At 73.9% G+C, this 57,201-nt stretch carries 47 protein-coding genes and 1 pseudogene (2 of these 48 only partly in view); 19 read left to right on the forward strand and 29 right to left on the reverse strand.

Features of this window, described 5'->3' with window-relative positions:
- Positions 1-544, reverse strand: the 5' portion of a protein-coding gene (gene purU, locus ACIPM1_RS20770; protein WP_402436803.1) for a formyltetrahydrofolate deformylase. The gene continues 338 nt to the left of window position 1, outside the view; 544 of the gene's 882 nt are visible here — the first part of the coding sequence; it begins with the start codon at positions 542-544; its stop codon lies off the left edge, out of view.
- Between the two features lie 144 nt (positions 545-688).
- The gene (locus ACIPM1_RS20775; RefSeq protein WP_402436805.1) at positions 689-1,189 is read right to left on the reverse strand and encodes a hypothetical protein; all 501 of its coding nucleotides are present in this window, start codon (positions 1,187-1,189) and stop codon (positions 689-691) included.
- A 117-nt stretch (positions 1,190-1,306) separates the two neighbouring features.
- On the opposite strand from ACIPM1_RS20775, the gene ACIPM1_RS20780 reads away from it, so the two are divergent.
- Complete coding sequence (locus ACIPM1_RS20780; RefSeq protein WP_402436807.1) at positions 1,307-2,617, forward strand: ABC transporter substrate-binding protein; 1,311 nt, start codon at positions 1,307-1,309, stop codon at positions 2,615-2,617.
- 51 nt (positions 2,618-2,668) lie between these two features.
- Here the strand turns inward: ACIPM1_RS20780 and ACIPM1_RS20785 are convergent, their stop codons facing one another.
- Together ACIPM1_RS20785 and ACIPM1_RS20790 are read right to left on the reverse strand one after the other, a co-directional pair.
- Complete coding sequence (locus tag ACIPM1_RS20785) at positions 2,669-4,315, reverse strand: hypothetical protein (RefSeq protein ID WP_402436809.1); 1,647 nt, start codon at positions 4,313-4,315, stop codon at positions 2,669-2,671.
- Between the two features lie 288 nt (positions 4,316-4,603).
- The gene (locus ACIPM1_RS20790; RefSeq protein WP_402436811.1) at positions 4,604-5,989 is read right to left on the reverse strand and encodes a transcriptional regulator; all 1,386 of its coding nucleotides are present in this window, start codon (positions 5,987-5,989) and stop codon (positions 4,604-4,606) included.
- Between the two features lie 310 nt (positions 5,990-6,299).
- Here ACIPM1_RS20790 and ACIPM1_RS20795 point away from each other — a divergent pair, with 310 nt between their 5' ends.
- The 3 genes from ACIPM1_RS20795 (at position 6,300) to ACIPM1_RS20805 (ending at position 9,730) form a co-directional block, all read left to right on the forward strand.
- Positions 6,300-6,965 carry a bifunctional DNA primase/polymerase gene (locus tag ACIPM1_RS20795; RefSeq protein WP_402436813.1) on the forward strand — a complete coding sequence of 222 codons (666 nt, stop codon included), beginning with the start codon at positions 6,300-6,302 and terminating at the stop codon, positions 6,963-6,965.
- 360 nt (positions 6,966-7,325) lie between these two features.
- On the forward strand, positions 7,326-8,117 hold the full coding sequence (locus tag ACIPM1_RS20800; protein ID WP_402436815.1) for an ABC transporter ATP-binding protein: 792 nt from the start codon (positions 7,326-7,328) through the stop codon (positions 8,115-8,117).
- The gene (locus tag ACIPM1_RS20805; RefSeq protein WP_402436817.1) at positions 8,114-9,730 is read left to right on the forward strand and encodes a transporter; all 1,617 of its coding nucleotides are present in this window, start codon (positions 8,114-8,116) and stop codon (positions 9,728-9,730) included. Before ACIPM1_RS20800 ends, ACIPM1_RS20805 begins: the two co-directional genes overlap by 4 nt.
- Positions 9,731-9,822: 92 nt before the next feature.
- Here ACIPM1_RS20805 and ACIPM1_RS20810 read toward each other — a convergent pair whose 3' ends face one another.
- From ACIPM1_RS20810 to ACIPM1_RS20825, 4 genes and pseudogenes are all read right to left on the reverse strand, one after another.
- Positions 9,823-10,206 (reverse strand): hypothetical protein, encoded by a 384-nt coding sequence (locus ACIPM1_RS20810; RefSeq protein ID WP_402437131.1) that lies wholly within the window; start codon positions 10,204-10,206, stop codon positions 9,823-9,825.
- A gap of 127 nt (positions 10,207-10,333) precedes the next feature.
- A pseudogene (locus tag ACIPM1_RS20815) lies at positions 10,334-10,645 on the reverse strand (class I SAM-dependent methyltransferase); the annotation flags it as partial.
- A gap of 72 nt (positions 10,646-10,717) precedes the next feature.
- Positions 10,718-11,656, reverse strand: a complete 939-nt coding sequence (locus ACIPM1_RS20820; protein WP_402436819.1) for an alpha/beta fold hydrolase — start codon at positions 11,654-11,656, stop codon at positions 10,718-10,720.
- Positions 11,657-12,154: 498 nt separating this feature from the next.
- On the reverse strand, positions 12,155-12,847 hold the full coding sequence (locus ACIPM1_RS20825; RefSeq protein ID WP_356188974.1) for a metal-dependent transcriptional regulator: 693 nt from the start codon (positions 12,845-12,847) through the stop codon (positions 12,155-12,157).
- Between the two features lie 337 nt (positions 12,848-13,184).
- On the opposite strand from ACIPM1_RS20825, the gene ACIPM1_RS20830 reads away from it, so the two are divergent.
- Entirely contained in the window at positions 13,185-13,940 is a 756-nt protein-coding gene (locus ACIPM1_RS20830) for an SIS domain-containing protein (protein WP_356188976.1), read from the forward strand.
- A 212-nt stretch (positions 13,941-14,152) separates the two neighbouring features.
- On the forward strand, positions 14,153-15,574 hold the full coding sequence (locus tag ACIPM1_RS20835; RefSeq protein ID WP_402436822.1) for a PAS domain-containing protein: 1,422 nt from the start codon (positions 14,153-14,155) through the stop codon (positions 15,572-15,574).
- Positions 15,575-15,971: 397 nt separating this feature from the next.
- Here the strand turns inward: ACIPM1_RS20835 and pdxH are convergent, their stop codons facing one another.
- A complete protein-coding gene (gene pdxH / locus ACIPM1_RS20840; protein ID WP_402437118.1) occupies positions 15,972-16,601 on the reverse strand; it encodes a pyridoxamine 5'-phosphate oxidase in 630 nt (209 codons plus the stop codon).
- Positions 16,602-16,970: 369 nt separating this feature from the next.
- Here pdxH and ACIPM1_RS20845 point away from each other — a divergent pair, with 369 nt between their 5' ends.
- Positions 16,971-18,071 (forward strand): citrate synthase 2, encoded by a 1,101-nt coding sequence (locus tag ACIPM1_RS20845; RefSeq protein WP_402436824.1) that lies wholly within the window; start codon positions 16,971-16,973, stop codon positions 18,069-18,071.
- A 94-nt stretch (positions 18,072-18,165) separates the two neighbouring features.
- On the opposite strand, the gene ACIPM1_RS20850 is transcribed toward ACIPM1_RS20845, so the two are convergent.
- The 11 genes from ACIPM1_RS20850 to ACIPM1_RS20900 all read right to left on the reverse strand — a co-directional run bounded on the left by ACIPM1_RS20850 (position 18,166) and on the right by ACIPM1_RS20900 (position 34,070).
- Positions 18,166-19,206 (reverse strand): isopenicillin N synthase family dioxygenase, encoded by a 1,041-nt coding sequence (locus tag ACIPM1_RS20850; RefSeq protein WP_402436826.1) that lies wholly within the window; start codon positions 19,204-19,206, stop codon positions 18,166-18,168.
- A gap of 339 nt (positions 19,207-19,545) precedes the next feature.
- Positions 19,546-20,154: a TetR/AcrR family transcriptional regulator gene (locus ACIPM1_RS20855; RefSeq protein WP_402436828.1), complete on the reverse strand. Its 609-nt coding sequence runs from the start codon at positions 20,152-20,154 to the stop codon at positions 19,546-19,548.
- On the reverse strand, positions 20,142-20,876 hold the full coding sequence (locus ACIPM1_RS20860; RefSeq protein ID WP_402436830.1) for an enoyl-CoA hydratase family protein: 735 nt from the start codon (positions 20,874-20,876) through the stop codon (positions 20,142-20,144). Before ACIPM1_RS20860 ends, ACIPM1_RS20855 begins: the two co-directional genes overlap by 13 nt.
- On the reverse strand, positions 20,873-22,504 hold the full coding sequence (locus ACIPM1_RS20865; RefSeq protein WP_402436832.1) for a 4-coumarate--CoA ligase family protein: 1,632 nt from the start codon (positions 22,502-22,504) through the stop codon (positions 20,873-20,875). The genes ACIPM1_RS20860 and ACIPM1_RS20865 overlap by 4 nt, the downstream gene beginning before the upstream one ends.
- 94 nt (positions 22,505-22,598) lie before the next feature.
- Entirely contained in the window at positions 22,599-23,759 is a 1,161-nt protein-coding gene (locus tag ACIPM1_RS20870) for an acyl-CoA dehydrogenase family protein (RefSeq protein ID WP_402436834.1), read from the reverse strand.
- 78 nt (positions 23,760-23,837) lie between these two features.
- Positions 23,838-25,679, reverse strand: coding sequence for a biotin carboxylase N-terminal domain-containing protein (locus tag ACIPM1_RS20875; RefSeq protein WP_402436836.1), 1,842 nt, complete (start codon positions 25,677-25,679; stop codon positions 23,838-23,840).
- Between the two features lie 8 nt (positions 25,680-25,687).
- Positions 25,688-27,286 (reverse strand): acyl-CoA carboxylase subunit beta, encoded by a 1,599-nt coding sequence (locus ACIPM1_RS20880; protein ID WP_402436838.1) that lies wholly within the window; start codon positions 27,284-27,286, stop codon positions 25,688-25,690.
- Positions 27,283-28,977, reverse strand: a complete 1,695-nt coding sequence (locus ACIPM1_RS20885; RefSeq protein ID WP_402436840.1) for an acyclic terpene utilization AtuA family protein — start codon at positions 28,975-28,977, stop codon at positions 27,283-27,285. The genes ACIPM1_RS20880 and ACIPM1_RS20885 overlap by 4 nt, the downstream gene beginning before the upstream one ends.
- Positions 28,974-29,777: a TIGR03084 family metal-binding protein gene (locus ACIPM1_RS20890; RefSeq protein ID WP_402436842.1), complete on the reverse strand. Its 804-nt coding sequence runs from the start codon at positions 29,775-29,777 to the stop codon at positions 28,974-28,976. Before ACIPM1_RS20890 ends, ACIPM1_RS20885 begins: the two co-directional genes overlap by 4 nt.
- Before the next feature lie 237 nt (positions 29,778-30,014).
- On the reverse strand, positions 30,015-31,001 hold the full coding sequence (locus ACIPM1_RS20895) for an EamA family transporter (protein WP_402437120.1): 987 nt from the start codon (positions 30,999-31,001) through the stop codon (positions 30,015-30,017).
- A gap of 189 nt (positions 31,002-31,190) precedes the next feature.
- Positions 31,191-34,070 carry an FAD-linked oxidase C-terminal domain-containing protein gene (locus tag ACIPM1_RS20900; RefSeq protein WP_402436844.1) on the reverse strand — a complete coding sequence of 960 codons (2,880 nt, stop codon included), beginning with the start codon at positions 34,068-34,070 and terminating at the stop codon, positions 31,191-31,193.
- 239 nt (positions 34,071-34,309) lie between these two features.
- On the opposite strand from ACIPM1_RS20900, the gene serC reads away from it, so the two are divergent.
- A complete protein-coding gene (gene serC, locus ACIPM1_RS20905; protein ID WP_402436846.1) occupies positions 34,310-35,428 on the forward strand; it encodes a phosphoserine transaminase in 1,119 nt (372 codons plus the stop codon).
- Positions 35,429-35,496: 68 nt separating this feature from the next.
- Here the strand turns inward: serC and ACIPM1_RS20910 are convergent, their stop codons facing one another.
- A complete protein-coding gene (locus ACIPM1_RS20910) occupies positions 35,497-36,507 on the reverse strand; it encodes a WD40 repeat domain-containing protein (protein WP_402436848.1) in 1,011 nt (336 codons plus the stop codon).
- 98 nt (positions 36,508-36,605) lie between these two features.
- Here ACIPM1_RS20910 and ACIPM1_RS20915 point away from each other — a divergent pair, with 98 nt between their 5' ends.
- The 3 genes from ACIPM1_RS20915 to ACIPM1_RS20925 all read left to right on the forward strand — a co-directional run bounded on the left by ACIPM1_RS20915 (position 36,606) and on the right by ACIPM1_RS20925 (position 39,040).
- Positions 36,606-37,283, forward strand: a complete 678-nt coding sequence (locus ACIPM1_RS20915; protein ID WP_402436850.1) for an SGNH/GDSL hydrolase family protein — start codon at positions 36,606-36,608, stop codon at positions 37,281-37,283.
- 116 nt (positions 37,284-37,399) lie between these two features.
- Positions 37,400-37,993: a Uma2 family endonuclease gene (locus ACIPM1_RS20920; protein ID WP_402436852.1), complete on the forward strand. Its 594-nt coding sequence runs from the start codon at positions 37,400-37,402 to the stop codon at positions 37,991-37,993.
- Positions 37,994-38,047: 54 nt separating this feature from the next.
- Complete coding sequence (locus ACIPM1_RS20925) at positions 38,048-39,040, forward strand: aldo/keto reductase (RefSeq protein WP_402436854.1); 993 nt, start codon at positions 38,048-38,050, stop codon at positions 39,038-39,040.
- Positions 39,041-39,290: 250 nt separating this feature from the next.
- On the opposite strand, the gene thpR is transcribed toward ACIPM1_RS20925, so the two are convergent.
- Positions 39,291-39,863, reverse strand: coding sequence for an RNA 2',3'-cyclic phosphodiesterase (thpR, locus tag ACIPM1_RS20930; protein ID WP_402436856.1), 573 nt, complete (start codon positions 39,861-39,863; stop codon positions 39,291-39,293).
- A gap of 113 nt (positions 39,864-39,976) precedes the next feature.
- On the opposite strand from thpR, the gene ACIPM1_RS20935 reads away from it, so the two are divergent.
- Positions 39,977-40,564, forward strand: coding sequence for a Uma2 family endonuclease (locus ACIPM1_RS20935; protein WP_402436858.1), 588 nt, complete (start codon positions 39,977-39,979; stop codon positions 40,562-40,564).
- 30 nt (positions 40,565-40,594) lie between these two features.
- Here ACIPM1_RS20935 and ACIPM1_RS20940 read toward each other — a convergent pair whose 3' ends face one another.
- Complete coding sequence (locus tag ACIPM1_RS20940; protein WP_402436860.1) at positions 40,595-41,959, reverse strand: MFS transporter; 1,365 nt, start codon at positions 41,957-41,959, stop codon at positions 40,595-40,597.
- Between the two features lie 25 nt (positions 41,960-41,984).
- Positions 41,985-42,422, reverse strand: a complete 438-nt coding sequence (locus ACIPM1_RS20945) for a MarR family transcriptional regulator (RefSeq protein ID WP_356189020.1) — start codon at positions 42,420-42,422, stop codon at positions 41,985-41,987.
- Between the two features lie 166 nt (positions 42,423-42,588).
- Between ACIPM1_RS20945 and ACIPM1_RS20950 the strand changes: the two genes are divergently transcribed.
- Positions 42,589-42,771, forward strand: coding sequence for a ribbon-helix-helix protein, CopG family (locus ACIPM1_RS20950; RefSeq protein WP_356189022.1), 183 nt, complete (start codon positions 42,589-42,591; stop codon positions 42,769-42,771).
- Positions 42,772-42,826: 55 nt separating this feature from the next.
- On the opposite strand, the gene ACIPM1_RS20955 is transcribed toward ACIPM1_RS20950, so the two are convergent.
- Positions 42,827-44,278: an NCS2 family permease gene (locus ACIPM1_RS20955; RefSeq protein WP_356189024.1), complete on the reverse strand. Its 1,452-nt coding sequence runs from the start codon at positions 44,276-44,278 to the stop codon at positions 42,827-42,829.
- A 269-nt stretch (positions 44,279-44,547) separates the two neighbouring features.
- Between ACIPM1_RS20955 and ACIPM1_RS20960 the strand changes: the two genes are divergently transcribed.
- Both ACIPM1_RS20960 and ACIPM1_RS20965 read left to right on the forward strand, forming a co-directional pair.
- Entirely contained in the window at positions 44,548-44,835 is a 288-nt protein-coding gene (locus ACIPM1_RS20960; protein WP_356189026.1) for a DUF2530 domain-containing protein, read from the forward strand.
- A gap of 101 nt (positions 44,836-44,936) precedes the next feature.
- On the forward strand, positions 44,937-47,330 hold the full coding sequence (locus ACIPM1_RS20965) for an HAD-IC family P-type ATPase (protein WP_402436864.1): 2,394 nt from the start codon (positions 44,937-44,939) through the stop codon (positions 47,328-47,330).
- 9 nt (positions 47,331-47,339) lie between these two features.
- On the opposite strand, the gene ACIPM1_RS20970 is transcribed toward ACIPM1_RS20965, so the two are convergent.
- The 4 genes from ACIPM1_RS20970 to ACIPM1_RS20985 all read right to left on the reverse strand — a co-directional run bounded on the left by ACIPM1_RS20970 (position 47,340) and on the right by ACIPM1_RS20985 (position 53,795).
- Positions 47,340-48,188, reverse strand: a complete 849-nt coding sequence (locus ACIPM1_RS20970) for a hypothetical protein (RefSeq protein WP_402436866.1) — start codon at positions 48,186-48,188, stop codon at positions 47,340-47,342.
- A gap of 254 nt (positions 48,189-48,442) precedes the next feature.
- Complete coding sequence (locus tag ACIPM1_RS20975) at positions 48,443-49,303, reverse strand: hypothetical protein (protein WP_402436868.1); 861 nt, start codon at positions 49,301-49,303, stop codon at positions 48,443-48,445.
- Between the two features lie 230 nt (positions 49,304-49,533).
- Positions 49,534-52,647: a sacsin N-terminal ATP-binding-like domain-containing protein gene (locus ACIPM1_RS20980; protein WP_402436870.1), complete on the reverse strand. Its 3,114-nt coding sequence runs from the start codon at positions 52,645-52,647 to the stop codon at positions 49,534-49,536.
- Positions 52,648-52,865: 218 nt separating this feature from the next.
- Entirely contained in the window at positions 52,866-53,795 is a 930-nt protein-coding gene (locus tag ACIPM1_RS20985) for a DUF3027 domain-containing protein (protein WP_402436872.1), read from the reverse strand.
- Between the two features lie 379 nt (positions 53,796-54,174).
- Here ACIPM1_RS20985 and ACIPM1_RS20990 point away from each other — a divergent pair, with 379 nt between their 5' ends.
- From ACIPM1_RS20990 to ACIPM1_RS21005, 4 genes are all read left to right on the forward strand, one after another.
- Entirely contained in the window at positions 54,175-55,617 is a 1,443-nt protein-coding gene (locus tag ACIPM1_RS20990) for an MFS transporter (protein WP_402436873.1), read from the forward strand.
- An 85-nt stretch (positions 55,618-55,702) separates the two neighbouring features.
- The gene (locus ACIPM1_RS20995) at positions 55,703-56,176 is read left to right on the forward strand and encodes a DUF2771 domain-containing protein (RefSeq protein WP_402436875.1); all 474 of its coding nucleotides are present in this window, start codon (positions 55,703-55,705) and stop codon (positions 56,174-56,176) included.
- 23 nt (positions 56,177-56,199) lie between these two features.
- Complete coding sequence (locus ACIPM1_RS21000) at positions 56,200-56,892, forward strand: futalosine hydrolase (RefSeq protein ID WP_402436877.1); 693 nt, start codon at positions 56,200-56,202, stop codon at positions 56,890-56,892.
- A protein-coding gene (locus ACIPM1_RS21005) for a 1,4-dihydroxy-6-naphthoate synthase (protein ID WP_402436879.1) crosses the window boundary here: on the forward strand, positions 56,882-57,201 show its 5' end (the start). 556 nt of this gene lie beyond the right edge of the window; the window shows 320 of its 876 coding nt (coding positions 1-320); its start codon is at positions 56,882-56,884; its stop codon lies beyond the right edge, outside the window. The genes ACIPM1_RS21000 and ACIPM1_RS21005 overlap by 11 nt, the downstream gene beginning before the upstream one ends.

Genomic DNA, 57,201 nt, shown 5'->3' on the forward strand with positions numbered 1-57,201 from the left:
TGTAACGGGCGAGGACGACCAGCTCGACCCGCTCCTCGCGGACGATCTCCAGCAGCCGCGCCTCGGCCTCGGGCTTGGTGTCCCGGGTCACCGGGATGTGGTGGAAGGGGATGCCGTAGGACCCCACCAGCTCCGCGAAGTCGGTGTGGTTGGACACCACCGCCGCGATCTCCACCGGTAGCGCCCCGGTGCGGGCGCGGAACAGCAGGTCGTTCAGGCAGTGCCCGAACCTGCTGACCATCAGCACGATGCGCATCTTCTCGTCTGCCCGGTGGATCTGCCAGTCCATCTGGAAGGCGTCGCCGATCGCCGCGAAGCTGGCGCGCAGCTTGTCGACGGTCACCGGGGCCTCCGCCGAGAAGTGGACGCGCATGAAGAACAGTCCCGTGTCGTGGTCGCCGAACTGCTGGCTGTCCTCGATGTTGCACCCGGTCATGAACAGGTAGCTCGACACGGCGTGCACGATGCCCTGCTTGTCCGGGCAGGCGATGGTGAGAACGTACTGATCGGCCTGGGCCGCGGCTCGGGTGGACTGCTCGCTCATGCACCACAGGGTCTCACGTCCGCCCCGGCCCGCGGAGGGACGTCCGGGAAGCGGACCGCGGCCCCGGCCGGGCACCGCAAGGCCGAGGGGGCCGGGCAGGCAAGGGGTGGGCGGAGGGGCCGGGTGGGGAGGCCGGACCGCCGGTTACGCGGTGTGCGTCATGATGCGGAGCACCTCGAGGCTGCGCGGCGGCGCGTCCGGGTCCTCGCCGTCGCCGGCGGCCATCCGCAGGTGCGCGTCCCGCGCCGCCCGCACCGCCTCCGGCCAGCCCTGGTGGTCGAGGTACGCGGAGACCGGAGCGTCCGGGCCGACCTGGTGCATGATGCGCAGCACGCGCAGCACGGCGGTGTCGACGAGCGCGGCCTCCTGGGAGTCGCGGAAGATCGTCCCGACGTACTTCTCGGCGGACCAGTTGTCCAGCCAGGTGTCCTCGACCAGGCGGTACACGGCGTCGGTGACGTCTCCGTACCCCTCCACGCCGGCCAGCCAGACGTCCCGCTGGAACACCGGGTCGGAGAGCATGTGCAGCGCGGAGCGCACATTGCTGCGCCAGCGCCACCACGGCATGTCGTTGAGTGGCATGCCGCCCATGGTGGAGGAGCGACGGCCGCGACGGGAAGAGTTCTCCGAACCTTGCACGGTCATCGATCGTACGTTCCTCGCACCGGTGATCCCATCGGCCCCCGCAATTCACCGTAGCGTCACCCCCCGTTGACCATGGGTCACTCCTGGGTTAGCGGTGTGGGGGAATCGTGCGTGAGCATGACCGGCAGGCGACACACGCGCAGCACATTCCTCCCCGTTCTCCCCCGGCCCGTCAAGAGAAAAGCCGCCCTCGCGGCGGGCGCCCTGGTGGCCTGCGCGTCGCTCGCGGCGGGCTGCGGGGTCGTCCCCGGCGCCTCGGACTCGGCGGGGGACGGCACCGTCACCGTGATGACCTGGGCGCCGGAGAACACCCAGGCCACCAACAAACCCGGAATGCCCGCCATGGCACGGGCCTACGCACGCTGGATCAACGCCCACGGCGGCCTGGCCGGCCGCCGCCTCAACGTCCTGACCTGCAACGAGGGCAACGACAGCGTGGCCGCGGCGAAGTGCGCCCGGCGCGCCGTCAAGGAGAACGTGGTCGCCGTCGTCGGCTCCTACAGCCAGTACAGCGACTCCTTCTTCCCGCCGCTGGAGGGCGCGGGCATCCCCTACATCGGCGGCTACGGCGTCACCAGCGCGGAGTTCACCCGGGCCCTGTCCTACCCGGTGAACGGCGGCCAGCCCGCCCTGCTGGCCGGCCTCGGCAAGGAGCTCGCGCCGAACTGCGGCCCCGTCGCGCTCGTACGGCCCGACACCATCGCGGGCGACGAGCTGCCCGCCCTGCTCGACGCCGGGCTGAAGGCCGGCGGGCACGTGCCCGCGCACGACCAGCGGGCCGCCGAGGACGCCACCGAGTACTCCGGCCAGTCCGACCTGGCGCTGCGGCGGGCGACCGCCGACCCGGTGAGGAAGGGCTGCGTCATACCGGCCCTCGGGGAGCGCACGGACACCTTCATGGACTCCTTCCGCCGTGACCGCGAGAGCTACCCGGGGGTGCGGACCGCCGCGGTGCTCAGCAGCGTCGACCAGACGGTGGTCGACGCCAGCGGCGGCGGCTCGGGGCCGTACGAGGGCTCGTACCTCACCGGCTGGTACCCGGTGGCGAGCGACCCGCATTGGGGCCCCATGAAGAAGGTGATCAACGCGGAGGCCTTCGGCGACAACCGCGTCGACCCCGAGGACGCCGGAGTGCAGACCACCTGGATCGCCTACACCGCGCTGCGGGCCGTCGTCGAGAGGATCGGCGCCGGTGAGGTGAGCGCCGACAGCGTGCGGCACACCCTCGACGCCGGGCTCCGGGTGGACACCGGCGGTCTGACCCCGCCCCTGCGGTGGCGCCTGCGGGACACGTTCTCCGCCGGCAGCTTCCCCCGCCTCGTCAACGCCGACGTGACGCTTCAGGTGGTCCGGGGGGGCCGGCTCGTGCCGGCCGCCAAGGGTTTCGTCGACCTGGGACGGACGCTGGAGGACGCGGACGTCAACTGACCTCCCGCGCCCTCCGGGGCCTCGGAGCCGGGTCGTGAGCCGGGCCGGGCCTCAGAGCTGCGTCGGCTGGCGCTGGGTCAGGCCGTACTTCTGCGCGATCACGTTCCACAGCTGCGCGGCCTTGACCTTCTGGGCGCTGGCCACGCCGCTCTGCCGGTTGCCGGCCTGGGTCTCGTTGGTGGTGCGGGCGTGGCCCTTCTTGCAGCCCTTCCGGCCGCCGACCTGGTCGGCCCAGGCCGCGTAGTGCGCGTCGGCCGACGCGGACGCCCGCCAGGCGCCGGTCAGGGCCGCGGTCAGCTCGCCGTGCCGGGGGAGCCGGTCGACGGACAGCTGTTGCAGCCGGGTCACCAGCTCGTTGCGCTGCTTGGCCGCGGCGCGCAGGTCGGAGGCGGCCCCGCCGAGGTCGCCGCAGTTCTTGACGTCGGCCACCGCGCTGATCACCGAGGCGCGGCTGCTGCCGCTGTCGGAGAGCAGCTTGTCCAGCTCGACGGCCTGCTGCCGGGCCGGGTCGGCGGCCGCGGAGCCGTCGGTGGCGGGCGCGGTCGCGGAGACGTTCTTGTCGTCGCCGCCGGTCTGGTCGCCGCCGTCCCCGCCGCCGCTGAGCAGGGCGCCCGCGCCGATGCCGAGCACGGCGATGCCGATGCCGACGGCGGCGATCACCGGCACGCGCGAGCGGGTGCCCCCGCCCCGGCCGCCGTCGCCGCCCCGGTCGCCCCGGTCGCCCCGGCCGGGCGGCGCGTACGCGGGCCGGTCGTGCGGGTGCCCGGCCGGGGTCTCCTGGAAGCGCGGCAGCTGCTGGGTCGCGGGGGCACCGCCGCCGGCGTCGCTGCGGAAGAGGTTGTCGAACTCGGCGGGCGTCTGCCGTCCTCCGTCCCCGCCCGGCCCCGCGCCGTAGGGCGGCGCTCCGCCCGCCCCGGCGTCCACGGGCGCGATGTACTGCGTGGCCTCGGCGTCGGAACCGCCGCCGGGCGCGGCGTACGGCGGCGGGCCGGAGCCGTCCTGCGGCAGGCGGCCGAGGAACCGGGTCGCCTGGTCGCCGGAGACCTCGGGCGGCAGCCCGCCCTGGGCCACCGGCGGGAGGAACTGCGTCGCCCCCTCGTCGGCCGGGGCGGAGGAGACCGGCGGAAGGTACTGGGTGGCGCCCTCGTCGGCGGCGCCCGGTATGCCGTGCCCGGGAACGGCGGGCGGCAGGGGCTGTCCGGCGGCGGAGCCGTACGGGTCGGCGCCGGCGGAGGGCATCGGCCCCGGCGGGGTGCCGTAGGCCGAGGGGGCGGAGCCCCGCATGTCGTGGTGCGGCGCCGGGGCGCCCTCGGGGGGCAGCGGCCCGGCACCCGGGTACGCCGGGGCGCCGGACGGGGACTCCTGGGCGCCGGAGGTGTCCGGGCCCTGGGCGCCCCAGTGAGCCTGCGGCTGCTGCTGGTAGGGGTCGTGCCCGGGCGTGCTCCACGGCTGACCGGCCGGCGCCTGCCAGCCCTGACCGGGCTGCGGCGCGGGCTGCTGGTCGCCGGGCCCCCACGGCTGGCCCCAGGCCTGGCCGCCGGCCGGGGCGGCGTTCTGGCCGGACGGCTGCGCGGGCGGGCGGGCGGCGGGGGCGCCCGTCATGCCCGGCAACAGGGGCTCGCTCCCGTCCGAGGGCAGCACGATGCCTTCGCGCGCGGGCTGCGCCGAGGGCTCCTCGCCCTGTCCACTCTGCGTCACCGGGACTCCTACGAATGGGGGACCTTCGGAATCGTCGGCTCACGCTACCGGGTCCCCGAAGCCCCGTGCCACGCAGCACGGGGCCTGACCTCCTTCCCGTGACCGCAGTAACAAAACGCGCCCCGGACACGCAGTTACTGCTCCCGCACGCACGGACGGCGGCCGTTCACCACACCTTCACGCAGGGATCAGGCGGGCGTTCACGCACCGGCCCGCCGCTCCCCCACGCGACCGCCCGCGTCCCCCACCGCCCCCTCACGCCGCCGCCCGCACCCTCGGCCCGGGCCCTCACGCCGCCGCCTGCACCCCCAGCCGTGCCCCGAACTCCCTTACCACCGGCTCGTCCCGGTACGGCTCCAGACGCTGTTGGAAGTCCTCCAGGTACTCGGCGCCCCGGTTGGAGCGCAGGGTCTCCAGCAGCTCCACCGCCTTCAGCCCCGTACCGCAGGCCTGTTCGATCTCCCGCTGCTGCACCTGCGCGGTGGCCAGCAGCACATAGCCGATGGCCCGCCGGCGCGCCCGCGACACGGGATGCCCGGCCAGCGACTCCCGCGCGCACCGCGCCGCCGACTCCGCCTGCCCCAGGTCGCGGTGGCAGTGCGCCAACTCGTCGGCCAGATACGCCGCGTCGAAGTGGGCGATCCAGGCCGGGTCGTCCCCCGAGCCGGGTTCGGCGGACTCCAGCGCGCTCACCGCCCGGCCGGCCGCCAGCTGAGCCGCCCGCGCGTCGCCCATCAGCGCGTGCCCGCGCGCCTCGGCCGCGTGGAACATCGCCTCCGCCCGCGGCGTGACCCGCCCGCGCGCGCCCTCCTGCGCCGCCCGCGCCAACTGTGCGATCTCCCGCGCATTTCCGAGCTGCGCGGCGAGATGGCTCATGGAGGCGGCGAGGACGTACCCGCCGTAGCCGCGGTCCCCGGCGGCCTGGGCGAGGCGCAGCGCCTGGATGTAATACCGCTGGGCGAGGCCCGGCTGCCCGGTGTCCACGGCCATGTACCCGGCGAGTTCGGTCAGCCGCGCCACCGCGGCAAACAGGTCCCGGCCCACCGCCTCGCGGTAGGACCCGGCCAGCAGCCCGGAGACCACGCTGTTGAGGTAGTGCACGACGACCGGGCGCACATGCCCGCTGCCGTAGGCGTGGTCGAGGTCGACCAGCGCCTGGGTCATCGCGCTGACGGCCGCCACGTCGGACTGCCCCACCCGCGGCCCGGCCGAGCGCGCGACCTGGCCGTCCGGCGCGGAGATCAGCCAGTCGCGGCTGGGCTCGACCAGCGCGGAGGCGGCCACGGACGAGCCGGACAGGAAGTCCCGCCGGCCCACGTCGCTGCGCCACAGCTCGCAGACCTGCTCGATGGCCCCCAGTACCGTCGGCGAGAACTGGAGGCCCACGCCCGAGGCGAGGTTCTTGCCGTTGGCCATGCCGATCTCGTCGATGGTGACCGTACGGCCCAGCTTGCGTCCCAGCGCCTCGGCGATGATCGCCGGGGCGCGGCCGCGTGGTTGCTGTCCGCGCAGCCAGCGGGCCACGGACGTCTTGTCGTAGCGCAGGTCGAGACCGTGCTCGGCGCCGCACATGTTGACCCTCCGGGCCAGCCCGGCGTTCGAGCAGCCCGCTTCCTGGATGAGCGCCTGCAGCCGTTCGTTCGGCTGCCGCGCGACGAGAGGCCTTGCGGCCATGGCGTTAACCCCCTGTGGCTGCGGTGCCTGCCCACGCACCGAGTTGACGTGTCTTCCGCGACCCCTCGCGTCCCGGCGAGAGGTACGGCCGTGAAGATCGATGCCCCGCCCGACCGCCGACAATGCGAGACTTGTGAGGATTGCCGGGGTGAAGGCGAATCCACCCCCACACCGGACTACCCAGCGCCCGCCGTCGATCCTCCCGCGCGCCCCCGCAGATGCATCCATGCGCCCCGGGCGTGGAAGCGATGCTCCTCCCCCGCGCGCGGCAGGGCCGTAACTCCAGGTGGACGCGGGAGTTGAGTGGGACGTGGAAGAGACGATCGCGGGCACGGACTCCGCACAGATGACCGGTCAGATCCCTCAGCAGCGCGGGGAATCCCTGCTGGAGACCGCCGTTCGCTATGCCGAGGAACGGCACTGGGACGTGTTCCCCGGCACCTGGCTGGAGTCCGTGGACGGGGTGCAGCGCTGCTCCTGCGGCCACCCCGCGTGCGCCGTGCCCGGCGCGCACCCGGCCCGCGAGGACTGGGCGACGCAGGCCACGGGCAGCGCGACCGTCGCGCGCCGGCTGTGGCAGAGGCAGCCGACGGCGTCGATCCTGCTGCCCACCGGGCGGACGTTCGACGTGCTCTCCGTTCCCGAGACGGCCGGGTTCCTCGCGCTGGCCCGGATGGAGCGGATGTCGCTGTCGCTCGGGCCGGTGGCCCTGACACCGGAGCGGCGCATGCAGTTCCTGGTGCTTCCGGGAGCCGCGGCCAAGATGCCCGAACTGGTGCGGAAGCTGGGCTGGTCGCCGTCCTCCCTCGACCTGGTCGTCCTCGGCGAGGGCGCGTACCTGGCCGCGCCGCCCACGCGGTACGGGTCGCGCGGCGCCGTGCAGTGGGCCTGCCGGCCGACCGCGGCGAACCGGTGGCTGCCGGACGCGGAGGAGCTGGTCTCGCCGCTGGCCTACGCGTGCGGGCGCGAGCGGTAGGCGGCCGTCGACTGCGGCCCCCGAGGCGGGCCTTGGCGGGCGTCTGACCGCGACGCCGGGCGCGCGTGACCGCGAGGGTGGGCGGGAAGCGGCCGCCAGGTAGGCCGCAGCCGACTGCGAGCATGGCCGGGAAGCGGCCGCGAGGTGGGCCGCAGCCGACTGCGAGGTGGGCGGCAGCCCGCTACGAGGGCGGCCGGGAAGCGGCTGCGGGGGTGGCCGGGACGCTGCTGCGAGGGGTGGCCCACCCCGGCCGGCGCCCCTCGCCCCCCGCCGGGCGAACCTCCCCCCGGAACCGGCCGATCCACGCCACGCCCGCTCGCCGCCCCCTCCGGGGCGCCGCTCCCGCCGTAGGGTTCGGGTATGACGGAGGGAACAGGGGTGGGGCCGGCCGCCGTGCGCGTGCGGGGCCTCTGGAAGCGGTTCGGGCAGCAGGTCGCCGTCGCCGGGATCGATCTGGAGCTGCCCGCGGGGAAGTTCGTCGGGCTCGTCGGTCCCAACGGCGCCGGGAAGACGACCACGCTGTCCATGGTGACCGGGCTGCTGCGGCCGGATCAGGGCAGCGTCGAGGTGGTCGGCCACGACGTGTGGCGCGACCCGGTGGCGGTGAAGGCGCGGATCGGGGTGCTGCCCGAGGGGCTCCGGCTCTTCGAGCGGCTGTCGGGACGTGAACTCCTGGCTTACTCCGGGCGGTTGCGCGGTCTGTCCGGGGCCGAGACGGACCGCAGGGCGACCCAGCTCCTGGACGTGCTGGACCTGGCCGGAGCCCAGCACAAGCTGGTCGTCGACTACTCGACCGGCATGCGCAAGAAGATCGGCCTCGCCGCCGCTCTTCTGCACAATCCCGAAGTCCTCGTCCTCGACGAGCCGTTCGAGGGCGTCGACCCGGTGTCCGCGCAGATCATCCGGGGCGTCCTGGAGCGCTACACGGCCTCCGGCGCCACCGTCGTCTTCTCCTCGCACGTCATGGAGCTGGTGGAGTCCCTGTGCGACTGGGTGGCCGTGATGGCCGCGGGCCGCATCCGCGCCCACGGCCCCCTCGCCGAGGTGCGCGGCGAGGCCCCCACCCTCCAGCGGGCGTTCCTCGAACTCGTGGGCGCGCAGGGCCGGGACGCCGGTTCGCACCTCGACTGGCTGGGCGGCGGGGCCCGATGAGCGGCGGCGCCGAGGCGGCCACGACCACCGCCGTCGTCGTACGCCTGAAACTGTCGCTGCTGCGCAACGGGCTCCGGCAGTCCGGCGGGCGGCGCGCCGCGTTCCTCGCGTCGGCCGTCGTGGCCCTGCTGTTCGCCGCGCTGCAACTGGCCGGCCTGATCGCGCTGCGCGGCCACGCGCACATCGCCTCGGTCGCGGTCCTGGGCACGGCGGTGCTGGCGCTGGGCTGGGCCGTGATGCCGCTGTTCTTCCCCGGCGGCGACGAGACCCTCGACCCGAGCCGTCTGGTGATGCTGCCGCTGCGGCCGCGGCCGCTGGTACGGGCGCTGCTGGCGGCCTCCCTGGTCGGCGTCGGGCCGCTGTTCACGGTTCTGCTGCTCGCGGGATGCGCGATCACGGTGGCGCACGGGACGGCCGCGTACGCCGTCTCGGCCGTCGCCCTCGTCCTCGCCCTGCTGCTCTGCGTGGCCCTGGCGCGGGCCGTGGCCACCGCCAACATCCGGCTGCTGACCAGCCGGAAGGGGCGGGACCTGGCGGTGCTCAGCGGGCTGGTCGTCGCGATCGGGGCGCAGCTGGTCAACTTCGGCATGCAGCGGCTCGGCACGGCGGGGCTCGCGCAGCTCGGCCCGGCGGCCGACGTGCTGCGCTGGGTGCCGCCCGCGTCGGCGATCGGGGCGGTGGACTCGGCGAGCAGGGGCTCCTGGGGCGCCGCTGCGGCTCAACTCGCACTGACCGCAGCCGCGTTGACGGCAGTCCTGGCGCTGTGGGCGCGCAGCCTGACCCGGCTGATGACCTCCCCCGACGCCTCCACCCTCCCGGCCGGCGGCAACGCCGAGCGCGGGCGGACCCGCACGGACGGCCGGGGCGGCCTGGCCCGCCTGCTGCCCGCCGGCCGCACCGGCACGGTCATGGAGCGCAGCCTGCGCTACGTGTGGCGCGACCCGAAGACGAAGGCGGCCTGGGCGACCTCGCTCGCCATCGGCCTGATCGTGCCCGTGTTCAACGCGCTGCAGGGCACCGGTTCCGTCTACTTCGCCTGCTTCGCGGCGGGGATGCTCGGCATCCAGATGTACAACCAGTTCGGGCAGGACACGTCCGCGTTCTGGATGGTCGCGCTGACCATCTCCTCCCCCCGCGACGCCTACGTCGAACTGCGCGCACGGGCCCTGGCCCTGCTGCTGATCACCCTGCCCTACGCCGTCCTCGTGACGGTGCTGACGACGGCGCTGCTCGGCGACTGGCCGCGACTGCCCGAGGTACTGGGCCTGTCCTTCGCGCTGCTCGGCGCGATGCTGGCGACCGGCGCGTGGACCTCGGCCCGCTTCCCGTACTCCATCCCGCAGGAGGGCTACAAGAACGTCGTCCCGGGACAGGTCGGCCTCGCCTGGATCTCCATCTTCGGCGGCATGGTCGCGGCGGCCCTGCTGTGCTCCCCCGTCATCGCCCTCACCATCTGGACGAACGTCAGCGCCGCCGGCGAGGGATGGACCCTGCTCCTCCTCCCCGCCGGCGCGGCCTACGGAGCCACCCTCACCCTCCTCGGCCTCCACCTCGCCGCCCCCCGCACGGCAGCCCGCCTCCCGGAGATCCTCACCGCGGTGAGCAAGGGGTGAGGGGCGGGAGGTGAGGGGCGAGCGGTCGCGGGCCGCGCCACCCGGGGCCGGCGCGCCTTCACCGCTGACCGCGCGTCACGGCAGACGGGCCCTCACCGCAGGCGGGCCGTCGCCACGTGGATCCGGAAGCCGCACGGCACCCGTCCGTCCGGGCCGGCCAGGGCGGCCGCCTCGGTGAGGAAGACGCGGCGGAGGCGGGCGACGGCGGCCCCGTCGAGCGGGCCGACGTCGTAGATGCCGGACACGGACGCCCACACCCGCTCCGCTGGGCCGCTCAGGTCGATCGGCACGGTGCGCCAGTCCACCATCGCGAACCCGGCGGGTGCCAGGACCTCGGCGAGCCCGTCGCGGTCGCGGGTCCTGCGGTCTCCCAGGGGCGGGATGCGCCGGGCGGCGGGCGCCTGCCGGACGGTCTCCCGCAGCAGCGTCCCGAAGAGTTCGTACGCCTCGCCGCCGACGGCTCCGGCGCCGACCACGCAGGCCAGCACTCCGCCGGGGGACAGAACCCGGGCGATCTCGGCGGCGACCCGGTCGACGTCCCCCCATGAGCATGAGCGCGAGGTGGGAGACGCAGGCGTCGAAGGCTCCGTCGGTGAACGGCAGGTCCTGCGCCCGCGCCTCCACCAGGGCCACGTGCGCCAGAGCCGGGCGGCGCCGGGCCAGGGCCAGGGACGCGGGTGAGAGGTCCACTCCCGCGAGCCGCCGCCCCTCGGCGCGGGCCAGAACTTCCAGCAGCAGTCCGTCGCCGCAGCCGAGGTCCAGCACGCGACGGCGGCCGGTCACCCGGTCGCCGAGGATCTCGTAGCTGGTCCGCCCGTCCGGGGCCCGTCCGCCGCCGAACGCGTCCCCGGTCACCGCCGGGTGCTCGCTGTGGAAGGCCTTGAGGAACGCCTCCTGGGCCGCCGCCGTGGTCATACGGCCGAACCTACGCCGACGAGGGCGCGGGGACGGCCGGGACCGTCGGCTTTCGGCCGGGGCCGGGGTGGGTCAGCCGGTGAGGACCGTGTCCAGGAAGGGCTCGATGGCGGTGCGCCAGGCTTCCGGCTGGTCGTAGTGGACGAGGTGGCCGGCGTCGGCCACCTCGGCGTACTGGCCGCGGGGCAGGACGCGGACCATTTCCTGGGCCTCGGCGCGGCCGAGTTCGCCGTCGAGGCCGCGGACGACGAGGGCGGGGCAGCGGACCTGCGCGAGCTCCTCCCAGTGCGCGTCGTACACCCAGGTCTCGCGGGACTGAAGCATCTGCTCCGGTTCGAAGACGGGGCGCCAGCCGTCGGCGCTCTCCTGCATGACCTCGGCGTAGAAGGCGCCGCGGGCCGGGTTGGGGCGCTCCACCCAGGGGTCGTCCTCGCCGAACCACTTGCGGACGTCGGCGAGGGTGGCGAAGGGGACGGGCCAGGCCCGGAACCAGTCCTCCCACTCGCGCTGCGAGGCCGCGCCGAGCGCGGAGGCCCGCATGTCGCAGATGATCACACCGCGCACCAGGTCGGGGCGTTTGGCGGCGAGCTGCCAGGCGGTCAGGGCGCCCATCGCGTGGCCGATGATCACGGCCGGGGCGAGCCCGAGCTGTTCGACGGCGGCCTCGGCGTCCTCGACGTAGGCCTCACGGGTGTAGGCCGCCCGCGGCGGTTTCCCGCTCTGGCCGTGGCCGCGCTGGTCGAGGGCGACGGCACGGTGCCGCTCGGAGAGCCAGCGGGCGGTGGAGGCCCAGTGGGAGGCGCGGCCCATGAGGCCGTGCAGTAACAGCACCCCGGAGGGCCGCTCGCCGGCGGCGCCCGCCGCATCGGGCGGGGCTGACGGAGCGGGCGGGCTCGCCGGTCCGGCCTGCCGGGGCAGGGCCGGTGCCGGGTCGGCCTTGGGCGGGTCGGCGAACTCCCAGGCGGCGAGGCGTACGCCGCCGGTCCCGATCACGTCGATGCGCCGCGTCATAGGTCCTGGCACCCCCCTGGTTCCACTCGGACCACTCGCTTCACCCACACGCTATCGAATGCCCATTCGAAAATGAGGTCTCCGCCGGCAACACCCCTCGTTCGAGTGACCCCCCGCCAGGAATGATCGCCGCGCTCGGGGGGAGATCTTCATCGGGAGGCGGACCGCTCGGGGAAAACGGTCCGAGGGGGACGACCCTGAGAGCTCGGGGCTCCGGGTCGACACAGGGGAGGACAGGCCCCGGCGCCACACGGCGCCGGGGCCCTCCACATCCCGACGGCACATCCCGCCCCGCCCCCTTCAGGTCATATGCCTCTGCGACAGCCTTGCACGCGAAGCGCCCGAGCGCTGCGATTCGCCGCACTGAATCTCGGATTCGGCGGGATCGACCGCGGCGCCACAACTGCCCCTGCTTTCACAGGAGTTGGCCGCTCTCCGCCAAGTCACCGGGAAAGCATGACGCTGCGTCACGGCCGGAGAAGGGCCGACCGGACGCGGTCAGCGCTTGGCGACGAAGACGTGGGAGGCGACCTCCGCCTCCAGCTCGGCCGCCTCCCCGCCGCTGCCGACCAGCACACCGCCCGCCGACGCCGTGACGCTCACCACCGAGCCGGGCTGCACACCCGCGCGACGCAGCGTGTACATCAGCTGCGCGTCCGTCTGGATCGGCTCGCCGATACGGCGGACCACGACCGTCTTGCCGTCGGTCCCCGGGTCCAGCTCGGCCAGCGACACCATGCCCTCGTCCAGGAACGGGTTGGAGCCGTCCTTCTCGCCCAGCTCCTCCAGCCCCGGGATCGGATTGCCGTACGGCGACTCGGTCGGGTGGCGCAGCAGCTCCAGCACGCGGCGCTCGACCGCCTCGCTCATCACGTGCTCCCACCGGCACGCCTCGGCGTGCACCTGCTCCCACTCCAGGCCGATCACGTCGACGAGGAGGCACTCCGCCAGCCGGTGCTTGCGCATCACGCGCGTGGCCAGCCGGCGGCCCTCGTCCGTCAGCTCCAGATGCCGGTCCGCGGCCACCGACACGAGACCGTCGCGCTCCATCCGCGCGACGGTCTGGCTCACCGTCGGTCCGCTCTGGTCGAGCCGTTCGGCGATCCGGGCGCGCATGGGGACGACGCCTTCCTCCTCCAGTTCGAGGATGGTGCGGAGATACATCTCCGTGGTGTCGATCAGTCCGGACATACGTGCCCCTCGATTACCTCTGCCGGAAAACTCGGCGGCTCTCCGGCGCGTGCGCTGGCCCTGGCACCAATTCTGACGCATGGCACCGACAACCGGAGCGCTCCGCCGAAACGCCCTCGCAGCGCGGCGCCGGCCGGCCCCGTGACCGACCGCCTGCCGCCGCCGCATCCCCGCCTGCCGCCACCGTCTCGCGGCCACCGGAGCCCCGCGGTCACCGGCCCCGTATTGACACCGCTCTGGTCCAGACCTCACCGTGATCCGCGACACACGGCCCCGCGGACCGGCCGCACCACCGACCGCGCGGACGCCGTGGCAGACACCGTGAAGGGGACCCCGGATGAGCGACCGCACGTTGGCCGGCCAGTTCTTCGACGCCGCCGTCGGCCTGCTCCAGCGGGTCCGCGACGAGGAGGCCGAGCCGATCGCCGCCGCCGGCACCCTGCTCGCCGATACCGTGGCCGCCGGCGGACGCCTCTTCGCGTTCGGCGCCGGCCACTCCTCGCTCGCCGCCCAGGACGTCGTCTACCGGGCCGGCGGCCTGGCCCTGATGAACCTGCTCGCCGTCCCCGGCACCGTCGGCGTCGACGTCATGCCCGCCACCCTCGGCTCCGCCCTCGAACGTGTCGACGGCCTCGCCGCCGCCGTCCTGGACAGCTCCCCCGTCCGCTCCGGCGACGCCCTGGTGATCGTCTCGCTGTCCGGCCGCAACGCCCTCCCCGTCGAGATGGCCATGAGGGCCCGCGCGCTCGGCGCGAAGGTCGTCGGCGTCACCTCGGTGGCCTACGCCGCCGAGACCGGGTCCCGGCACTCCTCGGGCACGTTCCTCAAGGACCACTGCGACATCGTCCTCGACTCGAAGATCGCCGTCGGGGACGCCGAACTCACCCTCGACACCGTCCCCGCACCCTTCGCCCCCGCCTCCACCGTCGTCACCAGCGCCCTCCTCCAGGCGGTCGTGGCCACGGCCGCGGGCGCCCTCGCCGAGCGCGGCGTCGAACCCCCGCTGCTGCGCTCCGGCAACGTCGACGGCGGCCACGAGTGGAACGGCCGCGTCTTCGACGAGTACGCCGACCGCATCTTCTACCGCCGCTGACCGGCGGCCGACCGCGCTTGCCTCCGCTGACATCCGCTGACCGGGCGCTGACCAGCGGCAACCGGAGAGGGCCCGCACCGGCCGGCGCGGCCGTGAAACGATTGCCTCAATCTTGGGGAACTCGATGTGTGCTGCATCACGTTCCAGTTGAATGATGGGCAGTGCGCGAATCGACGCGCCGTACGTGCGGACGCAGCCTGCAGGGGGTCCAGGTGAGTGCTTCCCGGCGTAGTGGGACCACCGACGAGGTCGGGCCGGACGAACCCGAGCGGGACGGCCCGGAGGGCTCCGACGCCTCCGACGGCTCCGACCTGCTCGCCGCCCTGCTCGACGGCATGGACGCCGCCCTGTGCGCCTTCGACGCGCACGGCGTCGTCACCCACTGGAACCGCGAGGCCGAGCGCATCCTCGGCTGGACCGCCGCCGAGGCCGTGGGCCGGCACGGATTCGCCGGATGGGCCGTGCGCAGCGCCGACGCCGAGGAGGTCGAGGGGCGGCTCATGTCCGCCATGCACGCACCCGGACGGCAGGTCCACGAGTTCGCGCTGCTCACCAAGGACGGGGGCCGCGTCCTCGTCCGCACCCAGTCGGCGGCCGTCCGCGGGCCCGACGGCAAGCCCGCCGGCGTCTACTGCGCCTTCAGCGAGGTGCACGCGCAGATCGACCTGGAGCGGTCCATCGCGCTGAGCGAGGCCCTGTTCGAGGAGGCCTCCTGGGGCGTCGTCCTCGTCGACGCCGACCTGCGGCCCGCCGTGGTCAACGCGCACGCGGCCCGCGCCCTCGGCACCGGACGCACCGCCGCGCTCGGACGCCCGCTCGGCGAACTGCTCTCCCAGGGCGTGGAGGAACTGGAGAGCGCCCTCACCCACGTCCTGGCCGAGGGCGCGCCGCCCGCCCCGGCCGAGATCTGGGTGGGCGTCCGCGCCCCGGAGGGCGAACGGCGGCGCTGCTGGCGCAGCGGATTCGTCCGGCTGGCCTCGCCGCTCGCGGAGGAACCGGTGCCGCTGGGCGTCGCCTGGCTGTTCGTCGACGTCACCGAGGCCAAGCAGGGCGAGCAGGAGGCCGCCCAGCTGCGGTTCCGCGGCAACCAGCTGCACCGGGCCGCCCGCGCCGCGGCCGAGTGCGAGGACCCCGCGGAGGCCGCCACCGTCCACCTCGACTTCGCCCTCGCCGGCTTCGCCGACCACGCCCTGGTCGACCGCGTGGCGGGCGGCGCCGTCACCGACGGCGAGACCACGGGCCCGGTACGGCTCGTGCGGGTCGCCGCCACCCCCTCCGGAGCCCCCGGCCCGAGCCTGCTCACCGGCCGCGCCGCACTCCCCGTCCGCTACGGCGAGGGGCACCCCGCCCTCCAGTGCGTCCAGCGGACCGGGTCCGTGCGCGCCACCGTCGGCGCCGTGCCCCCCGGCCAGGCACGCGAGTGGGCCCAGGCCCGGCAGTGGCCCGCGGACACCGTGCACGCCCTGTGCGCGGTCCTGCGCAGCCGGGGCCGGACCCTCGGCGTGGTGACCTTCCTGCGCGGCTCCGGCCGCAACCCCTTCGAACGCGTCGACGCGGCCTACGCCGAGGACGTGGCCGCACGCATCGCCACCGCACTCGACCTGGCCGCACTGCAGGAGCACGGAAGGCAGTGAGCCGCGCACCGGGCCGCGCCCGGCCCGCCGGACGGCGTCACGCCGCCTCGCCTGCGCCTCGACCCCGCTCTTCGTCCGGGGCTTCGCTGGAGAGCCGGACCGGCCCCCGGAAAAAACGGTTGATCCGTCGCGGGTGCCTTCCTAGTGTGGGGAGCACTTCGGAAGGGAGGTGGTTCGGCAGATGTATGCATACCGGACGGAAGAGGTGGCTGCGGGCTAGCGGCCCGCCGTCGTACTCGGTTCGGCGCCGGACCAGCGTGTGCCAGACGCACGCAGCCGGCCCAATCCAACGCAGTCACCCGACCCGCGAGCTCGCCGGTACGTCCGGCCGGCTTCTCCGCCGTCAGGCGGGGGACCTGAGCTCGCGGGTCGTCTGCGTCGTGCGGGGTTTTCGGGGTCAGGGGCTCAGGCGCTCGACGTGCCAGGTGCCGGCGGGCTGCGCCGTGTAGCGGAGGCGGTCGTGGAGGCGGTTCTCGCGGCCCTGCCAGAACTCGACCGTCCGCGGGGCGACCCGGAAGCCGCCCCAGTGCGGCGGGACGGGGACCTGTTCGCCCTCGGGGTAGCGGGCGGCCAGTTCCGCGTAGGCGACCTCCAGGTCCGCGCGGGTGGCGATCACCGTGGACTGGGCGCTCGCCCAGGCGCCGAGCTGGGAGCCGTGCGGGCGGGTGCGGAAGTAGGCGGCGGTCTCGTCCCGGCCGGTGCGGCGGGCGACGCCCTGGACGATGACCTGGCGGGCCATCGGGTGCCACGGGAAGAGCAGCGACACGTAGGGGTTCTCGGCCAGGTCGCGGGCCTTGCGGGAGTCGTAGTTGGTGTAGAAGACGAAGCCCTGTTCGTCGAACGCCTTGAGCAGCACCGTGCGGGAGCTGGGGCGGCCCTCGGCGTCCGCCGTGGAGACGACCATGGCGTTGGGTTCGAACATGCCGCCCTCCGTCGCGGCCTGCTGGAACCAGCGGGCGAACTGTGCGACGGGGGTGTCGGCCAGTTCGGTCTCGGACAGGCCCTCGGCCCGGTAGTGCTTGCGCATGGAGGCGAGGTCGAAGGGGTCGCCCTCCGCGGCTGCTCCGGCTTCTCGTCCGGCTCCGGCTTCTCGGTCGGTCACCCGGTCATCTTGCCGTATGGGCGGGCCCGGGCCGGCGGGTGTCCTTCGTCACTGCGTGGCACCGAGTGCCGGACGCCCTCCCCAACGGTGGCACGCGGGGATATCGTGCTGCTGCCGTCCAGGTTGGGTGACCGCCGACCGTACGGGGCATCAAAGGGGTGACCGCTTCGGACCGCGAGTCGTCGGACGCGACCGCGGATCCGCCCCGGCGCCCACCCGCTTTTCGACGACAACGCGCCCTTGGTCGTCGTCCCCACCGCACCATCCGTCGCACACCTCACGAGGAGCCGCCTGATGTCCGACTTCGTACCCGGACTCGAGGGAGTCGTCGCGTTCGAGACGGAGATCGCCGAACCGGACAAGGAGGGCGGCGCCCTCCGGTACCGGGGCGTCGACATCGAGGACCTCGTCGGTCACGTCTCCTTCGGCAACGTCTGGGGACTGCTCGTCGACGGGGCCTTCAATCCCGGTCTGCCGCCCGCCGAGCCGTTCCCGATCCCCGTGCACTCCGGTGACATCCGGGTGGACGTGCAGTCCGCGCTGGCCATGCTCGCGCCGGTGTGGGGTCTCAAACCGCTGCTCGACATCGACGTCGCGCAGGCCCGCCAGGACCTGGCGCGGGCCGCCGTCATGGCGCTGTCCTACGTCGCCCAGTCGGCCCGCGGGCAGGGGCTGCCGATGGTGCCGCAGAGCGAGATCGACAAGGCGCACTCCGTGGTCGAGCGGTTCATGATCCGCTGGCGGGGCGAGCCGGACCCGAAGCACGTGGCGGCCGTCGACGCCTACTGGACGTCGGCCGCCGAGCACGGCATGAACGCCTCCACCTTCACCGCCCGTGTCATCGCCTCCACCGGCGCCGACGTGGCGGCCGCGCTGTCGGGCGCGGTGGGCGCGATGTCCGGCCCGCTGCACGGCGGGGCGCCCTCCCGTGTGCTCGGCATGATCGAGGAGATCGAGCGGACCGGGGACGCGGCCGGGTACGTGAAGCGGGCGCTGGACCGCGGTGAGCGGCTGATGGGCTTCGGGCACCGGGTGTACCGGGCGGAGGACCCGCGGGCGCGGGTGCTGCGCCGCACCGCGCGGGAGCTCGGCGCGCCGCGCTACGAGATCGCCGAGGCGCTCGAGAAGGCGGCGCTGGAGGAGCTGCACAACCGCAGGCCCGACCGGGTGCTCGCGACGAACGTGGAGTTCTGGGCGGCGATCATGCTGGACTTCGCCGAGGTGCCGGCGCACATGTTCACGTCGATGTTCACCTGCGCCCGTACGGCGGGCTGGTCGGCGCACATCCTGGAGCAGAAGCGGACGGGGCGGCTGGTGCGGCCGTCGGCGCGCTACGTGGGGCCGGGGCCGCGCAGTCCGCGGGAGATCGAGGGGTACGCCGACATCGCCCACTGAGCGGGTGCCCGAGGGACGCCGCGGAACGCCTCAGGCGTCCCTCAGCGTCCCTCGGGCGTCTCCCGGGACATCCCCCGGGGGATGTCGGCGCCGATCACGCCGGAGTGAGCAGCTCCGCGTGGTGACGCCGGGCGACCAGGGGATGCGCCCTCAGCTTGCCCTTGAGCTCGTTGTAGCCGTATTCGGCGAACAGGGGGTTGGCCGGGTCGTCGGTGATGCCGGGCGCGGTGGCCGCGTGCGGGAAGGGCAGCAGTTCGACGCGGGCGTCCAGGCGCGGATTGTAGAAGAACGGCACGGAGAAGCGCTCGGTGGCACCGGGTGGTGAGACGACGCGGTGGTTGGTGGCCACCAGATAGCCGTCGGTGGCCACCTCCAGCAGCTCGCCGAGGTTGACGACGAACGCGCCGGGGATGGGCGACACCGGGTGGAAGCGCCCGTCCTCGCGCTGCACCTGGAGGCCGCCGACCTCGTCCTGGAGCAGCAGGGTGAGGAAGCCGTAGTCCTTGTGGGCCCCGACGCCCTGGTCGGTGCCGTCGCCCGCGCTGCCGGGGTAGCGGACGAGCTTGAGGTGCGGGTGGGCGTGCGCGCCGAAGACGGGGGCGTAGAAGTCGGCGGGCGCGCCGATGGCGGTGAGCAGCTCGCGCAGCAGCCGGTCGGCGACGGCGCTGAGCCGGTCGATCCAGGTGAGGGCGGCGGTGCGCAGTTCGGGCAGGGCGGCGGGCCACTGGTTGGGGCCCTGGAGCCACCAGTAGGCGGGCTCGGCGGGGCCGGGGACGCGGGCGGGGCGCTCGGCGCCTATGTCGAGCTGGTCGCGCCAGTCGCGGGCGCCGGCGGTGCGTTCGTCGCCGGTGCGGGTGTAGCCGCGGAAGTGCGGCGAGTGGACGTTGTCGAGGGCGAGCCGGTCGGCCTCGGGGAGCCGGAAGAACGCGTGCATGGCGTCCAGCAGCGCGTCGGTCTCGGCGGGCGTGACGCCGTGCCCGACGAGCTGGAAGAAGCCCACGTCGTGGGCGGCGCTGTGCAGCTGGGCGTGGAGCAGCGCGCGGGCCTGGGGGCCGCGGTCGGCGGCGGAGAGGTCGATGATCGGGAGCTGGTCGTACGGCGAGGTCGTCGCCGGGGTGCTGACCGGGTTCGTCATGGGTGCGTCCGCGGGTGTACGGGGACCCGGCCGCCGTCAGGGGTGGGCGGGCGGCCGTGGGTGCCGGATGGGAGGTACCGGGCCAGATGGTGGGCGGTACCGGGTGAGAGGGCGCGGCGGGCAGAGGCGGCCGCGCGGGGGCTGGGTCAGGCGGAGCGCCGACAGCCCATGCTCGTGACGCGCACGTAGTCCACGTGGCGACGGCGTACGAGCATCGGAAGCATGGGCACAGGCTACTGCGGACGCCCGTTTTCGCGTGTGGCCCGCCTCACATCCGGTACGGCCGCCGGGGGCCGGCCGCTCGGGCCGGCCGGGGGCGTGCGTCCTCCCGAACGGGGTTCAGCCGAGGGCGTCGTCCAGGAGGGCGGCCCACTGGGCGACGACGCGCTCGCGGCGGGCCCGGTCGTCGGTGAGGAGGGTGGCGAGGCCGAGGCCGCGGGCCATGTCGAGCAGGCCCTGGACGGTTTCGCGGACGCCGGGGCGGGACTCGTCGGCGCCGAGGAGCTCGACGGCGATGCGGTGGCTGTCGCGGCCGACGCGGGCCTCGAGTTCGGTGACGCGGGGGCGCAGCTGCTCCTCGTCGGAGGCGGCGACCCACAGGTGGAGGGCGGCGCGGAAGAGGGGGCCGGTGTAGAGACCGACGAGCGCGCTCACCACGGCGCGGCGGTCCGCGCCGGCGCCCTCCGGGAAGAGGGCGCGCAGGGCGGTGGAGCGTTCCTCGGCGACGTACTCGACGGCCGCGGTGAAGAGGTCCTCGCGGGTGGGGAAGTGGTGCTGGGCGGCACCGCGGGAGACGCCGGCGCGCTCGGCGACGACGGAGACCGTGGAGCCCGCCCAGCCGTGTTCGGCGAGGCAGGCCACGGCGGCTTCCAGGAGCCGCTGCCGGGTGGCCCGGCTGCGGTCCTGCTTGGGTGCGCGGTCGCGTTCGGCTGTGTTCACACCACCCATGAAGGGTCCCGTCGTTCGAGGAAGGCCGTCATGCCCTCGCGCGCCTGCGCGGAGGCGAACAGCCGGGCCGAAAGCGCGGTCAGGTCGGCCGCGTCCCGGTCGAAGGCTTCCAGCACCCTAGCCGTGAGCAGCCGTTTCGTCTCGGCCAGTGCCTCGGGTGAGGAGCGGCGCAGGCCGTCGAGGACGGGTTCGAGTACGGCGTCGACGTCGTCCCCGGCCGCGGTGACCAGGCCGATCCGGGCGGCCTCGGCGGCGCCGAAGCGTTCGCCGGTGAGGTAGTAGCGGGCCAGGGCGCGCGGGTCGGTGCGGGGCAGCAGCGGCAGGGAGATGACGGCGGGGGCCACTCCGATGCGGACCTCGGTGAAGGCGAAGGTGGCCCGGGGGCCGGCGGCGGCGATGTCGCAGGCGGCGAGCAGGCCGAGGCCGCCGGCCCGGACGTGTCCGGTGACCCGGGCGACGACGGGCTTGCCGAGTTCGGTGATCAGGCGGAGCAGGCCGACCAGCGCGTCGGGGTGGGGCGGGTCGCGCAGGTCGGCGCCGGCGCTGAAGGTGTTGCCGGTGTGGGTGAGGACGACGGCGCGGACGCCGGTGTCCTCGGCGCAGTCGGTCAGCGCGCCGGCGAGCTCGCCGACGAGGGCGGCGGACAGGGCGTTGCGGTTGTCCGGCGAGTCCAGGGCGAGTGTCTCGACGGCACGCGCGCGGGTGCGGGCGATCAGGGTCATTGCTGCTCCTCGGGCCGGTGCTGTTCGGGCCGGTGCTCCTCGGCCCGGCGCTGCTGCCGTTCGCGCAGGTCCCGCAGCTCGCGGCGGAGGATCTTGCCGGATGCGGCGCGGGGCACCGCGTCGAGGAAGGTGACGTGCCGGACCCGCTTGTAGGGGGCGACGCGCTCGGCGACGTGCATCATGACCTCGCCGGCGGAGAGGTCGGTGGCGGTGGGCTGCCGTACGACGTAGGCGTGCGGGACCTCGTTGCCGTCGTCGTCGTAGACGCCGATGACGGCGGCGTCGGCGATGCCGGGGTGGGTGAGCAGCAGTGCCTCCAGTTCGGCCGGGGCGACCTGGAAGCCCTTGTACTTGATGAGTTCCTTGACCCGGTCGACGACGAACAGCCAGCCGTCGCGGTCGGTGTGGCCGACGTCGCCGGTGTGCAGCCACCCGTCGCGGTCGATCATCGCGGCGGTGGCGTCGGGGCGGCCGAGGTAGCCCTTCATCACCTGGGGGCCGCGGATGAGGATCTCGCCGGCCTCCCCGACGCCGAGGTCCTTGCCGGGGTCGGTGAGGGAGACGATGCGCATCTCCGTGCCGGCGATGAGCTTGCCGACGGTGCCGGGGGGTGCCTTGTGCAGGGCGTCCTGGGGCACGACGTGGGTGCCGGGCGACAGTTCGGTCATGCCGTAGGCCTGGCCGACGGGCGGCAGGCCGAGGCGCCGGGAGCAGGCGGCGGCGAGGTGGGCGTCCAGGGGGGCGGCGGCGCTGATGATGTACCGCAGCGACGACAGGTCGTACCGGGCGACGGCCGGGTGCTTGGCGAGGGCGAGCACGATCGGCGGGGCCACGTACAGGCCGGTGATGCGGTGGTCCTGGACGGCGGCGAGGAAGGTCTCCAGCTCGAAGCGGGGCAGGACGACGACGGTGGCGCCCTTGCGCAGGGGCGCGTTCATCAGCGCGGTCAGCCCGTAGATGTGGAAGAAGGGCAGCACGGCGAGGATGCGGTCGCCGGGCCCGGCGGTGATCAGGGGTTCGAGCTGGGCGAGGTTGGTGGCGATCTGGCGGTGGGTGAGCATGACGCCCTTGGGGACGCCGGTGGTGCCGGAGGAGTACGGCAGGGCCGCGACGTCCCGTGCCGGGTCGACGGCGACGGAGGGCTCCGGGGCGGCGGAGGCGAGCATGTCGACGAGGGAGCGGTGTCCGGGCGCGCTGTCGCAGACGAATATCTCCTCTGTGCCGCCCGCCAGTTCGGCCGCGCGGCGGGCGGCCGCCAGCAGCGGTGAGACGGTGACGATCCAGCGGGCCCTCGCGTCCCGCAGCTGCTTGGCGAACTCCTCGGGTGTGGCGAGCGGGTGCACGGTGGTGACCGAGGCGCCCGCGCGGGTGGCGGCGTAGAAGGCGACCGGGAAGGACACGGTGTTGGGGCTTTGCAGGGCGAGGACGTCGCCCTTGCGGACCCCGGCCTCGGCGAGCGCGGCGGCGATCCGCCGGTGGAACCGGTCGACCTGGTCGTACGTGAGGGTGGTGCCGTCGGTGCCGTCGATCAGGGCGGGCGTGTCGCCGAACTCGGCGGCGTGGCCCAGAACGGCCTCGTGGATGGGGAGTTCGACGGGCGGGACATCTGCGTACTCGCTGCGGAACACGGTTCCTCCTCGCACGGCGGGCGCACGACGGTGTGCGCCGGGGACGGCCCGGCCGGGTACGGCCGGGTCCGGCTCGGGTACGGCCGGGTCCGGCTCAGTACGACTTGGGCAGGCCCAGGGTCTGGTGGGAGACGTAGTTCAGAATCATCTCCCGGCTCACCGGAGCAATACGGGCCACACGGGCGGCGGTTATCAACGAGGCGAGACCGAATTCGCGGGTGAGCCCGTTGCCGCCGAGGGTGTGCACCGACTGGTCGACGGCCTTCACGCAGGCCTCCGCCGCCGCGTACTTGGCCATGTTGGCGGCCTCTCCGGCGCCGATGTCGTCGCCGGCGTCGTAGAGGTGGGCGGCCTTCTGCATCATCAGGCGGGCGAGTTCGAGGTCGATGTGCGCCTGGGCGAGCGGGTGGGCGATGGCCTGGTGGGCGCCGATGGGGCTCTTCCAGACGCTGCGGTCGCGGGCGTACTCGACGGCCCGGCCGAGGGCGAAGCGGCCCATGCCGATCGCGAAGGCGGCGGTCATGATCCGCTCGGGGTTGAGTCCGGCGAAGAGCTGGAGCAGTCCGGCGTCCTCGTCGCCGACCAGCGCGTCGGCGGGCAGCCGTACGTCGTCCAGGACCAGCTCGAACTGCTTCTCGGCGGCGTTGAGTTCCATGTCGATCACCCGGCGCTGGAAGCCCTCGGCGTCGGGCGGGACGATGAACAGGCAGGGCTTGAGGCGGCCGGTACGGGCGTCCTCGGTGCGGCCGACGATGAGGACGGCGTCGGCGGTGTCGACGCCGGAGATGAAGACCTTGCGGCCGGTGAGCAGCCAGTCGGCGCCGTCGCGGCGGGCGGTGGTGGTGATTCGGTGGGAGTTGGAGCCGGCGTCGGGTTCGGTGATGCCGAAGGCCATGGTGCGGGAGCCGTCGGCGAGGCCGGGCAGCCAGGCGCGTTTCTGCTCCTCGGTGCCGAAGCGGGCGATGACGGTGCCGCAGATGGCCGGGGAGACGACCAGCATGAGGAGCGGGCAGCCCGCGGCGCCCAGTTCCTCCAGCACGATGGAGAGTTCGCTGACGCCTCCGCCTCCGCCGCCGTACTCCTCGGGGAGGTTGACGCCGAGGTAGCCGAGCTTCCCGGCTTCGGCCCACAGTTCGGTGGGCGGGTTGCCTTCGGCGACGGTGCGGGTGAGGTAGTCGCGGCCGTAGCGCCTGCCGAGGGCGGCGACGGCGGATCGGAGGGCCTTGTGTTCTTCGGATTCGATGACGGGGCTCATGTCTTCTCCCGAGTGCGAGTGGTCCGTGGTTGGTCGCGCTCACGCGGCCGGGCCGCGTGTCGATACAGCCCCGCGCCCCTAGGTCTCCTGCACCACCGCCAGCAGCGTTCCCGGCTCCACCTGCAGGCCGGGGGCGGCGTGCAGGGCCGTCAGGGTTCCGGTGACCGGTGCCGTGATCCGGTGTTCCATCTTCATCGCCTCCAGCCAGAGCAGCGGCTGTCCGGCCTGGACGGCGGATCCGGTGGTCAGGCCGTCGGCGACGCGGACGACGGTGCCGGGCATGGGGGCGAGCAGCGAGCCGGGCGCGCGCTGGTCGGCGGGGTCGGGGAAGCGGGGCAGGGAGGTGAGGGTGGTGGCGTCGACGTGGACCTGGTCGCCGTACCGGGCGACGTGGAAGGTCCGTTGCACGCCGTCCACTTCGAGGACCACCCGGTGGGGGCCCGCGTGCACGACGCGGACGCCGTCGGCGGTGAGGCCCTGGCGGGTGTGCCGGTAGCGGACCTCGTGCTCCTCACCGGCCATGGCGTACCGCTTGACCTGCGGTTCGGCGGGCAGGTTGCGCCAGCCGCCGAAGCGGGAGCGGCCGTGGGCGTCGGCGAGGGCGGCCGCGAGCGGCGCGTAGGGGTCGAGGAGGGGCGTGGTGAGGGCGGTGAGGTGGCGGTCGTAGAAGCCGGTGTCCATGCGGCCGTCCGCGAACTCCTCGTGCCGCAGGGAGCGGACGAGCAGGTCCCGGTTGGTGACCGGGCCGTGGATCGCGGCCCGCTCCAGCGCCCCGGCGAGCTTGCGGACCGCCTCCGCGCGGGTGGGGGCGTGCGCGACGGCCTTGGCGAGCATCGGGTCGTAGTGGACGCCGATCGTGTCGCCGTCGCCGTAGCCGGTGTCCAGGCGGATGCCGTCGGGCACGGCGATGCGGTGCAGGGTGCCGGTCTGCGGGGCCCAGTCGCGGGCGGGGTCCTCGGCGTAGAGGCGCGCCTCGACGGCGTGGCCGCGCGGGCGGGGCGGCTCGGTGTCGAGGGCGTGGCCCTCCGCGACGCGGATCTGGGCGGCGACCAGGTCGAGGCCGAACACGGCCTCGGTGACGGGGTGTTCGACCTGGAGGCGGGTGTTCATCTCCAGGAAGTGCGCGGTGTCGCCGGAGACCAGGAACTCGACGGTGCCGGCGCCGACGTAGTCGACGGCGCGGGCGGCCCGTACGGCGCTCTCGCGCAGCTCCTGTTCGAGGCGCGGGGAGAGACCGGGCGCGGGGGCCTCCTCGATCACCTTCTGGTGGCGCCGCTGGAGAGAGCAGTCACGGGTGCCGAGCGCCCACACCGTGCCGTGGGTGTCGGCGAGGACCTGCACCTCGACGTGCCGGCCGCCCTCCACGTAGGGCTCGACGAAGACCTCGCCGTCGCCGAACGCGCTCGCCGCCTCGGCGCGGGCGGCGGCCCGTTCGGCGTCCAGGTCCGCCAGGCGCCGCACGATCCGCATCCCGCGCCCGCCGCCGCCCGCGGCCGCCTTCACCAGCACGGGCAGGTCGGCCTCGGTGACGTGCTCCAGCGGGCGCAGGCCCATCAGTTCCTTGGCCCGGGTCTTGGACGCCATCGCCTCGACGGCCTCGGGCGGCGGCCCGATCCAGACCAGGCCGGCGTCCTGGACCGCGCGGGCGAAGTCGGCGTTCTCGGAGAGGAAGCCGTAGCCCGGGTGCACGGCGTCCGCGCCCGCGGCGATCGCCGCCTTCACGATCAGGTCGCCGCGCAGGTATGTCTCGGCGGGTGCCGCGCCCGGCAGCCGTACGGCGGCGTCGGCCAGACGCGTGTGGAGGGCGCCGTCGTCGGCGTCGGAGTGCACGGCGACCGTGCGGATGCCGAGTTCACGGCAGGTGCGGAAGACCCGGCAGGCGATCTCGCCCCGGTTGGCGACGAGCAGAGTCGAAATCACGTGGTCCCTCACATCCGGAAGACGCCGAAGCCGCCGCGCGCGCCCTGGTAGGGGGCGGTGTGCAGGGCCGACAGGCACAGGCCGAGGACGGTGCGGGTGTCGCGCGGGTCGATGACGCCGTCGTCGTACAGCCGCCCGGACAGGAACATCGGCAGCGACTCGGACTCGATCTGCTGCTCCACCATGGCGCGCAGCGCCGCGTCCGCCTCGTCGTCGTACGGCCGGCCCTTCGCGGCCGCGGACTGGCGGGCCACGATGGACAGGACGCCGGCGAGCTGCTGCGGGCCCATGACGGCGGACTTGGCGCTGGGCCAGGCGAACAGGAAGCGCGGGTCGTAGGCCCGTCCGCACATGCCGTAGTGCCCGGCGCCGTACGACGCCCCCATGAGCACCGACAGGTGCGGCACCTTCGAGTTGGCGACCGCGTTGATCATCATGGCGCCGTGCTTGATGATGCCGCCCTGCTCGTACTCCCGGCCGACCATGTAGCCGGTGGTGTTGTGCAGGAACAGCAGCGGGATGTCGCGCTGGTTGGCGAGCTGGATGAACTGGGCGGCCTTCTGCGACTCCTCGCTGAACAGCACGCCCCGCGCGTTGGCGAGGATGCCGACCGGGTAGCCGTGCAGGGTCGCCCAGCCGGTGGCGAGGCTGGTGCCGTACAGCGGCTTGAACTCGTCGAAGTCGGAGGCGTCGACGATCCGGGCGATCACCTCGCGCGGGTCGAAGGGGATCTTCAGGTCGCCCGGGACGATGCCGAGCAGCTCCTCCGGGTCGTACCTCGGCGGGGCCGCCGGGGCCGGATCCGGGTACGCCTTGCGGTGGTTGAGGCGGGCGACCACGCGCCGGGCCTGGCGCAGCGCGTCCGGCTCGTCCACGGCGAAGTGGTCCGCGAGCCCCGACACGCGCGCGTGCATCTCCGCGCCGCCCAGCGACTCGTCGTCGCTCTCCTCGCCGGTCGCCATCTTCACCAGCGGCGGGCCGCCGAGGAACACCTTCGCGCGCTCCTTGACCATGATCACGTGGTCGGACATGCCGGGGACGTAGGCGCCGCCCGCGGTGGAGTTGCCGAAGACGACGGCGACGGTGGGGATGCCGGCGGCCGAAAGCCGGGTCAGATCCCGGAAGATGGCGCCGCCGGGGATGAAGATCTCCTTCTGGGAGGGCAGATCCGCCCCGCCCGACTCCACCAGGCTGATGCAGGGCAGCCGGTTGGCGAACGCGATGTCGTTGGCGCGCAGCGCCTTCTTCAGGCTCCACGGGTTGCTGGCGCCGCCGCGCACGGTCGGGTCGTTGGCGGTGATCAGGCACTCCACGCCCTCGACGACGCCGATCCCGGTGACGAGCGAGCCGCCGACGGCGTAGTCGCTGCCCCAGGCGGCGAGCGGCGACAGCTCCAGGAACGGGGTGTCGGGGTCGAGGAGCAGCTCGATCCGTTCGCGGGCGAGCAGCTTGCCGCGGCCCCGGTGCCGTTCGACGTACTTGGGGCCGCCGCCCGCGAGGGCCTTGGCGTGCTCGGCGTCGAGGTCGGCGAGCCGGGCGAGCATGGTCTCGCGGTGGGTCTGGTAGTCCGGGGCCCCGGTGTCCAGGGCGGAGGAGAGGACGGTCACAGCAGGGCCTCCGGGATGTCCAGGTGGCGGGAGCGCAGCCATTCGCCGAGGGCCTTGGCCTGCGGGTCGAAGCGGTGCTGGGCGGCGACGCCCTCGCCGAGGAAGCCCTCGACGACGAAGTTGAGGGCGCGCAGACGGGGCAGGACGTGCCGGGTGACGGGCAGGCCGCGGCTCTCGGGGATCAGCTCCCGAAACCGGTCGGCCGTCAGCTCGTGGGCGAGCCACCGCCAGGCGTCCTCGCCGCGCGCCCACACGCCGACGTTGGCGTCGCCGCCCTTGTCGCCGCTGCGGGCTCCGGCGACGAGGCCGAGCGGGGCGCGCCGGGTGGGGCCGGGGGGCAGCGGGTCCGGCAGGGGCGGTTCGGGCACGTCCTCGAGGGCGCGGGCCCCGGGGGGCGGGGGCACCGGGACGCGCCGGCCGTCGTGGAGGACGGCCAGGTGCGCGACGGCGTCCTGGGGCACCCGGGCGGCCTCGAAGACGCCGTAGGGCGCGCCCTTCCCGGGCGGGGCCAGGAGGTGGAAGCCGGGGTAGCTGGCCAGCGCGAGTTCCACCGCGGCCCCGCTCAAGGCGCGCCCCACGGCCTCCTGGCCCGGGTCCCGGACGACGAGCCGGAGCAGGGCGCCGGCCGTCTCCTCGGTCGGCGCGTCGGGCCGGTCGGTGCGCACCAGCTCCCAGCGCACCTCGGCGGGCCGCGCCTTGGCGGCGTCGAGGGCGTCCTCCATCTGCTGCCGCACCAGGGCCGCCTTGCGCTCGATGTCCAGCCCGGTGAGGACGAAGGTCATCTCGTTGCGGAAGCCGCCGAGGCGGTTGAGGCCGGCCTTGAGGGTGGGTGGCGGCGCCTCGCCGCGCACGCCCTCGACACGGACCCGGTCGGGGCCGTCCTGGCTGAGCCGTACGGTGTCCAGCCGGGCCGTGACGTCGGGTCCCGCGTACCGGGCGCCGCCCGTCTCGTACAGCAGCTGGGCGGTCACCGTGCCGACGTCCACGACGCCGCCGGTGCCGGGGTGCTTGGTGATGACACTGCTGCCGTCCTCGTGGATCTCGGCGAGCGGGAAGCCGGGGCGGCGCAGCCGTTCGGGGGCGTGGTCGGTGAAGAAGGCGTAGTTGCCGCCGGTGGCCTGGGCGCCGCACTCCAGCACGTGCCCGGCGACGACGGCGCCCGCGAGCCGGTCGTACTCCTGCGGCCGCCAGCCGAAGTGCGCGGCGGCGGGCCCGGTGACGAGGGCCGCGTCCGTCACCCGGCCGGTGACGACGACGTCCGCGCCCTCGCGCAGGCAGGCGGCGATGCCGAACCCGCCGAGGTAGGCGTGGGCGGCGAGGCTGCCGGGGAACGCCGTGGTGAGGTCGTCGCCCTCGACGTGGGCGACCCGCGCCGGGATGCCGAGCCGGCCGGCCAGCTCCCGCACCGCGTCGGCGAGTCCGGCGGGGTTGAGGCCGCCGGCGTTGGTGACGATGCGGACCGACCGCTCGTGCGCGAGCCCGAGGCACTCCTCCAACTGCCGCAGGAAGGTGCGGGCGTACCCGGCGGCGGGGTCCTTGAGCCGGTCCCGGCCCAGGATGAGCATGGTCAGCTCGGCGAGGTAGTCGCCGGTGACGACGTCGAGCTCACCGCCGGTGAGCATCTCGCGCAGGGCGTCGAAGCGGTCGCCGTAGAAGCCGGAGGCGTTGCCGATGCGCAGGGGCGCGGTCACGGCCGGGCTCCCTGGGCGCTCCCCGGCTTACGCCCCGCGCCGGGCGGGCCCGCGAAGGCCTGGGCGATGTCGAGCCACCGGTCGGCGGCCGGTCCTTCGGCGCGCAGGGCCAGGTCGGCGCGGTGGGCGCGCTGGGTGACCAGGAGGCAGAAGTCGAGGGCGGGCCCGGTGACGCGCTGGGGGGCGTCCTCGGGGCCGTACGTCCACCGGCCGCCGGAGGGGGCGGTCAGCTCGACGCGGAACGGCTCGGCGGGCACGTCGAGCCCGTGGATCCCGAAGGCGAAGTCCCGGGTGCGCACCCCGAGCCGGGCCACGTGCCGGAGCCGGTCGGACGGCGGGCGGGCCACGCCCAGCGCGACCGCGACGTCCAGGCCGTGGGCCCAGGTCTCCATCAACCGGGCGGTGGCCATGGAGGCGGCCGCCATGGGCGGGCCGTACCAGGGGAAACGGGCGCCGGGCGGGGCGGCGCGCAGCGCCTCGTCCAGGGCCGCCCGGCCGTCCCGCCAGCGCGTCAGCAGCTCGGCGGGCGCGAGCCGGGCCGCCTCCTCGGCGCCCTCGTCGACGAAGGAGTGGGGTGCGGCGAGCGCCTTCTCCACCAGGGCGTGGAAGCCGTCCTGGTCCGTGACGGCGAGCAGGGCCGAGTGGTCGGTCCAGGCGAGGTGGCCGATCTGGTGGGCGACGGTCCAGCCGGGGGCGGGGGTGGCGAGCGCCCACTCCTCGGGGCTCAACCCGCCGACGATCCGGTCGAGCTCCTCGCTCTCCTCACGCAGGTCGTCGATCACGGGCGTCGGGTCGGACACGGTGACGCTCCCCTCGGGGCACGGCGGTGTGCGGCGATGTGGTGAGGAGCATGGCAGCGCCCGAAGAAACAATCAAGCACGCTTGCATGAATTTACGCCGCGCCGCCGCGCACCCGGTCCGACGCCCGGACGGCGTCCCGCACGGAGCCCGGACGGCGTCCCGCACGCGGCCCGGACGGCGTCCCGCACGGGCGCGGGCCGTTCACGGCCTCCGTCACTGCTCCGAGGCGCCCTGCGTCACTGCCCCGAAGCGGCCTCCGGCCCCGGCCCGGCTCCCGGGACGCTCCCCGGGACCCCGCCCCGCCGCCGCACCTGCGTCCGCACCGCCCCCATGCTCGCGGCGACGACCAGGGCGATGGCGAGGGCCTGCGGAGCGGACAGGGCCTGGCCGAGGACCAGGAAGCCGGCGGTGGCGGCGATGGCCGGTTCCAGGCTCATGAGGATCGCGAAGGTGGCGGCGGGCAGCCGGCGCAGCGCGAGGAGTTCGAGGGTGTACGGCAGCACGGAGGACAGCAGCGCCACCCCCGCGCCCAGCGCGAAGGTCACCGGGTCGGCGAGCCTGGCCCCCGACTCCGCGATGCCCAGCGGCAGGAAGAGCAGCGCCCCGACCGCCATCGCCAGGGCCAGCCCGTCCGCCTGCGGGAAGCGGCGGCCGGTCCGGGCGCTGAAGACGATGTACGCCGCCCACATGGCGCCCGCGCCCAGCGCGAAGGCGACACCGGCGAGGTCGAGGCCGCCGAAGCCCCCGCCGCCGAGGAGGAAGACCCCGGCCAGGGCGAGCGCGGCCCAGACGAGGTTGACGGCGCGGCGCGAGGCCAGCACGGACAGGGCGAGCGGGCCGAGGACCTCGAGGGTGACGGCGGGGCCGAGCGCGATGCGGTCGAGCGCCTGGTAGAACAGGCCGTTCATCGCGGACATGGTGACGCCGAAGACGACGACCGTGCCCCAGTCGGTGCGCGAGTACCCGCGCAGCCGGGGCCGGCAGACCAGCAGCAGCACGACGGCGGCCACCAGCAGCCGCAGCGCCACGACGCCCAGCGCACCCGCGCGCGGCATCAGCGTCACGGCCAGAGCGCCGCCGAACTGCACCGAGACACCCCCGGCCAGGACCAGCCCGACGGGGCCGAGGGAACCCCGCCGGTGCGGCGCGCCGGGCCCCGCGGAGGACGCGACCGGGGTCGACGAGGAGGGGGCGGCGGCACCAGGGGTGCTGGGGATGCTCATGGGGCGGTCCAGGGGGCTGAGCTGGGACATTCGTTCATCTCGATGTACTACCGAGTCCAGGGTAATGGACCCGGTCAGGCGTGTGAACCCTTTACGCTGCTGTACCGAACGCCACGGGCCCGCGAGACCGGAGGGACCCGGGCCGGCGGCTCCGCGGCCCTCGGCGGCCGGTACCCGTCCGGGAGGAGGTCAGGCCCCCTCCCCGTCCAGGGCCTCTGCCAGCACCTCCGCCAGATGCCGTCCGCGCACCCCCGCCAGCTGTTCCAGCTGGGTCCGGCAGGAGAAGCCGTCGGCCAGGACCACCGCCGCTTCCGGGGCCCGCCGGACCGAGGGCAGCAGCCGCTCCTCCGCGCAGGCGCGGGACACCTCCCAGTGGCCCCGCTCGAAGCCGAAGTTCCCGGCGAGGCCGCAGCAGCCGCCGGACAGCTCGCCGGTCAGGCCCGCCGCGGCACGCAGCCGCCGGTCGGCCGCGTCACCGAGCACCGCGTGCTGGTGGCAGTGGGTCTGCCCGGCGACCGGGCGGTCCAGCCGGGGCGGCCGCCAGCCGGGCGCGTGGCGTTCCAGGGTCTCGGCGAAGGTGAGCACCCGGTCGGCCAGCCGCCGCGCCCGCGGGTCGTCGTGCAGCAGCTCCGGCAGGTCGGTGCGCAGGGCGGCGGCGCAGCTCGGCTCCAGCACGACGACCGGGGCGCCGGTCTCCAGCACCGGCGCCATCAGGTCGAGGGTGCGGCGCAGCACCGTACGGGCCCGGTCGAGCTGACCGGTCGACACATGGGTGAGGCCGCAGCAGACCCGGCCCCTGCCGCGCAGCAGCGCCACCGGGTCGAGGACCGCCGACCTGCCGTCGCCCACCGAGGGACGGCGCAGCCGCAGGGTCGGCGGGAGCGCCACCCGCAGCCCGGCCGCCTCCAGCACGCGTACGGCCGCCCGGCCCACGGACGGCGACAGGTGCTCGGTGAAGGTGTCGGGCCACAGGACGACCAGCTCGCCGGGGCCCCCGACCGCGCCCCGGCGCCGCCGCCACCACCGGGTGAACGGCTCCCGCGCGAGCCGTGGGAGGTCCCGCTCCGGCGTGATCCCGCCGAGCCGTTTGGCCACCGCCGCCAGCGGCCGCACCGAGGCGAGCGCGTCGAGGACCGGCGCCGCGCGGAGACGCGCCGTCCAGCGCAGCCACACCGGGAGCCGGCCCATCACGTAGTGGGACGCCGGGCGGCGCCGCCCGGCGTAGTGGTGGTGCAGGAACTCCGCCTTGTAGGTGGCCATGTCGACGCCGACCGGGCAGTCCGAGCGGCAGCCCTTGCACGACAGGCACAGGTCGAGCGCGTCACGCACCTCCGGCGACCGCCAGCCGCCCGTCACCACCTCGCCCGCGAGCATCTCGTGCAGCAGCCGGGCCCGCCCGCGCGTGGAGTGCTCCTCCTCCCCCGTCGCACGGAAGGACGGGCACATCACGGCGGGCCCGGACACCTCCGTCGTACGGCACTTGGCGACGCCGACGCAGCGGCGCACCGCCGCCGAGAAGTCGCCGCCGTCGGCCGGGTAGCCGAACGCCACGTCGACGGGCTCGCGCGGCAGCACGGAGAAGCGCAGGCCGGAGTCGAGCGGCGCCGGACGCACCAGCATCCCGGGGTTGAGCAGGTCGTCGGGGTCCCAGACGGCCTTGGCCCGCTCGAAGAGGGCGACCGTCTCCTCGCCGTACATCACCGGCAGCAGCTCCGCCCGCGCCTGCCCGTCGCCGTGCTCCCCGGACAGCGAGCCGCCGTGCGCCACCACCAGCTCGGCCAGCTCCCGCGAGAACCGCCGGAAACGGCCGACCCCTTCCCGCGTCAGCAGGTCGAAGTCGATACGGACGTGGACGCAGCCGTCGCCGAAGTGCCCGTACGGCGTGCCGCGCAGCCCGTGCGCGGCCAGCAGCCCCCGGAAGTCCCGCAGATAGGCGCCCAGCCGGGCCGGCGGCACCGCGCAGTCCTCCCAGCCCGGCCACGCCTCCGAGCCGTCCGGCATCCGGGTGGCCGTGCCGCTCGCGTCCTCCCGGACGCGCCACAACGCCCGCTGCGCCGCCTCGTCCGTCACCACCAGCGCGTCCACGGCGTCGGCCGCGCGCACGACCGCCTCCGCCCGCGCGCGGGCCTCGGCCCCCGAGCGGCCGCCGGTCTCCACGAACAGCCAGGCTCCGCCCTGGGGCAGCGCGGTGGCGTCCGGCACCAGGTCGCGGGCCATCCCCTCCACCGTGAGCGGCCGATACGGCGTCAGCCCGGCCGCGGCGTCGGCGGCGCCGCTCTCGTCGGCGTACCCCAGCACCGCGAGCGCCCGCGCCCGGGGCGCCTCGACCAGCCCGACCACCGCCTCCGTCAGCACGCCCAGCGTGCCCTCCGAACCGCAGAGGGAGCGGGCGACGTCCCCGCCCCGCTCGGGCAGCAGGGCGTCCAGCGCGTAGCCGGAGATACGGCGGGGCAGGTCCGGGAACCCGGTCCGCAGCCGGGCCGACTCCCCCTCGACCAGCTCCCGCAGCCCGTCCGGGGCCCCGGCCCAGCCGGGACCGGGCCTCAGCCGCCGCCCGCGCGCGGTGACCACCGACAGCTCCCGCACGTGGTCCGCCGTCGTCCCCCAGGCCACCGAGTGCGCCCCGCAGGAGTTGTTGCCGATCATGCCGCCGAGCGTGCACCTGCCGTGCGTGGACGGGTCGGGGCCGAAGAGCAGGCCGTGCGGCGCGGCGGCCTCCTGGAGGCGGTCGAGCACCAGCCCCGGCTGCACGACGGCGGTCCGCGCCTCCGGGTCGATCCCCAGCACCCGGTTCATGTGCCGGGTGAAGTCCAGGACCACCCCCGTCCCGGTGGCCTGGCCCGCGATCGACGTGCCGCCGCCGCGCGCCACCACCGGCACCCCGCGCCCCCGGCACACCTCCAGCACGGCCGCCACGTCGTCGGCGTCCCGCGGCGCCACCACGCCCAGCGGGACCCGCCGGTAGTTGGACGCGTCCATGGTGACCAGGGCGCGGTCCGTGACCCCGAACCCCACCTCCCCCCGGACGACCTCGCGCAACTCCGCCCGCAGACCCGGTACATCCGTCATGGCTCCAGGATGCCCGCGCGCACCGGCGGCCCACGCGCGCACCCGCCGTCCCCGCGCGCGCCCCGGCCATCCGGCGCGCACCGCCCGTCCCCGCGCACCCCCGTCCTCCGCGCACCCGCCGCCCCGGCCCCGGCGGCCCGTCAACCTCGTAGGTCCCCACAAGCCCAAGGGCTGAAGGAGTCGTCTCATCGAACGGACACGGTTCCGTCCGGTTTCACCGAAGAGATACCCTCCGGCACGTGGCTGAGATCCGGATTCCCTCTGACATCAAGCCCGCGGACGGACGTTTCGGCGCGGGTCCCTCCAAGGTGCGGACGGAGGCGCTGGACGCCCTCGCCGCGACGGGCACGTCCCTCATGGGCACCTCCCACCGCCAGGCACCGGTCAAGAACCTGGTCGGCAAGGTGCGCGAGGGCATCCGCGACCTGTTCTCCCTGCCGGACGGCTACGAGGTGATCCTCGGCAACGGCGGGTCCACCGCGTTCTGGGACATCGCGACCCACGGCCTGATCGAGAACAAGTCGCAGCACCTCACCTTCGGCGAGTTCAGCTCCAAGTTCGCCAAGGCCGCCAAGCTCGCCCCCTGGCTGGCCGAGCCGACGGTCGTCGCCGCCGACCCCGGCACGCATCCGGAGGCCGTGGCCGAGGCGGGCGTCGACGTCTACGCCTTCACCCACAACGAGACCTCGACCGGTGTCGCCATGCCGATCAGGCGCGTGCCCGGAGCCGACGACGGCGCCCTGGTGCTGGTCGACGCCACCTCCGGCGCCGGCGGCCTGCCGGTCGACGTCGCCGAGACGGACGTCTACTACTTCGCCCCGCAGAAGTCCTTCGCCTCCGACGGCGGCCTGTGGATCGGCGTCTTCTCCCCGGCGGCGATCGAGCGCGCCGAGCGCGTGCACGCCTCCGGCCGCCATGTGCCGGAGTTCTTCAGCCTGCCGACGGCGATCGACAACTCGCGCAAGAACCAGACGTACAACACCCCCGCCCTCGCCACCCTCTTCCTGCTCAACGAGCAGCTGGAGTGGCTCAACGGCCAGGGCGGTCTGGCCTGGTCCACGGCCCGCACCAAGGACTCCTCGACCCGCCTGTACGGCTGGGCGGAGGAGAGCAAGTACGCGACCCCGTTCGTCTCCGACCCGGCCAAGCGCTCCCAGGTCATCGGCACGATCGACTTCGCCGACGAGATCGACGCGGCGGCCGTCGCCAAGGCGCTGCGCGCCAACGGCATCGTCGACACCGAGCCGTACCGCAAGCTCGGCCGCAACCAGCTCCGCGTCGCGATGTTCCCGGCGATCGACCCGGCGGACGTCGAGGCGCTCACGAAGTGCGTCGACTACGTGATCGACAAGCTGTAGTCCCCGGCCCACGGCCCACCGAAAGGGGGGCGCCCGGCGAGGTCCGGGCGCCCCCCTTCGCCGTCCGCTCAGCGGCGGCGGCGCAGGCGGCTCAGCGCGAAGACGGCGGCCGCCGCGACGGCCACGGCGACGGCGCCGGCCTTCAGTCCGCTGCCCGCACCGGCGCTGCCGGAGCCACCGGAGGCCGAACCGCCTCTCGCCGAGGGCGACTTGGCCGAGCCCCCGCCCGGCGCGTCCTCCGCCTGCACGGGGCTGTTCTCACCCTCGCTGCCGTAGAGCAGCTTGCTGCCGTCGGCGCTGTAGGTGACCGACTCCCCCTGGCCCTGGAGCGGCACGTCCAGTTGGCCCACGCGCCTGATCCGCCCGCCGTCGAAGGCGTAGAGGATGCCGCCGAAGTAGCCGCGCACGGCGAGCCGTTCGCCGTCGGGCGAGAAGGCGGCGTCGGTGGCCCACAGGTCGACGGGGGCGACGGGCCTGAAGACGTTCGCCCCGGACGGGGAGAGCCGGGCGGGCCCCTCGTACAGGTGGCCGCCGTTCTCCTTCTTGTCGATGAGGTACACGCGCCCCGTCCTCGGGTGCACGACGAGCGACTCGGCGTCCCGGGGGCCGTCCGCGTACTTCACCACGTACTGCGTGGCCCGGATCGTCTGGTCCCTGAGCTCCTTCGGCTCGGGCAGCCGGTAGATCCACACGTAGGGCCAGGTCCCGCCGAGGTTGTCGCCGATGTCTCCGACGTAGATCTGGTTGCGGGGTCCGATCGAGACGGCCTCCACGTCCCGCGGCCTGCCGACGCCGCTGAGGGTGACGGTGGCGACGGTCCGCCCGGTCCGGCCGTCCACGGCGTAGAGGTACGGGCCGTCGTCACTGTCGTTGTGGGTCCAGTAGACGCCCGGGTGCAGGCGCGAGGCCGCGAGGCCGCTGGACTCCTTGATCCTCGGATCCCTGATCGTGAAACCGCCGTCGCCGCCGTCCCCGCCGGCGGCGGAGGCGGGCACGGCGGACGCGGGCACGGCGGACGCGGGCACGGCGGACGCACCCGCGAGGAGGACTCCGGCGAGGAGGGCGAACGGTCGGCGCATGGGCCAAGCCTGCCATCCGGCACGGCCGTTCACCGGCGTGGTGGGCCTCACACCCCACCGGGGCCCGCGCCGGAGCGCTGATCGTCCATCATGAGCGGATGCTCAGGTTCATGCCCGTCGGTGACTCCATGACGATCGGAAGCGCGGGCGAACACACATGGCGGTACCGGCTGTGGCAGCACCTGTGCGCCACCTACGGCGGCCCGTTCACGCTCGTCGGCCCGCGCGAGACGCTGTACGACAAGACGGCGGACGCGCCGACGTCGCACCTGTACGCCGACCCGGAGTTCCCCCGCCGCCACCTGGCGGGCTGGGGCGAGGGCTGGATGCACATGGCGCCACTGATCGGCGGGGAGGTGCGCGCCTGCCGGGCGGACGTGCTGCTCGTCTCCCTGGGCCTGATCGACCTGGGCTTCTACACGAACGCGGAGCAGACCGCGGAGAACGCGCGGGCCTTCGTGGCCGGGGCCCGCGAGGCGAACCCGCGCATCCGCATGGTGCTGCTCCCGGTGATCCCGAACGTGCGGGCCGCGTCGGACCCGCCCTTCGCCGAGCAGGTGACCCGCTTCAACGAACTCCTGGCGAAGACGGTCGCGGACCTCGACGAACCCCGCTCCCCGCTGCTCCTGGCCTCGCCGCCGGAGGCGTACGACATCCACGCGGACACGTACGACGGGACGCACCCCAACGCGAGTGGCGAGCACCGCCTGGCCCAGGCCTTCGCGGACGCGATGCACCAGGCGTGGGGGTGGGGCGGGGAGTACGGGGACGACTGAGCCGGGGCGACTCCTGCTCCTGGCATATGCGGGACCGCCCGTGTCCTTGTCACCGTGCGTATCGTTGTACTGCGCGGCTGTACTCGTCCGTGAGGCAGTCGGGGAGGAGCGCCACGATGACCGTCCTCGAAGACAGGATCGCGATGGCCGACGCCGACGCCAACACCCAGCGTTTGGACGACTGGTTCGAGCGCCTCGAGCGGATGCCCGTCCCCGAAGGATTCAGGGTCGAGATCGTCGGGGGCAACGTACACACGACGCCGCAGCGCGACACCCACTGGGTGATCATCCGTCGGATCGTGCGGGCCATCGAGGACAGGTTCGGGATGGACGTCAATGTGCTCTCCGACGTCCGGATCGACTTCCCCGGCCACGAGAACGGCTTCTGCCCGGACGTCGCCCTGCTCAAGGCCTCCGCGGAGAAGGACGAGAAAGGACACTGGCGTCACGAGGACGTCGAGTTCGTCGCCGAGGTGATCTCCCAAGGCACCGCCGCCAACGACTACGGCCCCAAGAAGACCGCCTACGCGCTCGCCGAGGTCCCCGTCTACCTCATCGTGGACCCCGACCGCGGCTGGTGCCGCGTCTACACGCACCCCAAGGGTGACGACTACGCGATCGACACCAAGGTCGACTTCGGATCGGACGTGGACCTCACCGACACCTTGCTCGGCCTCACCCTCAAGACCGACAAGTTCCCCCGCGACTGACCGCGCCCGGCTCCCCTTGCATGGAGCGCACTCCAGGACGTTGGCTGGGGGACCATGGAGTACACGCAGCTCGGACGCACAGGACTCAAGGTCGGCAGGCTCGTTCTCGGGACCATGAACTTCGGTCCGCAGACCGACGAGGCGGACAGTCACGCGATCATGGACGCGGCGCTGGACGCCGGCATCAACTTCTTCGACACCGCCAACGTCTACGGCTGGGGCGAGAACAAGGGCCGCACCGAATCGATCATCGGCAACTGGTTCGCGCAGGGCGGTGACCGGCGGGACAAGGTGGTCCTCGCCACCAAGGTGTACGCGAACATGGGCGCGGACGGCGCCGCCTGGCCCAACCACGACAAGCTCTCCGCGCTCAACATCCGGCGGGCCGTCGACGCCAGCCTCAAGCGGCTGCGCACGGACCACATCGACGTCTACCAGTTCCACCACATCGACCGCGACACCCCCTTCGAGGAGATCTGGCAGGCCGTCGACGTCCTCGTCCAGCAGGGGAAGATCCTCTACGTCGGCTCCTCCAACTTCCCCGGCTACAAGATCGCCCAGGCCAACGAGATCGCCGCCCGCCGCCACGGCACCATCGGCCTGGTCAGCGAGCAGTGCCTCTACAACCTCGCCGAGCGCCGCGCCGAGATGGAGGTCATCCCGGCCGCCCGGGACTACGGGCTCGGGGTCATCCCCTGGTCGCCGCTGCACGGGGGCCTGCTGGGCGGTGTGCTCAAGAAGCAGGCCCAGGGGGGCCGGCGCGCCTCCGGACGCGCCGCCGAGACCCTGGCCGACCCCTCCGCGCGCGCCAGGATCCAGGCGTACGAGGACCTGCTCGACAAGCACGGCCTGGAGCCCGGCGAGGTCGCGCTGGCCTGGCTGCTCACCCGGCCGGGCGTGACCGGCCCGATCGTCGGTCCGCGCACCGCCGAGCAGCTCGCCTCCGCGCTGCGGGCGGCGGAGCTGGAGCTCTCGGAGGAGCTGCTGGCCTCGCTGGACGAGATCTTCCCGGGCCCGGGGCCGTCCCCGGAGGCCTTCGCCTGGTGACGGGCGTCCGCGTCACGCGCCGCGGCACGTCCGGATGTGTCCCTCGCTGAGCCGCATCCGGGCGTGTCCGGGAGTGTCCCCGCCAAGACACATCGGGTGCGCCCGGGGGTGTCCCTCGCCGGGGCGCGTCCGGGCCGCCGCGCCCGGCGTTCACCTGCCGAGCGCGGCGGCCACGGCGACGACGGCGAACATCAGCACGAGCGCACCGGCCATGATCCGGTTTCGGGTCTTCGGGTCCACGTAGTCGAGGTTAACCGGACCGGCCGAGCGGCCAGCGGGCGACCGGTTCGTACCGGGGCTGCTCGCCGGGCACCCCGGACGTCGGCAGATGGCTGCGGAACATGATCACCTCGTCCACCGTCCACCGGCGGCTGCCGAAGGCGCCCAGGGCCCGCACATGCGGCCGGACGTCCACCGCGGCCCGGCTGCGCGCGACCGTCAGGTGGGCCTTGTAGGGGCGGTGCTCCCCCATCGGCAGGCCCGCCTTGCGCGCCGCCGCCTCCGAGCGGTCGGCCAGCAGCCGCAGGGTCGCCAGGTCGCCCTCCGCTCCGGCCCACAGCGCCCGGCCCCGCCCGAACTGCCCCCCGCCGCGCAGGGCCAGCGGGAACGGCTCGGTGCGCAGGGCCGCGCGCTCCAGCCGGGCCGACAGCTCCGGTACGAGTTCCTCGTCGACCTCGCCGTAGAAGGCGAGCGTGAAGTGCCAGGCGGGACGCCCGGTCCAGCGCAGATCCGCCGCGCCGGGCAGCCTCCGCAGCCCGGCGACCGCGCGCTCGACCTCGCGGAGAACGTCCTCCGGCGGCAGCACGGCGGCGAAGAGCCTCATGCCACCAGTGTCGCTCTCGCACGTCTGTACGCGCGGGCGTGCCCTGGTGACCGTGCGTATCGTTGTACCGCGCGGCTGCATGCGACCAGGCAGCAGCGGGGAGGAGCGGCACAGTGACTGTTCTGGCAGACAGGACCGAGATGGCCGACCAGGGCGAAGAGCTCACCCTCGACCAGATGTTCGAGTGGCTGCAGCGGATGCACATCCCCGAGGGTTTCAAGACCGAGATCGTCGGGGGGGGCATCTTCGTGACGCCGCAGCGGGACACCCACTGGGAGATCATCGCGGACATCTACGAACAACTGCGGACCGCGTACCCGCGCAAGCGTGTGAAGTCCGACGTCCGTATCGACTACCCCGGGCACCTCAACGGGTTCGCGTCCGACGTCGTGGCGCTCGTGGAGGACGCCCGCAAGGACGCCAAGGGCCACTGGCGCCACGAGGACGTCGAGTTCGTCGCCGAGGTGATCTCCAGGGACACCGCCCGCAACGACTACGGGCCGAAGAAGGCCGCCTACGCCGCTGCGGAAGTGCCGGTGTACGTGATCGTGAACCCGTACACCGGCACATGGCACCTGCACACCCTGCCGAAGGACGGCGCGTACCGCGGCGAACTCACCCTCGACTTCGGCAAGGAGATCGACCTGACCGACACCCCCGTCGGCCTGGTCCTCAGGACCGACGAGTTCCCCCGGGACTGAACCGGCCCCCGGCGGGGCCGGGGCCGGGACCTACGCCGGCGCCGGCTCCTCCCGGCACTCGCGGGGTACGAAGCGGACGTGCGGGTGGCCGCTCCGCCAGCCCACCGACAGGCGCAGGCCGCCCACCCGGGCGAGCAGCAGGCCGACGGTGACGGCGGCGGCGACCGAGACCGCGCCGCCGAGGACGAAGCCGATGCGGGGTCCGTAGACGTCGGTGACCCAGCCGACGACCGGCGCGCCCAGCGGTGTGCCGCCCATGAAGACCATCATGAACAGGGCCATCACCCGCCCGCGCATGGCCGGGTCGGTGGCCATCTGGACGGCGGTGTTCGCGGTGACGTTGACCGTCAGGCCGAAGATCCCGATCGGGATCATCAGCAGCGCGAACGGCCAGTACGACGGGGTCAGCGCGGCCACGATCTCCAGCGTGCCGAAGGCGGCCGCCGCGGCGATCAGCACGCGCAGCCGGGCGGTGCCGCGCCGGGCGGCGAGCAGCGCGCCCACCAGCGAGCCGACCGCCATCAGCGTGTTGAAGAGGCTGTAGGCGCCGGCCCCGGCGTGGAAGACGTCGTCGGCGTAGGCGGACAGCCAGACCGGGAAGTTGAAGCCGAAGGTGCCGATGAAGCCGACCAGGACGATCGGCCAGATCAGCTCCGGCCGCCCGGCGACGTGGCGCAGGCCCTCGCGGAGCTGGCCCTTTCCGCGCGGGGCGCGCTCGACGGCGTGCAGCTCGCGGGCGCGCATCAGCAGCAGGCCGGCGATGGGGGCGGCGAAGGACAGGCCGTTGAGGAGGAACGCCCAGCCGGTGCCGACGCCGGTGATCAGGACGCCCGCGACGGCGGGGCCCACCAGGCGGGCGGACTGGAAGTTGGCGGAGTTCAGGCTGACCGCGTTCTGCAGCTGCTTCGGGCCGACCATCTCGGAGACGAAGGACTGGCGGGCCGGGTTGTCGACGACCGTGGCGAGGCCGACGGCGAAGGCGGCGAGGTAGACGTGCCAGACCTGGACGTGGCCGGTGAGGGTGAGGGCGGCGAGCGCGAGGCCGGTGACGGCCATGGCGGACTGGGTGACCAGCAGCGCGGGGCGCTTGGGCAGGCGGTCGACCAGGACCCCGCCGTAGAGGCCGAAGAGGAGCATCGGCAGGAACTGCAGGGCGGTGGTGATGCCGACGGCCGCGGAGGAGCCGGTGAGTCCGAGCACCAGCCAGTCCTGGGCGATGCGCTGCATCCAGGTGCCGGTGTTGGAGACCACCTGGCCGATGAAGAAGAGGCGGTAGTTCCGGATCCGCAGCGAGCTGAACATCGAGGACTTCGCGGACGTGCCGCTGCGGGGGGCGGGCGGGGAGTAGTGGGCGGCTGGTGCGGGGGCGGAGTCTGCTCCGGATCCCGTACTCAAAAGGGTCGCCTCCTCGTTGGCGTGCTTACAGGTGCGCGAGCTTCTCCAGTACGGGGGCGGCGGCGCGCAGTTTCGCCCACTCGTCCTCGTCGAGGCCGTCGACCAGGCCGGCCAGGAAGGCGTTCCGCTTGCGGCGGCTCTCCTCGAGCATGGTCTCGGCCTGCTCGGTCCTGGTGACGACCTTCTGGCGCCGGTCCTCGGGGTGCGGCTCCAGACGGACCAGGCCCTTGGCCTCCAGCAGCGCGACGATGCGGGTCATCGACGGCGGCTGGACGTGCTCCTTGCGGGCGAGCTCGCCCGGGGTGGCGCTGCCGCAGTTGGACAGGGTGCCCAGCACCGACATCTCGGTGGGGCTGAGCGACTCGTCGACGCGCTGGTGCTTGAGCCGACGGGACAGCCGCATCACGGCGGAGCGCAGGGCGTTCACGGCGGCAGCGTCGTCGCCATGGGTAAGGTCCGGCATGTTCTTTAGAGTAACTCATTACTCTGACTAAAGACCAACGGGGAGGCATCCACGTGCCCGTGACCCTGGCCACTGCGGGGGCGGATCGCCCAGAGATCACCCATACGGGTGATCCCGGCGCGGAACATGACACGTCGCGCGGAAGCGTGCGGCGACCCTCGTTGCCATGGGGACCAGCGTGCTCAGCCTGCGTATGGACCGTGAGCTGCTCGAACGGCTCCGGTGCCACGCCGCGAAAAGGGGAATGAGCGTCCAGGACTATGTCGTCCGAACGCTCATTCGCGATGACTTCGACGAGCGGTTCCAGACCGCCGTCGAGGAGACGGAGAAGTTCTACGGGGTCACGTGAGCGCGGGCGCCGCGGGAGGGCGGGCGCGGGTCTCGCGTGACCCCGTCGAACGGGATCAGGTCAGGCCCAGGGCCGGCATCAGGTAGTAGAAGGCGAAGACCGCCGCCACCACGTACATCGCCGCCGGGACCTCGCGGCCGCGGCCGACCGCCAGGCGCAGCACCGCGAAGGTGATGAAGCCCATGCCGATGCCGTTGGTGATCGAGTAGGTGAACGGCATCATCACCATGGTGATGAAGGCCGGGACGGCGATCGTGAAGTCCGCCCAGTCGATGTCCTTGACCGAGCCCGCCAGGATCAGGAAGCCGACCGCGAGCAGGGCCGGGGTGGCCGCCTGGGACGGGACCATGGTGGCGATCGGGGTGAGGAAGAGCGCCACGGCGAACAGCGCGCCGGTGATCACGTTGGCGAAACCGGTGCGGGCGCCCTCGCCGACGCCGGCCGTGGACTCCACGAAGCAGGTGGTGGCCGAGGAGGAGCTCGCGCCGCCCGCCGCGACGGCGATGCCGTCGACGAAGAGGACCTTGTTGATGCCGGGCATCTGGCCCTGCGCGTCCGTGAGCTTGGCCTCGTCGCTGACGCCCATGATCGTGCCCATCGCGTCGAAGAAGCACGACAGCAGCACGGTGAAGACGAAGAGGACGCCGGTCAGCAGGCCGACCTTGGAGAAGCCGCCGAAGAGGCTGACCTTGCCGATCAGGCCGAAGTCGGGGGTGGAGACCGGGTTGCCGGGCCACTTCGGGGTGGTCAGGCCCCAGGAGGGCACCTTGACGAGGGCGTCGACGACCATCGCGAGCACCGTCATGGCGACGATCGAGATGAGGATCGCGCCGGGCACCTTGCGGATGATCAGGGCGAGGGTGAGGAGCGCGCCCAGGATGAAGATCAGGACCGGCCAGCCGGTGAGGTGACCGTCGGCGCCGAGCTGGAGCGGGACGGTGGTGTGGGCGGCGTCCGGGATGCGGGAGACGAAGCCGGAGTCGACCAGGCCGATCAGCATGATGAACAGGCCGATGCCGATGGCGATGCCCTTGCGCAGGCCGAGCGGCACGGCGTTCATGACCCGCTCGCGCAGACCGGTGGCGACCAGCAGCATGACGACGAAGCCGGCGAGCACGACCATGCCCATGGCGTCGGGCCACGACATCCGCGGGGCGAGCTGGAGGGCGACGACCGTGTTCACGCCGAGGCCGGCGGCCAGGGCGATCGGGACGTTGCCGATGACACCCATGAGGAGCGTGGTGAACGCGGCGGTCACGGCGGTGGCGGTGACCAGCTGGCCGTTGTCGAGCTGGTGCCCGTACATGTCCTTCGCGCTGCCCAGGATGATCGGGTTCAGCACGATGATGTACGCCATCGCGAAGAAGGTGGCGAAACCGCCGCGGATCTCGCGGGACAGCGTGCTGCCCCGTTCGGAGATCTTGAAGTAGCGGTCGAGGGCGCCGTAGGCGGGCGGCGTGCCCGGCTGCTCGGGGGCGGGAGCCTTGGCGGTGGCCGAGGTGGACATGCGGGAGACCTCAGGGGTGCGGGGGGTACGGGGGTACCGGGGGCCGGAAACATGATCGAGCCTCGCCGCCTTCGGGTCACCAGCAGGTCTCCCCCAGGACTCTGTTGGTGTTTCCTACGAACAGAAGTGGCCAGACTCAGACCGTTTCAGTATGAACATATGAAGGCCAAAAGGCTATCTCCGCGCGTAGACCGTTGGCGGGCAAGGGATCCGAAACGATCACGGACGGCCGCGAGGAGCCACCGCACAGGGGCCGTAAGCTGAGGGCCATGGCGAAGTGGACCCCCAAGCACGAGGCGCCGGAGCCCCTGGAGGGCCCCGTGGTAGCCACCATCATCGGCGGCACGATCGTGTGGTTCGTCCTCTTCCTGGTCCAGCTTCCCTTCTACGGCCGGCTCGAGGACCACGGCCGCGCCTGGTGGGTCTGGACCTGTCTGGCCGGCGCCGGCCTCGGCCTGATCGGCATCTGGTACGTCCGCGGGCGCGACGCCGCGCTCCGGCGCGCGGCGGACGCGCCCGCGCCCGAATCGGAGCAGCAGCCGACGTCGGCGGAGTGACGCCCGGGGTCCAGCCGCCGTACGACGCCCCCTCCTCCTCAGGTCGGATCCTGCGCCCACTCGGCGGGTGAAGCCGCACATCCGCACGTACCGTCGAAGGCATGACGCACATCGACGCGGGCGCCGGGCCGGCCGAGGTGCACCCCGTGCGCGCGCCGGTGCGGGCGGGCGGGCTCACCGCCGCCGAGGTCGCGGAGCGCGTCGCACGGGGGCAGGTCAACGACGTACCGGTGCGCAGCAGCCGTTCCCTGACCGAGATCGTCCGTGCGAACGTCCTCACCCGGTTCAACGCGATCATCGGTGTGCTCTGGCTGATCATGCTGTTCGTCGCGCCGATCCAGGACAGCCTCTTCGGTTTCGTGATCCTCGCCAACACCGGGATCGGCATCGTCCAGGAGTGGCGTGCCAAGCAGACCCTCGACTCGCTGGCCGTGATCGGGGAGGCGCGGCCCACCGTCCGGCGCGACGGCGTCGCCGCCGAGGTCGGCACCGGCGAGATCGTCCTCGACGACCTGCTGGAGGTCGGCCCGGGCGACAAGATCGTCGTGGACGGCGTCTGCGTCGAGGCCGACGGTCTCGAGATCGACGAGTCGCTGCTCACCGGCGAGGCCGACCCGGTCCTCAAGCGGCCCGGCGCCACCGTCATGTCCGGCAGCTTCGTCGTCGCCGGCGGCGGCGCCTACCAGGCGGCCAAGGTCGGCCGCGAGGCCTACGCAGCCCAGCTCGCCGAGGAGGCCTCCCGCTTCACCCTCGTCCACTCCGAGCTGCGCACCGGGATCTCCACGATCCTCAAGTACGTCACGTGGATGATGGTCCCGACCGCGGTCGGCCTGGTCGTCAGCCAGCTCGTGGTGAAGCACAGCGCCCTCAAGGACTCCGTCGCCCGGACCGTCGGCGGGATCGTGCCCATGGTCCCGGAGGGGCTGGTGCTCCTCACCTCCGTCGCCTTCGCCATCGGCGTCATCCGGCTCGGCCGCAGGCAGTGCCTGGTCCAGGAGCTGCCCGCCATCGAGGGCCTCGCCCGCGTCGACACCGTGTGCCTGGACAAGACCGGCACGCTCACCGAGGGCGGCATGGACGTCAGCGAGCTCAGGGCCCTGGACGGCTACGACGAGGCGTACGTCCGCCGGGTGCTCGGCGCCCTCGGCGAGTCCGACCCGCGCCCGAACGCCTCCCTGCGGGCGATCATCGACGCCTACCCGGACAGCGAGGAGTGGCGCTGCGTGGAGTCGCTGCCCTTCTCCTCCGCCCGCAAGTACAGCGGCGCCACCTTCAGCGAGGGCGACGGGCAGGCGAGCACGTGGCTGCTCGGCGCCCCCGACGTACTGCTGCCCGACGGCTCCCCCGCCCTCGCCGAGACCGGACGGCTGAACGAACGGGGTCTGCGGGTGCTGCTGCTCGCCCGCGCGGGCGGCGACCTCGACGACCCCGGCATCACCCGGTCCGTCACGCCCGCCGCCCTGGTCGTGCTGGAGCAGCGGCTGCGTCCCGACGCCGCCGGGACGCTCGGCTACTTCACCGCGCAGAACGTGCGCGCCAAGGTCATCTCCGGCGACAACGTGGTCTCCGTCGGCGCGGTCGCCGCGAAGGTCGGCCTCACCGGCACCGCCGTCGACGCGCGCCGGCTGCCCGCCGACCGCGACGGCATGGCCCGGGTGCTGGAGGAGGGCACGGTGTTCGGGCGGGTCACCCCGCGGCAGAAGCGGGACATGGTGGGAGCCCTGCAGTCGCGCGGGCACACGGTCGCGATGACCGGCGACGGCGTGAACGACGTGCTCGCGCTGAAGGACGCCGACATCGGCGTGTCGATGGGCTCGGGGTCCGAGGCCACCCGGGCCGTGGCGCAGATCGTGCTGCTGGACAACAGCTTCGCCGGCCTGCCGTCGGTGGTCGCCGAGGGGCGCCGGGTCATCGGCAACATCACCCGGGTCGCGACCCTGTTCCTGGTGAAGACGGTCTACTCGGTGCTGCTGGCCCTGCTGGTCACCGCCTGGCAGGTGGAGTACCCGTTCCTGCCACGGCACCTGACCCTGCTGTCCACCCTCACCATCGGGGTCCCGGCCTTCTTCCTGGCGCTGGCCCCCAACACGGAGCGGGCCCGCCCGCACTTCGTCCGGCGGGTCATGCGCTACGCGGTGCCGGGCGGGGTGGTGGCCGCCGTGGCGACCTTCGCCGCCTATCTCGTCGCCCGGCACCACTACACCGGGCCGGGCTCCCTGGAGGCGGAGACCAGCGCGGCGACGCTGACGCTCTTCCTGGTCTCGATGTGGGTGCTGGCGATCATCGCCCGGCCGTACACCTGGTGGCGGATCGCGCTGGTGGCGGCCATGGGGGCCGCGTTCCTGTGCGTGCTCGTCGTCCCCGGGCTCCAGCGCTTCTTCGCGCTGCAGCTGGTGGGGACGACGCTGCCGTGGGTCGCGGTGGGCATCGCCGCGGTGGCGGCGGCCGCCCTGGAACTGCTGTGGAAGTGGGTCGGCCGCCGCTTCCCCGCCTAGCGGGGTCGCTTACTGCACGTCGACGTAGTCACCCGTGGCGTTGACCGCCGGGGTGGTCGAGGTGCCGGCGAAGCTGAAGCGCCAGTAGCCGTCGTAGTTGGCGGTGGTGGTGGTCTTCACGTTGCCGTAGGAGTCGGAGTACACCGTCTTGACGGTGGTGTACGTGGTCGTGCCCGCCTTGCGGAACTGGAGCTTGACCGGCTGGTTGGTGTAGCCGTGGTACAGGCCGTCCTCCCAGTTGGCGCGGGAGAGCTTGCCGGTCGCGGTCAGGGTCTTGCCCTTGGCGACGGGCTCGGGGCCGGCGTTGACGGTCAGCTTGGAGTAGCGCTGGACCTTGGTGGCGCCGAGGCCGCCCTGGTCCTTGTAGCCGACCTTGCTCATGTCGGGGTTGCCCTGGTCCTGGCCGTTGAAGGCCACGGCCTCGGCGGCGGCATTCCAGCTGCCGGCGTCCGCGTTCACCAGGTCGCCGTCGGCCGGGTAGATGTCGATGGTCGCCGTGCAGTTCGCGGTGGTCGACGAGGTGGCGGTGCAGGTGGCGGGATTGTCGCCGTAGAGCTCCTTGTCCGGGGCGTCGAAGGAGCCGCGGTACAGGAACGGGTCCGTGTAGAAGTCGCTCGCCGTGATGTCGACGCCGGAGCCGTGGGTCAGCGTGTAGGTGACCTTGGTGCTGACCTTGTTGGTGGTGCCCACCTTGATCGCCGAGGCGATCTTGTAGTTGGAGAAGCTGACGTCCAGGGTGTACGGCGTGCCGCTCGTCCCGGTGGCCGGGGCCGAACCGGCGGCCTGCGCGGCCGGCACGACGAGGGCGGAGAGGGCCAGGGCGCCGGAGACGGCGGCCACGGTGGCTCGTATGCGCATGTGCGTTCCCCAGGGTGGAGAAAGGGAGCCCGGGCGCCGGTCGGCCGTACGGTCGTTCCGCCCGGCTCGTCGTCGGCGTGGCGGGCCCCATGTGATCGTGGAGTCTGTTGACTCACGCGATCAGATCCGCGACCGGCGAAGAGGGTTGTAGGCGGCCCTCACGATTTTGTCGCGGGATGCGCAACGCTTGACGTGCTCATTACGCGACGCACCGCCGCCCCCGGACAAGTCGGGAGCGACGGTGCACCGGGGTGTTACTTCACGTCGACGTAGTCACCCGTGGCGTTGACCGCCGGGGTGGTCGTGGTGCCCGCGAAGCTGTAGCGGTAGTAGCCGTCGGCGCTCGCGGTGGTGGTGGTCTTCAGGTTGCCGTACGAGTCCGACTTGATGGTCTTGAGCGTCGTGTAGGTGCTGGTGCCCGCCTTGCGGTACTGCAGCTTCACGTACTGGTTGGTGTAGCCGTGGTAGGCGTTATCCTCCCAGTTGGCCCGGGAGAGCTTGCCGGTGACGGTGATGGTCTTGCCCTTGTAGACGGGCTCCGGCGAGGCGTTGACGGTCAGCTTGGAGTAGCGCTGGACCTTGGTGGTGCCCAGGCCGCCCTGGATGGAGTCGTCGTTGGTGCTGTACTGCAAGGCCAGCGCGCCGGCCGACCAGGTGCCGGCGTCGGAGTTGAGCAGTTCGCCGTCGGCCGGGTAGATGTCGATGAGGCCCTTGCAGGAGGCGGTCGTCGACGAGGTGGCCGTGCAGGTCGCCGGGGCGTCGCCGAACAGCATGTTGTCCGGGGCGTCGAGCGAGCCCTTGTAGATGAACGGGCCGTTGTCGAAGTCGTCGCCGCCCAGCTGGTAGCCCGACCCGAAGGTCATCGTGTAGGTGACCGTGGTGGAGACGTGGTTGGTCGTGCCGACCTTGACCGCGGAGGCGATCTTCAGGTTCGAGAAGGTGACGCCCAGGTCCGCGGCGGTGGTGGCGGTGTAGGCGGACTTGCCGGAGGCGGAAAGGGCCTTCTCGGCCTGCGCCTTGTAGGACGGGGCACCGGTGGCGTGCGCGGCGGGCACGGCGAAGGCGGCGAGGGCCAGGGCGCCGGAGACGGCGGCCACAGTGGCGCGAATACGCATGCGTTCCCCAGTGGGAGAAGGGGCCCCGCCGCACGTCGTTCCGTACGGCTCGTCTTCGGCGGCGCGGGGCCCAAGCGATCTTGGAGTCTGTTGACTCACGAGGTGAGATCCACGACCACCGGGGAAGGTTGTACGTCGGTTGAAGATTTTATGAAGGTATGGCCGCGACCGCGATCACGGGCCTGGCCGGCGGGCATGGCCGCACCCGCCGGGAACCGGCCCGCCGCGCGTCAGTCGAACCAGCGGTCCCGCGCCAGCTCCTCGGTCCGGGACGGGTCCTCCAGCAGGGCCGCGACCTCGAACCGGCGCGGCCACTGCCCCGCCGCCCAGGCCAGACCGGCGGCCACGCCCTCCACGGTCGCCGCGTGCAGCACCCCGTCCGCCGTCAGACGCCAGTCCAACTCGGTCCCGTCCACGACGAGTTCCTCGTGCTCGACGTAGGTCCCGGGGGTCCGCGGTCCGAGCAGCGCCCGCACCGGCTCCGGTACGTCGTGCTCGGTGCCCTCGGAGTCCACCTCGCCGGTGACCGACTCGCTGAGCCGGCGCACCTGGAACAGCTCGGCCAGCTCCGCCGCCCGCGACGGCCGTACGGGCAGCAGCGGGACGCCGTCGGTGAACGGCAGCAGGTCCGGCGAGTCGCACACCACGGCGTCGGCCGCGTCCACGACCTCCACGCGCCCGTCGACCACGGCCCGCACCTCGTCCGGCAGCGTCACCTGATCCGGGTCCAGCTCGGCCAGCGCGCCGTACAGGGCGTGCAGTTGGGCGGAGGTCACCGGGCGCTCCGGGTCGGCGAGCCGGTCGAGCAGCTCAGCGGCGCCGCCGGGCTCGTCGAGCAGGGCCGCGACACTCGTCCGCACGCCCAGCGCGCGCAGCACCTGCTCGTCGTCGAAGCCGGTCGCGTCGGCCTCGTCGTACAGGCCGCGCAGCAGCGGGTCGGAGCCGGCGGCGCGCAGACCGGCCGGGCGGCGTCCGCCGAGCACCGGGTGCCCGCGCAACCACCAGGCGGTGTACGGCCGCACGATCTCGTGGGTGCCGTCCGGCAGCAGGATCCGCACCGGCTGGACCAGCGCGTCCCGCAGCGGCGGCCGGGCCAGCTGGGCGAGGGCGTCGGGCCACTGGTCGTCGTCGACGAGGTCCAGGTCGCGCACGGCGACGATCTCGGTCGCGACCGGCGGCACGGGCGTGTCCGGGAACCGGTCGAGGACGTCCTCGCACCACACGTCGACCGCGTCGAGCAGTCCGGGGTCGTCCGGCTCGGGGAAGTCGCCCTCCCGCGGCTCCAGTTCGTCGGGGTCGAGGACCACGTCGGTGGCCCGCACCAGGGCGAAGTGCGCGAGCACCCCGCAGGCGGCCAGCGGCTGCTCGCCCCATCGGGCGGCCAGTTCGGCGTCCACGGCGGGCAGTTCGCCCTCCCGCATGACCTCCGCGAACGGGGCGCCGGGCAGGACCAGTTCACCGGCCGGGGCGAGTTCGCCGTCCTCGTCGGGCAGGGCGAGCGCGCCGAGCCAGGGTTCGTCGCCGGGCTCCAGGCCCGCGTCCCGCACCAGGGCGAGGACGGTGTCGGCGAGTTCCTCGGCGTCCGGGGTGTCCTCGTCCCACGCCCCGGCGTCCTCGTCGAGGGAGGCGGCGACGGCGGCCCGCACCTGCGGGGTGGTGAGCACCGCGCGCGGGGTGGCGGGCAGGGCGCCGAGCTTCTCCAGGATCGGGTGGGCGGCGTCCGGGTGGGCGACCTTCAGGCCGAGCCGGGCGAGCGTCTCCGGGTCGGCCGGGGCGGCGTCCGGGGTGGGCAGCAGCACCTGCCGGGGCCCGAGCGTCGTCCGCCCGTCGGCCAGCGGCACCGGAAGTCCCGACAGCCGGTCCGGATCGACGCCCGCGAGGGAGTCGTACAGCCGCCGCCACCAGCCCGGCTCCTTCTCGAGCCCGGCCAGCCGGTCGATCGCGTCGGTCAGCGGCACCCGGGCCACGCCCAGCGTGCGCAGTTCCACGCGCCGTTCGAGACCGGCGGGCAGCAGGGTGGGCAGCACCTCGGCGAGGACGCGCACGGTGTCGGCGCCCGCGCCCTCCACGACCTCCGCGTCCCGCGGCCGCAGCGACTCGGGCAGGTCGGAGTCGGGCCCCTTCGGCTCGGCGGCGGCCGGCAGGAAGGACGTCCGCGGCAGCCGGTCGAGGACCGCCTGGCGCAGCGCGCCGTCCAGCTCGCCCTTGCCCAGCGGGCCGGGCACGAGTCCGATGATCCCGGCGGTCACCGGCCGCCAGTCGGCGAGGAGTTCGGCGTAGGCGTCCGCCGCGCGAGCGACCACGAAGTCGGTCAGCGGGCCGGGCGCGGCGCGGCGGCGGGTGGTGTCCAGCGGGAAGGAGGCGATGAGCAGGGCGGGGACGCCGAGCGGCTCGTCGCTGGGCGTGGGCGCGTGGACGACCGGGCTGGTACGGGGCCGGGCCGGGCCGCCGTCCGCGTCGACGGGCACCGCCCAGGTGACCGACCAGTGCGGGCGCAGGCGCTCCTCGACGGGCCGGCCGGCCAGCAGGTCCGGGGTGAGCGGGCCGTGCGCCTGAGCGGTGCGCCAGCGGGTCGTGCCCTCCCGGGTGTCCTCGACGACGGTCAGAGCGCCCTCGGTGCGGCGGCGCAGGGTGCGCGGACCGGCGTCGCCGATCTCCACGACGACCTCCTCCAGCCCCGGCAGGGCGAGGAGCAGGGCGTCGTCGACGGCGAGGAGCAGCCGTTCGGCGAGGTCGGCGGCGGCCGTGTCGCGCAGCGGCAGGATGACGACCGTGTCGTAGGGGTCGGGCGCGGTGCCCTCGGCGGCGAAGGGCAGGCGCAGCAGCGGTACGTGCCCGTCGCGGCGGCGGATCTCGTCGCCCAGGCCGGGGCTGTGCCGGGCGGTCTCCTCGGCGAGGCCGCGGGCCTCGGCCAGGGACCAGCGCACCCCGCCGTGCCGGCCGACGACCGCGGGCTCGTCGGTGACGGAGAGGACGGCGGCGAACCCGACGCCGAAGCGGCCGACCGACGGGGTGTCCCGCTTCGCGGAGGCGCGCAGCGTGGACAGCGACTCCACGCCGGCCGCGTCCAGCGGGGCCCCGGTGTTGGCGGCGACCAGGACGTCGTCGCGGAGGGTGAGGCGCAGCCGGCCGGGCACGCCGGCGCGGGCGGCGGCGTCGGCGGCGTTCTGCGCCAGCTCGGCGACGAGACGGTCCCGGTAGCCGCCGAGGACGAGGTCCTCCTCGGCGTTGGCGTCCTCACGGAACCGGGCCGGGCTGGTGGCCCACGCGTCCAGCACGCCGCGGCGCAGACGCGCGGTCCCGAACGGATCGCCTCCGGCGGACGGCTGCACCCACATGCTCACGTTCACTCTCCTCATCGGCGTGAGGTCGAAGGTACCGCCCCGCCGGACCCGCACGCGCAACCGTCCCACAGGGAGAGCGGGACCGGAGCGGGACCGCCCTGACCAGGGCGGGGAGCGGCCGCCGCCGGACCTGACCGCCCGTCACGCACGGGCCGGCCCGCCTCGAAGGACCCGCCCCCGGGGCCACGCGGCCGCCCGGGGTGCGCGGGCCGCGGATCCTAGGAGTGCCCCAGCTCGGCCGTCTCCTCGTCCGCGGCCGCCGCCGGGACCGATCCCGAGTCGCGGGCCGGGCGCAGCGGGAAGGGCTCGACCTGGGTCTCGTCGACCACCGGCGGGGGCGGCTGCGGCGGCTTCGGCATGACGGCGGCCTCGGAGTGCCCGCCGCACCCGTACGCCAGCGACACCACCCGTCCGTCGGCCGGGGAGAACTCGTTCGCGCACACGCCGAAGGCCTGGCCCAGGGAACCGCCGATCGGCATCAGGAAGCCGCAGCTCACACAGGCCGCGGGGGCCGCCTGCGCCATCGGCGTCTTCGGCCCGAAGGCCTCCTCCCAGCGGTCGGCGGAGACATGCAGGCCGTAGCGGGAGAGCACCCGCGCCCGGCGCATCCCGAGCTCCTCGGCGACCGCCGCGATCGAGCCGCGCCGGGGCGCCGCCGGAAGGTTGCGCGGCGTGCCCGCGGTGACCTCGGCGTCCTCCGCCTCGGCCAGCTCGGCCATGTCCGAGGAGACCGCGGAGCTCGGCACCGGCTCGTCCTCGCCGCTGTATCCGGGCTCCAGCCGGAGGTCCTCGGCGTCCGTGGGCAGCAGGTCGCCGGGCCCCATGTCGCCGGGGCGCAGGCGCTCGCTCCACGGCACCCACTCCGGGGCGAGCAGCGCGTCGGGGCCGGGCAGCAGGACGACCTCGTCCAGGGTGACGATCTTCGCGCGGGAGGCGCGGGCCACGGTCGCGGCCCAGCGCCAGCCGCGGTACCCCAGCTCCTTGCACTCGAAGAAGTGCGTGACGACGCGGTCGCCCTCGGACACCATGCCCGTGTGCTCCCCGACGACGCCGGGCGCGGCAGCCTCCTCGGCTGCGGCGCGGGCGAGGTCGACGGCCTCGGCGCACAGACGGTCGGGGGTGCGGCTTCGCGTGGTCGCTGCGCTCACAGGTATCGCTTCTCTCCTACGCCGTCTCTCAGGGTGCGCCGGCCTGAAGGCGGCGGGGCGGACGGAGCGGAGCCCGGGGACCGCGTCGACGTCCGCGCCCGATCGCGCTCGGGCGCACCTACGTCATCCATTCTGCGGTATGCACGTAAGGCGCGCGGCCGAGAACGTTCGCCACGGCGCGCTGTGAACGCTACCTTCTCGCGTGCCCTCGGCCTACACCGACGGGGTGCTTCGCCGCTGCGCGGCGGCACATTTCTTCCCGCCCCTCCCCCGGCCCGCTCCGCCGGAAGGCACCGCAAGGGTGTGTTACGGCGGGCCCATCGGTCCCTTCCGTGCCGTAATCGCACTACCCGCGCCCCTCTCGGGGCACTATGACGGGGTGGCAGCCGCGAGGACGCCTCCGGGAGCCGCCGGGATCGGTGAGACCAAGGGGCTCAAGGGGATGAAGGGAAGTGGCCGGGGAAGCGGTTCGGGCCGGTTCGGCGGGTCCGTCCGCGCGGTCGGCCGTGCCCTGCACCTCCCGTTCACCGGCGCGGCCCGGGGCATCCGGAAGGCCACGCACGCGCACGGCGCGGGTGAGTCCGGGCTCGGCAAGCTGATCGAACTGCACGCGGTGAACGGCGCGGGCGACGTCATGATCACCGTCGCGCTCGCCTCCACCGTCTTCTTCTCCGTGCCCACCGACGAGGCCCGCGGCCGGGTCGCCCTCTACCTCGCCGTCACCATGGCGCCGTTCACGATCCTGGCGCCCGTCGTCGGCCCCCTCCTGGACCGCCTGCCGCACGGCCGCCGGGCCGCGATGGCCGGCGCGATGCTCGCCCGCGCCCTGCTCGCGCTGATCATCTCGGGGGCCGCGGCCAGCGGCAGCCTGGAGCTGTATCCGGCCGCGCTGGGCGTGCTGGTCGCCTCGAAGGCGTACGGCGTGGTCCGCAGCGCCGTCGTGCCCCGGCTGCTGCCACCCCGGTTCTCGCTGGTGAAGGCGAACTCGCGGGTGACGCTCGGCGGGCTGCTCGCCACGGGCGTCGCCGCGCCGATCGGCGCCGGCCTGCAGGCTCTCGGCTCCCCCTATCCGCTCTACGGCGCCTTCGTGATCTTCGTGGCGGGAACCTTCCTGTCCCTCTCGCTGCCTCCGAAGGTGGACTCGGCCAAGGGCGAGGACCGGGCCCTGCTCGCCGCGGACGCGCAGCACCTGCACGGCCCGCACCGCAAGCCGGTCAAGCGGCCCGGCCTGCGCACCGTCGGCGCGGCGGTCACGCACGCCCTGGCCGCGAACGCCACGCTGCGCTGCCTGTCCGGCTTCCTGATCTTCTTCCTCGCCTTCCTGCTGCGGGAGCACCCGCTGGCCGGGGCGAGTGCCGCGGTGTCCCTGGGCATCGTCGGCGTCTCCGCGGGCGCGGGCAACGCGCTCGGCACGGCGGTCGGCGCGTGGCTGCGGTCGCGGGCGCCGGAGCTGATCATCGTGACCGTCGTCGCGATCGTGCTGGGCACGGCGATCACGGCCGCGATCTTCTTCGGCACGTTCGTGGTGGCCTGCCTGGCCGGGATCGCCGGGTTCGCGCAGGCGCTGGCCAAGCTGTCCCTGGACGCGCTCATCCAGCGGGACGTGCCCGAGCTGGTGCGCACCTCGGCGTTCGCCCGCTCCGAGACGCTGCTGCAGATGGCCTGGGTGCTCGGCGGCGCGATCGGCATCGTGCTGCCGCTGAACGGCACCCTGGGCCTGTCGGTGGCCGCCACCATCGTGGCCGCCGGATGGCTGAGCACCGTCCGCGGACTGCTGTCGTCGGCCCGGCACGGGGGCGCGCCCCGGCCCCGTGTGGCCTGACGCGCCGCACCCCGGCGTACCGGCCGGGCGGCACGCCGTACCCCCGCGTGGGCGGACCGCCCGAGGTGCCCGATAGCCTTCGGCCATGACCACGCTGCAATCCGCCGTGCGACGCCGCCGCGCCGTCGCCGCTGCCGGTGCCGTTTTCGCCGGACTGCTCGTCCTCACGGCCTGCGAGAAGCCGACGCCTCTGGCCACGATCACCGTGGGCCAGTCCTCGGTCAGCTCGGAGGCCAGCTGCTACAACGACGGCAAGTCGCTGCAGACGGCCGACCTGGCCAAGTGCCTCAAGGACACCGACATCAAGTCGCTCAAGGTCGACCCGGACGAGACCGTACGCTTCGGTGTCGACCCGAAGATCGCCGACAAGGGCTGGACCATTCTGATGAACGGTCAGCCGCTCACCGACGCCAGCACGAAGACCTACCGCACCATCCCGGGCAGCGTGTTCTTCAACGCCCAGTACGGCGCCAGCGGCAACTCGACGCTGGTCTCCGTCAAGGAGGGCGACAAGGAAGTGACCGGCCTGTGGTCCTTCAAGCTCCAGAAGGACTCCTGACCACGTCCTCCCCACACGTCCTCGTGGCCACCGCGGTCCCCGCCGAACGGGACGCGGTGGCCCGGGCGTTCCCGGGGCCGTTCCACGAGGTCGCGCTGCCCGGGGCGACCCTGCGCCGCGCCGCCGGCTGCGACCTGCTCGCCGCCGGTGTCGGACCGGCCCGGTCCGCCGCGTCGACCGCCGCCGCCCTGACCGCCGCCGCCCTCGGCGGCACCCCCTACGACCTCGTCGTCTGCGCCGGCATCGGCGGGGGCTTCCCGCCCGGCGCGCCCGTCGCCTCGCTCGTCGTCGCCGACGAGATCACCGCCGCCGACCTCGGCGCCGAGACCGCCGACGGGTTCCTGCCGGTGACCGAACTGGGCTTCGGCACCGTCACCCACCGTCCGCCCGAAACACTCGTACGGGGGATCGCGGCCGCCACCGGAGCCCGTACCGGCACGGTGCTCACCGTCTCCACCGTCACCGGGACCGCCGCCCGGGCCGACGCGCTGCGCGCCCGGCACCCCCGCGCCCTCGCCGAGGGCATGGAGGGGTTCGGGGTCGCCGAGGCGGCCGCCGCACACCACGTGCCGGTGCTGGAGATCCGCGCCGTCTCCAACCCCGTGGGCCCCCGGGACCGCGCCGCCTGGCGCGTCGGCGACGCCTTCGCGGCCCTGACCGAGGGTTTCGGGAAGCTCGCGCCCCTCCTCACGAGTTGGAACCCACATGAGCCCTGAGAGCCGACCCCTGCAGATCGCCTACTCCCCCTGCCCGAACGACACCTTCGTCTTCGACGCGCTCGCCCACGGCCGCGTCCCGGGCGCGCCCGCGCTCGATGTCGCCTTCGCGGACATCGACATCACCAACGGCATGGCCGAGCGCGGCGAGTTCGACGTGCTGAAGGTGTCGTACGCGGTGCTGCCGTACGTCCTGCGGGAGTACGCGCTGCTGCCGTGCGGCGGCGCGCTGGGCCGGGGCTGCGGGCCGCTGGTGCTCACCCGGGAGCCGGGGGCCGGGGGCGTCTTCGGCGGCGCGGGACTGGCGGG

Source organism: Streptomyces sp. NPDC086766, assembly GCF_044746005.1.
Lineage (GTDB): Bacteria > Actinomycetota > Actinomycetes > Streptomycetales > Streptomycetaceae > Streptomyces.

Coding starts and splice junctions, on each gene's coding strand:
- ACIPM1_RS20910 (WP_402436848.1), bottom strand. CDS start 36,507: ATGCGCCGACCGTTCGCCCTCCTCGCCGGAGTCCTCCTCGCGGGTGCG.
- thpR (WP_402436856.1), bottom strand. CDS start 39,863: ATGAGGCTCTTCGCCGCCGTGCTGCCGCCGGAGGACGTTCTCCGCGAG.
- ACIPM1_RS20920 (WP_402436852.1), top strand. CDS start 37,400: ATGACCGTCCTCGAAGACAGGATCGCGATGGCCGACGCCGACGCCAAC.
- ACIPM1_RS20845 (WP_402436824.1), top strand. CDS start 16,971: ATGTCCGACTTCGTACCCGGACTCGAGGGAGTCGTCGCGTTCGAGACG.
- ACIPM1_RS20900 (WP_402436844.1), bottom strand. CDS start 34,070: ATGACGGATGTACCGGGTCTGCGGGCGGAGTTGCGCGAGGTCGTCCGG.
- pdxH (WP_402437118.1), bottom strand. CDS start 16,601: ATGCGCAAGCACTACCGGGCCGAGGGCCTGTCCGAGACCGAACTGGCC.
- ACIPM1_RS20870 (WP_402436834.1), bottom strand. CDS start 23,759: ATGAGCCCCGTCATCGAATCCGAAGAACACAAGGCCCTCCGATCCGCC.
- ACIPM1_RS20800 (WP_402436815.1), top strand. CDS start 7,326: ATGACGGAGGGAACAGGGGTGGGGCCGGCCGCCGTGCGCGTGCGGGGC.
- ACIPM1_RS20805 (WP_402436817.1), top strand. CDS start 8,114: ATGAGCGGCGGCGCCGAGGCGGCCACGACCACCGCCGTCGTCGTACGC.
- ACIPM1_RS20825 (WP_356188974.1), bottom strand. CDS start 12,847: ATGTCCGGACTGATCGACACCACGGAGATGTATCTCCGCACCATCCTC.
- ACIPM1_RS20950 (WP_356189022.1), top strand. CDS start 42,589: ATGGGGACCAGCGTGCTCAGCCTGCGTATGGACCGTGAGCTGCTCGAA.
- ACIPM1_RS20915 (WP_402436850.1), top strand. CDS start 36,606: ATGCTCAGGTTCATGCCCGTCGGTGACTCCATGACGATCGGAAGCGCG.
- ACIPM1_RS20855 (WP_402436828.1), bottom strand. CDS start 20,154: ATGGGTGGTGTGAACACAGCCGAACGCGACCGCGCACCCAAGCAGGAC.
- ACIPM1_RS20820 (WP_402436819.1), bottom strand. CDS start 11,656: ATGACGCGGCGCATCGACGTGATCGGGACCGGCGGCGTACGCCTCGCC.
- ACIPM1_RS20975 (WP_402436868.1), bottom strand. CDS start 49,303: ATGCGTATTCGCGCCACTGTGGCCGCCGTCTCCGGCGCCCTGGCCCTC.
- ACIPM1_RS20780 (WP_402436807.1), top strand. CDS start 1,307: ATGACCGGCAGGCGACACACGCGCAGCACATTCCTCCCCGTTCTCCCC.
- ACIPM1_RS20995 (WP_402436875.1), top strand. CDS start 55,703: ATGACCACGCTGCAATCCGCCGTGCGACGCCGCCGCGCCGTCGCCGCT.
- ACIPM1_RS20955 (WP_356189024.1), bottom strand. CDS start 44,278: ATGTCCACCTCGGCCACCGCCAAGGCTCCCGCCCCCGAGCAGCCGGGC.
- ACIPM1_RS20960 (WP_356189026.1), top strand. CDS start 44,548: ATGGCGAAGTGGACCCCCAAGCACGAGGCGCCGGAGCCCCTGGAGGGC.
- ACIPM1_RS20850 (WP_402436826.1), bottom strand. CDS start 19,206: ATGACGAACCCGGTCAGCACCCCGGCGACGACCTCGCCGTACGACCAG.
- ACIPM1_RS20895 (WP_402437120.1), bottom strand. CDS start 31,001: ATGAGCATCCCCAGCACCCCTGGTGCCGCCGCCCCCTCCTCGTCGACC.
- ACIPM1_RS20925 (WP_402436854.1), top strand. CDS start 38,048: ATGGAGTACACGCAGCTCGGACGCACAGGACTCAAGGTCGGCAGGCTC.
- ACIPM1_RS20830 (WP_356188976.1), top strand. CDS start 13,185: ATGAGCGACCGCACGTTGGCCGGCCAGTTCTTCGACGCCGCCGTCGGC.
- ACIPM1_RS20775 (WP_402436805.1), bottom strand. CDS start 1,189: ATGACCGTGCAAGGTTCGGAGAACTCTTCCCGTCGCGGCCGTCGCTCC.
- ACIPM1_RS20860 (WP_402436830.1), bottom strand. CDS start 20,876: ATGACCCTGATCGCCCGCACCCGCGCGCGTGCCGTCGAGACACTCGCC.
- ACIPM1_RS20970 (WP_402436866.1), bottom strand. CDS start 48,188: ATGCGCATACGAGCCACCGTGGCCGCCGTCTCCGGCGCCCTGGCCCTC.
- ACIPM1_RS20965 (WP_402436864.1), top strand. CDS start 44,937: ATGACGCACATCGACGCGGGCGCCGGGCCGGCCGAGGTGCACCCCGTG.
- ACIPM1_RS20945 (WP_356189020.1), bottom strand. CDS start 42,422: ATGCCGGACCTTACCCATGGCGACGACGCTGCCGCCGTGAACGCCCTG.
- ACIPM1_RS20790 (WP_402436811.1), bottom strand. CDS start 5,989: ATGGCCGCAAGGCCTCTCGTCGCGCGGCAGCCGAACGAACGGCTGCAG.